The following is a 56,021-nucleotide window of genomic DNA, read 5'->3' on the forward strand; positions in this document are numbered from 1 at the left end:
TGAGAGTGAAATCCGTAGCGGTAACCCAGTCATCGTCTGGGCAACGGTCGATTTCAAGAATCCATATGGCTACTTCTCTTGGATCAAACCGGACGGTAAAACATTCACAGGCTACCGGAACTATCACGTCATGCTCGTGACAGGTGTCTCAAGTGGTTCGTTCTACGTCTCGGACCCATACCGCGGCAAGTACAGTGTCAGTCGCTCGCAGTTCACATCCGTTTTCAATCAAACGGGACAATATGCGTTATCTGTTCGTTAAACTCTCATCCGGTCGCTCCGACGCGACCGGATTTTTGTCATTTTCAGGCATATCGATACGAAATCTACTGTAAAATGAAGGAGTTCACCTGCTAGGTGTGTAAAAGAATGACAATGTATTCATGAAAGGAAGTGAAGAGATGGAAGATCCACGGATCACGCGTCTCGAGCAGGAGGTAGCGGCGTTACGACAACGAGTAGCTGCCCTTGAAGGACAGCACACTTCGCCTGTCGCACCTGAACCGAGCGAACCAGAAGTAAGTACAGTCGCTCGCCCAGCTCCGCGCCCTGCTTATACGAAACGAAAACCGGTTGTTCCTCCACCAACATTTAAGGAAAAACGCTCCCGCGAAGAATGGGAACAGGTCATCGCGACCGTCTGGTTACCCCGGATTGGAGCGATATTCGCTGCACTCGGGGCTTTATTCCTTTTCTCCTACGCCTCGGTTGCCGGTCTGATCAGTCCACCTGTCCGCATCGGAAGTGGGGTCTTGATTGGTTTACTCGTCATCGCTCTCGGAGAATACCAGTATGAGAAGAAACGACGTGAGCTCGGGGTCGGACTTGTCGCGACCGGTACGATCGTCGCGTTGGCGGCACTGTTCGCCGGGATGGCCTTATATCAATTCTATCCACCGTCTTTAGCTTTCTTACTTGAGCTCGTCGTCGTCTTCATCGCGTACGGTTTGATGCTCTGGATGCGATCGCAAGCCTTGCTCGTCCTCGTATCCATCACCGGTTTCTTATTACCGTATCTACAATTATCGGACGAGCCGAACCTACCGCTCTTCTTATTGTACGAAGTCGTCTTGTTCGCAGCGATCTTCTTTGCCGTTGACCGACTGAAGGCAAAAAAAGCGTTCGTCTTCGCTTGGGTGATCTTTACGATTGCACTCGCGTTCGGTCTACTCTCGTTAGAGCTCTACTGGCTTGATGAACAGGTACCACGACTTGATGAGTGGTCGGTCTTACTTGCAGCACTCTTTGGTTACGGTGCGACGTCGTTCGTCGGTCGACGCATCCAGTTTCAGCCAAACGTCCCAAGCTGGCTTGCCGGAATTGTCGTCTTACTGACGTTACTGATCCTTGATTGGTCGTTCGGAATGCTAGTAGCGATTCTGTTCGCCGGAATTGCCTACGTGCTTGCGGAACGATTGAAGGATCACGCTCAAAACGGCGTCGGTCACGTTGCCTTACTCGTCGCCGTCCTCTTGATTCCGGCAGATGCCCTCAGCTGGACGTATCAACTACGCTACTTCTTGATTGCCGGATTGATCGCCGCATTTTGGTTCGTTCCGCGGGCGCGCATGCCACATCAACGGTTGTTTAACGTCGGCTTGTATGTCGTCTTTATCTTTTCAGCCGTCATTGATTATGAATCCTATCAAAACATAGGTTTGTCCTACGCTTTGACTGTTCTCGCGATGGTCGTCGCTTCAACGGCATTCGTCTTGCTCCTCGTTCAGACACATCGTGATCCGCTCTGGAAAGGGTCATGGCAACTTGTCCTCGTTTTAGCCGCAATCGGGGTTTTTACGACCTACACGTTGATCATCATGGAGTTACCATTCTACCGCGGTCTTGAAGAGACGGCGCGTAGTACGACGTTGTCCGCTGCCTATATTGTCCTCGCACTCGTCCTTGTCGCGATTGGTCGGATGCGGACGTCGTCGACGTGGCGATTGTCCGGATTGTTGCTACTGACCATCAGTGCCGTCAAGCTCTTACTGTTCGATTTGTCGTTCCTGAGCTTATTCCAAAAAGCGTTCGTCTTCATTGGCTTCGGGATCGTCACGTTCATCATTTCACGGACGTACTTCAAAAAACGCAAAGAACAAGCCTGATAGAGCGCTTGAATCGGTTGAAATAAACCGGTTCAAGCTTTTTTTTATTGCAAAAAATTTTTATTGATAACGATTATCATTGTCGTCTATACTATTTAAGGAACTGACTTAATTAGTAACAGGGGGAACCATACATGAAACAAGCATTATTGATGACAGGGGCGCTCGCCGTCGTTTTAGCAGGTTGCAGTGAAGCGAAACAGGCGGAGACACCAGCACCGAAAAAAGAGAATTTTGACCAGGTCGTTGAGGATTACCGGACGTATGCGATTAACGAAATCGATACGTTCGTCCGCGAGACGGAAAAATTCACCGATGCCGTACAGGCTGGCAAGCTTGAAGAAGCGAAAGCATTGTACGCACCAACACGGATGTATTACGAACGCGCAGAACCAATCGCGGAAGTGTTCGGTGACCTTGATCCGAAGATCGATGCGCGAGCAGGCGACGTGAAAGCGTCGGAATGGGGTGGTTACCACCGGATCGAGCAAGGGTTATTTGAAAAGGGAACGACAAAAGGTTATGAAGCGTACGCGAAACAATTGATGAAGGACGTCCACTTACTTCGGGCAAAGGTCGAGACGGTCGAGGTGACACCAGAATTACTCGTCACGGGGGCGACCGATCTGTTAAACGAGGTCTCGACGTCAAAAGTGACAGGGGAAGAAGACCGTTATTCGCATACTGATTTATATGACTTCGCGGCAAACGTCGAAGGGGCTGAAAAAATTTACGAACTATTGAACCCGGCGCTGAAAAAACAAGATGCGGCGTTATCAAAAGAGATTGCGGCTCGCTTCAAGGATGTCCATGCGTTACTCGACGCGAAGAAAAAGGGCGATGGCTATGTCCTTTATACGAGTCTCTCGAAACAAGATGTCAAACAGATGAGTGTCGCCATCAATGAACTCGCGGAACCGCTCTCGAAGATGGGCATCGTACTGGAGGGATAAGCATGAAACCAATCCAAGAAGGTGTCACGCGGCGTGACGTTCTTAAGGTCGCGGGCTTGACGAGTCTCGGTGCTGCCCTGTATGCCAGTGGTCTTGAAAAGTTTCTTCCGCGGACATTGACTGTTGAAGCCAGTGATCAAGAGCCGTTCTACGGTACGTATCAAGCGGGAATTCTGACTCCACCACAAAATCACGTCCAAGTCGTAGCGTTTGATATCAAGACGGACCGACGCGACGAACTCGTTGATTTACTAAAGCGTTGGACGCGATTATGCGCCAGACTTGCGGCCGGGTTACCATATGGCGACTCTGAGTCCCGTTATGTTCCACCGGAAGATACGGGGGAAGCGGATGGATTATCTGCCGGACACTTGACGTTTACGTTCGGGTGCGGTCCAAGTCTGTTTGACGGTCGCTTCGGCATCCGTCATAAACGACCGGATGCCCTTAAACCGTTGCCGACGTTCGATCTCGATCGTCTGGACGAAAAATGGAGCGGTGGCGACCTCGTCGTCCAAGTGTGTGGTGATGATGCCCAAGTCGTCTTCCATGCGATCCGTAACCTCGTCCGTGTCGGGCGTGGGACGGTCGCGATGCGTTGGTCGCAAGCTGGTTTCCAGCGCAGTAAAGCAGCAGATGCCTCTGGTGGGACGCCGCGTAATCTGTTCGGCTTCAAGGACGGCACGGGGAATCCTGACGTCTCGAAGAAGCAGGTCCGGAAAGACTCTCTCTTTTGTCAGTGGCAAGACGGGACACCATGGTTGACGAACGGCTCGTTCCTTGTCGTCCGTCGCATCCAGATGCATCTTGAAGTCTGGGACCGGACGATTCTAAAAGAGCAAGAACGGACCTTCGGACGCGAACGTGCTTCCGGGGCTCCGCTTGGCTCAACAGACGAGTTCGCTTCCGTCACACCAGCGAAACGACAAGCTCGTGGCGAAGCCGCCTTACCGGTTGACTCGCATACCGCTGTCGCACACGGGGACGGGAAGACAGCGATCTTACGCCGTTCCTACTCGTATCAAGACGGCATCGATGAAAAGACGGGTGCCCTTGATGCCGGACTGCTGTTTTTATCGTATCAGCGTTCACCGAAACAATTCATCGAGATTCAGCGTCGTCTTGCCGCACAGGACCGATTGAATGAATACATCACGCACCGTGGAAGTGCCATCTTCGCTTGCTTCGGTGGAATCTCGAAAGGAGGCTACATCGGTGATGCGTTATTTGCGTAATCTCGTCCTTGTATTTGTACTCCTTATAGCCGGTCAACACGCGGTGCCCGTCCATGCTGCATCGACGGATGATCTCTATGTCGCAATCGGACAAGCCCTGTCTGCCGTCGCAAGTGAAGATCGCGCGGCACTGAATCAAGCGATTGATGAACTAGGACAAGCTGCTCAAGACTTACCTGATCAACAAACGGCAATCACGAAAGCCGTCAAACAGGTCGATGCGAAACGATCGGCAACGTTTCCGGAAGTCCGCGAGCAACTGACAGCTCTCTCTGCTGCCGTCCGGAAGCAGGAAGAAGCAACGAAACCGAAGACAGACCCCGCTGCGAAGTCAAAAGTAAAACAATTACTTTTGTTGACGAAAGAGATGCGGCAGGTCAAGGCGAGCGACCGTCCGGCAGCGGAGCAACGATTGTTGACCGCATGGGCGACGCACGAGAGTCTTGTTCGCAATGACAGTGTCGGTCACTATGGCAACATCGAGATGGCGCTCGCGTCGATCCGGATCGCGGCGGCGCGTGAATCCGCGGATACGAAGGAATGGCAAGCCGCACTTGATCAGTTCGATACGGCCGTTCAGTCTTTCCTCGACGGAGAGAAAGTCCAGGCGAAGAAAACGGGACTGCAGTCGCTGCTGACGCCACTCGAGGAGGCGCAAACCGCACTAGCTGAAAATGATTTACCGAAAGCGAAACAAGCACTCGAATCGTTTCTGAAGACTTGGCCACGTGCGGAAGGCGAGGTCCGGACACGTAATGAAGGTCTCTATTCCCAGCTTGAATCAGATGTACCACTGTTACTTGCCCGCCTGACGCCGGAAACGCGGGAAAAGACGGCACAAGAACTCCAGTCGTTTGAGAATGCTATCGCACAATTACAAACGAAGACGCATTATACGTTTGTTGATGCAATGCTCGTCATGCTGCGGGAAGGTCTCGAAGCGTTACTGATCGTCAGTGCGCTCGTTGCTTTCGCACGGAAAAGTCGTTCAAAACAAGAAGGGAAGGTCTGGGCAGGCGCTGGGCTTGGTCTGATCGCAAGCGGTCTGTTAGCGCTCATCCTCCAGACGGTCTTTCAGGCCTCGTTCGCGGCGACGGGTCGGGAACAAATCGAAGGCTATACAGGAATCGTCGCGGTCGTTGTCATGTTGTTCGTCGGCTATTGGTTGCACTCGAAAAGCGCCGTTGCGAAACGAAAACACTTTTTAGCAACGCTTTCGACGACGTCCTTGTTCTTCGTCAGCTTCTTGACGATCTTCCGAGAAGGCGCCGAGACGTTGTTATTTTATATCGGAATGGCACCAGCGATGACGAAAACTGCCTTATTATCCGGAATCGGTCTCGCGATCATCATCATCGGTCTCGTCTCGTATGTGGTCATCCAGATTGGTGTCCGTTTACCGATCCATCGTCTGTTCCAAGTCGCGTCGTGGTTAATCTATCTAATGGCGTTCAAGATTCTTGGTACGAGTCTGCACGCGTTGCAGCTGACGAACGTCTTACCGATTCATCCAATCAATGGACTCGGAACTGCCGGGTGGATTGGTTTCTACCCAACGCTCGAGACGCTTATCCCACAAGTCGTCCTGATGATTCTGATTGCCTTGTTTACGATCTGGCAAAAGCGTCGTGCGTCTTCAATCCAGACTGCTGCTTGATCCATTTTTCAATTTCAGGTTTCAACTATTATGTTCCGGGTATAACTTCTTATCAGCAGCTTGCTGCATGAAAGAGAGGGATTTTTATGCTTGAAACACGCATCGTACGAAACATGACCGCTGTCGACGCAGAAGTGACGAGCCTCAAATCAAGTGGCTATTCGAATAAACAGATTTACATCTTTGCCAAAGACGAAGAACTCGCGGAACGGATCGCGAATGACACACAGACGTTACCATACCGCGTGACGAAGAAGTCGTTCTTTGAGACGTTATTATCAGCCGTCCGGAGTAACCGAAATGACCGGATTGCTCAGTTGTCCGAGCTTGGCATGACGAAGGATGTCGCTGAGGATCTAGAAGATGAAGTCCGACACGGGCGGATCGTCATCGTCGGTTCGAAGTCCGATTTACTGAATCCAGCGTTCGCGGCGTCTTACGTGACGGATGAAACAACCGATTATGGTGCTGGAGTTCCGAAACTTGAAGACGAGGAAACGACGACGACGTTACCAGCCGATCAAAACGTCAAGTTAAAAGATGAATGATACAAAAGCCTCCTGTTTCTCAGCGTAGAGACAGGAGGCTTTTGTTTAGCCTTCTCATGGAAGGGAATGGGAAAATTGAGAGGAGGAAAGACAATGCAATTCTTATATGTTGGTTATTATGATGCAGATCGAATGGATGTTTTATCGAAGGAAGAGATCGATGCTTTGATGTCGCGTTGTGATGCGTTGATGAACACCTTCAATGAACAAGTCGATGTCCTATCAGACTGGCACCCGGGTCTTACGACACAAGCATTTTACTGGCAAGATGGGGTCGTACAGAAGAAAGTAGAGCCGGATCGAGCGCATGGAGAGCAGATTGGCAGTTTGATTGTCTTTGAAGCACGTGATTTGGATCATGCGATGGAACTGGCTTCCCTTCATCCGACGACTCAAGTCGCAGAAGGGGAATCTTACGGTTGGCGCGCAGAAGTCCGTCCATTATCAGGTACCTCTTGATGTATGGATTATGGACGACATTTACGACTCAAACCGGACAACGCGACCACGTCATCGCCCTGTTACTTGAAGCTGCGGCTTCTTTAGAGACTCATCCGAGTTGTCTGCACTACATCATCAGTATTTCTGACGAACCGGATGTGCTACATGTCCGTGAAATCTGGACGGATGCCGCTGCACACCTCGCGTCTTTAGAGTTACCGGTGACGCGGCGTTTGATTACGCAAGCGCGTCCATTGCTCGAGCATGTTGAACGCGTGCTCGAAGACCACCCGCTCGGTGGCAAAGGACTCATGTAAACCAAAAACCCCTCCTCTAGTCGAGAAGGGGTTACATGCTGTTAGGTTGTCGTCCACTGGATATCGATGACATCCGACGATCGCACCATCCGGCGCATACCTGTCGATGTGACGAGTTCAATCGTTCCGCGGTCATGAAAAATCGCTTGGATCGAACCGGATACCGTATCGAGTTGTTTTAATCGGACTTGGACCGTCTGTCCGGTCCGGACTGCACGTTCCATGATGTGTTGTAAGGAGAGGCGATCACGAACGATCGTCTCTTCGCGTGATTGATACAGATGTTCAAGATGAAGGATATGCTGGCGTGAAGTCAGTTGTTTCCACTTGCGATTCGATCGTTTTTTAGATGCGAACATGGCTGACCACCTCCTGAATTGAGTCGTACGCTAGATAGTCGTGCGCTCTGCTTCAGTTATTTCCCTTCACGAACAGTGCTTAAACACGTGCTCCTGACATTTTTTCACGAAACGCCTCGATTGCGGCAATCGCTTCTTGATCGTGCTCGACCTCACCTGGTGCATTCCCTTCGGCAAGAATCGCTGTCTCAAGCGTTGCGCCAAGGAACGATGCGATATGCTCGAACTGCGTGACGAGTGCTTGTCCTTTGACGCGTGGATTATCTCCTCCGACCGCAATCAAGTGGAATCGTTTCCCTGCCATCCGACGTTTGAATTCAAGTTCTTCATCGCGCAGTGACTCGCTGAATCGGTCAATGAATAATTTCATCTTCGTCGACATCGAGTACCAGTAAATCGGAGTGATGAACAGGATGTCATCGTGTTCAAGCATCTCTTCGACGATCCGGCGATAGTCATCGCCAATCGGCAAAAAGCCTCCGTGATGACGGCGGTCTTCAATCGGCTGAATCGAGACGTTCGCCAAATCGACAGCAACATGAGGGATTCCTTTCAATGCTTGTTCCCCGAGCCATTCACTGTTTCCTTTACGTGAGCTACCAAAAATCGTATACATATCGTGCATCTCCTTTTGAATTCGATTGTTCTATTCTATTCCAAACTGCACTGTCAATACACCGATATGCTCACAATTGGTTTTGAATAAGGGTTTTGCGGAAAAAGACAAGAAGACGAAAAACAAATAGGGGAGGAACAGTCGAATGGAGAGAAGCACGCTCATTGCGCTAGAAAAACACTTATATGCCATCCACCTCGAGATGGATGGACTGGCGCGCCTCATTACGAAACAATTAATTCATTTGAGCCAAGTGGCTGCATCCGTCGAACATTTTCGACGGATGAGCTTTGATATCTATAAAAATCGGACGTCACTCGAGCAGATTCCGTCACAAGTCTTGTATGAGACGGCACTCGACTACGAAGACTGGCTCGAGGAAGAGTTTGATGAGATTCCTGCTAGCTGGCAGCTGGCAACGAAAGAAGAAGAGGCACTCGAGCAGCTTTGGTGGTTCGAATTCTCACGAATTCAAGCGGAGCTTGAAGAATGGCTCAGTCTCTATCTGATTCGCCGGATTCGAGAAGACGTTCGTTACATGCCACCGGTGATCGAGAAAAATGCCTATGCTTTATCAGAGGATGCCCGCCATGTCTTTTGGCGCCTCTTACAACGCTCCGTCGCGAAGCCTTCATCAAAGATTAAGGCGAACCAACTGTCATGTCGGATGGGCATCGCTGAGATTGCCCGCTGTGCCCGACTTAATCAAGACCGGACGCGTCGTGCGATTGGTGAACTGACGCGTCGTGGTCTGATTGCGATCGAGGAAGATGATGAGAAGCTAAAAATGCGGCTCCGCCTTCAAGTCATCTGATTGAAGGCGATGAATCGTTCGATCATCCGTTCATCTCGACGTGCGGATGGACCAATCCAAATCAGGTGACCAGGACTTTTCGATTCAATGAACTGCGCGTGAGGAATGCTCCGTCGTGCGTGTTCGGCATGCTCGAACGGAACAGCACGGTCTGACTTCGAATGGACGATCAAGACGGGACACGTGACGGCTTCAAGCCGTTCTCGTTCGATGTCTTGTGTGATATCAAACAAGACACCTCGCCCAGGACCATTTTGAAGACCAACTTCATATAATAACGACGCATCCGTCTCACTAATGTGGGTACGGATCGTTTCGCGTGGTAACAGACTCGTCATCTCGACCATCCGAACTGCTGCTTCTTCAGGAAACTTGCGTATCTTATCCTTCACATACGTCCAAAGCCCCCACTGGATGAACTGTAAAGGACGTTGTAAGACCGGTTGGATCAGAAGACGATGGTACGGCAGGGAAATCCGGTGCGTCATCGCACACGCTAAGACAAGGGCATGGACGCCTGGATCCATTCCAGCAAGCGCGATTGCCGTCGGTCCGCCGGCAGAGATGCCATAAACGGTGTACTGTTTAATCTGACGGGAAGCAAGCCACTTAGAATAGAATGTTGCGAGCGCCTCTGGACTATCAGCGAGCTGAAGTGGGGTTTGTCCGTACCCGGGGCGTGACGGTACGATGACGCGATATCCTGCCGCGATTAACTTCTCGACATGGTAGACTTCTCGGTAATCCGATTGTGTACCATGAATTAATAAAATGACGGGACCACTCCCGCTATCCCGGTATTCAAAACGCTGACCGTTCCATTCTGCGATATAATGCATCCCAATTCTCCTATCTCTTAATTTTTACCATTTTATTGTTAATCTCGTGTTTATTTTCATGTATACTGTAAAGTATAACCAAACCATTGTGACTTAGGAAATGAGGATGCGTAGTGTCTAACGAAAAATTAACGAACCGTGACCGCTTACTTGCTGTACGAGAAATCTTCGAACGTCAGTCGGATGAAGACCATACGTTGACGCTTGAGCAATTGAGCACGGAACTCTCGAAACGAGGACTGATCGAGAAGCTATCCCGAAAATCGTTGAAGGATGATATTGCGGCACTTGCCAAATCAGGTTTTGACGTCGTGGCGGAAGAGACGAAGAATGGACTTGCCATTCCGTATCATCTCGTCAGTCGTCCCTTTGAGCATCATCAACTCCGATTGCTGGTCGATGCCATCGCCAGTGCGAAGTTTATCTCGGAAAGTGAGACGACGTCGCTCGTTCAGACGATTCAGTCGTTGACGAGTGATAAGATGGCGGAGTCTCTCCAGCCGGTACTACATACTGTCAAAAAACCAAAAGGAATGACGTCGCGCTCGATCGATACGATCCAGAAAGCTATCAGTGATGAGTTCGTCATCAGTTTCCAGTACCAAGGAAAGTTTAACGAACGGACGCGAAAGTTCGAGTTACGGAAAGATGGAGAGCATTACCTCGTTTCTCCGGCTCACCTGTTGATGGATAACGGAAATTACTATTTGATTGGACGTGATGAGCGGATCAAAGAGATTCGGACGTACCGGGTCGACCGAATCGTCAATTGTAAAGCGTTTGAACCGATGGAAGAATCGGTCCATGTCGAGCCGAGTTACTTAAGTAACATGTTCAACATGTATGGGGGAGAGAACGAGCAATTGACGCTTAAATTTCAGGAAAGTCTGATGCCGACCGTCGTCGACCGGTTCGGAACGGATATCCGCTGCCGTCGTCTCGATGACCTCTGGTTCGAAGTCAAGGTCGATGCGCTCTTTTCCGACGGGTTCATGATGTGGCTGATTCAATTCGGTAATCAGGCGGAAATCATTGCGCCTGTCGAACGCCGGGAGACATTCAAGAACAAGGTAGCAGGTCTTGCGACGATGTATCAAGTCGAAACACCTGCTCTTTAAGAGTTGAAGCAAGGTTCACTTGACCGTGGATCTTGCTTTTTTTATTTGTCGAGAAAAAAACTTTTTGTCGTTTTTTGTCGGATATTCATATTTGAATATTTTAAGCGAATAGTTCCAGTTACTATTAAGGATATCTGATACTTATGTAGGAGGAACGACATGCAACAGATGGAAAAAAGCCAATCAAACGGGATGCGGAAACTAGCTACTTTCCTCTTCTTCGTTTGTCTATCCTATACATCGTGGTACTTATTCTCACTTTTTGTCTTTCATCTCGTGTTTCCAGAAGATGTCGTGACATCCTTAGATATCGTCGTATTCGGATTCAGTCCGCTCGTCGCTCTTGTTGTCACCATCGGCTCGTTACGCTTGATCGAACGACGCATGAAACCTAAATTCACACCGCTTTTATTGATCGGATACATCCTTTCGACAAGTGTGCTGATTTATTACTCACTTGCTAACGAACTTCTGCCCCGACTGTGACTTGCAACTCCCTAACAATTGGCATATGCTACGCTTATAGCTTGCTAGGTAAGGGGGGATACGATGAACGCACAGTATATCCTCGACTGGATGCCGCTCGTGATTCCTGTCGGTGCCATCGTCTTTATTGTCGTCATTGCGCGTAAGGCTTCAAAAATCGATGCTGAAAAGTAAGGAGACTCCATTCAGGGAGTCTTTTTTTATTGGATCCTGTTGTTACTTTATTCGCACGATTTCCCTATTGTGAAAAAACATAATGTCATCCATTTCTATGGTATAAAGGAACTAGGCGAAAGACCTAATATTAGGAAATCATGGAGGGACAGATTAGACAAAGAACCGTCATGACTTTACTTGCACTCAGTTTACTGCTTACCGTATGTATGATGAAAAAAACAACGTTGACGCCAAAGGCCAGTACCATCGATCTCACCATCGCTGTCGTCGGAAAGGCTCCAGTACTTACGCAATCCCCGGACTTCCACTCGATTGATCTGCAGGATATCAAAAGGGATTTACGACGTTACGATGCCGTCATGATCATGCCGGAGTACTTACATCAGGCATCGGGACGTGACTATGCCACCGTCTACCGGAAAGCACAGATTCCGTTTTTCTTCATCGGCTCTCAAAAATCCGTCGAACCGTTTCTTGATCCGAGTCTCTCCTATGAGGAAAGCATCTCGGTGCCGAATCCGACGTTTGCGGCTGGTATGCTCTATGACGATACACAAGAGACGACCTGGTTGTTCGGTGAGGGGATCGAACGACCGAATCGTTCAGAGCAACTGAAGATCTATCAATCAATCTTTCAAACGATTGAACAGAGTCACCTAATAAAGTAACGCTTACATGAAAACAGACCGAAGCGCTCGGAAGTACATCCATTTCCGAGCGCTTCGGTCTATTATTCGTCAATCGACTTGTTTCGTCGGGGCTAAGACGATTTCTCGAATATTGACGTGTTGTGGTTGCTCGAAGGCGAATAAGACGGTGTCCGCGACGACTTGCGGATCGAGACCACCGTCAATCGACTGTTTCCATTCGTTGTAGCCGTCCTTGATCGCGTCACTTGTCGTATGACCGAGTAATTCCGTCTCGACGACTCCTGGTGCGATCGTCATGACGCGGACACCGTGAGAGGCGACTTCACCCCGGACGTTCTCACTCATCGCGTGGACGGCGAATTTCGTGCCGACGTATGCGGCGTGGTCGGCGAACGTCTTTTTACCGGCAATCGAACTGATATTGATGATCGTACCGGTCTTCCGCTCTACCATCGAGGGAAGGACGGCTTGCATCCCGTGTAAGACACCGAGCGCATTGACGTCAAACATCTCTTCCCATTCTTCCGCTCCTTGCGTCTCGATTTGACCGAGTAACATCCGTCCTGCATTGTTGATGATCGCTTCGACCGGTCCGAACGCTTCCTTCGCGTTTGCTAAAGCAGCATCGAGGGCAACTCGGTCGGTGGCTGCGACTTGGCGAATCAAGACATCATCTGAAGCAAGGCTCGCCAGACGGTCAATCCGTCGTCCGAGCAATAAGACGCGGTACCCTTTCTGAATGAACGTTCGCGCAATCGCATGCCCGATTCCTGACGTGGCACCTGTGATGGCAATGAATCCTGTTTTCATGATATCGTCTCCTTATTTGATATGATAGATTGAAGATAACAGAGGGAAACCAATCCGAGAAGTACGCACTTTTAGGTCAGTCGGTTACCTTTTGGTAAGGGAGGGGACGGTATGCCGTATCTAAATGAGTTCGATGCGACGATGCGTCAGATTCAAGGCAAGTGGAAAGTGATGATCTTGTACGAGCTGCACGAAGAAGGGAAAGTACGTTTTAATACACTGGAGCGTTATATCCAGGACGTCTCACCAAAGACGCTGACGCAACAGTTGAAACAACTCGAACAAGATGGCTTGATTACACGGACCGTTTACCCGGAGATTCCACCCCGCGTCGAATATGCCTTGAGCGAAAAAGGAATCTCTTTGATTCCCTTACTTGATGCGATTTGCGACTGGGGTCTTGCGACGACACCACGCAACCAATTGATGCGCACGTTATGCGACGAGGAAGCCCCCGCTCCATGAGCAGGGGCTTTTTGTTAACGTTCGATTTGTTCCCGTACTTGACGGCGGAACGTCTGGATGTCGTAAGCTGGTTCACTTGGACTGAACTCGATTCCGTCAATCAGACGCGCGTTTGGTGACGCATCCGGGAACTCGATCCGTGTCAGCCATTCAAGCGTCGTCTCTTCATGGCGTCTTGGGAAGGCTTGCTCGAGTTGAGAGGCAATCTTCAGAAGCGGATGATGACTATGCCGCTTTGGCGCATGCGCCCGTACCTGCTTGGAGTGCTTGACGGTTTGTTCTCTTTCGATTGCTATGACTTTTCGCTTCCGGATGACATAAAGCGTAACCGCAACTAAGATCACGGTCAGAAGCGTCGTTGCGATCCAAATCCAATCCGGTGTTCCTGCCTGGACGGCAGCTTGATCCACGTCTTGAACACCTTTGATATTCTTTAGCCCCATTGCCCGGTTCGTCATCGTGTCCGCTTCTCGACCAAGTGGTTCCGTCCAAAGGAATAATGAACCGAATGCTTCAAATAGCGGACGAATCGCACTCGTAACGGATCCGACGAGCGCTTCTTTCGTGAGCCGGAAGACGACAGCGATGATCAGCCCCGCGCTGAGGACTAACGCGATCGTCGGTAAGATACGCCGCCATTCTGTCATGTACGTGACGACGAATGGATACGCAATGACGAAGACCAAAATTAAAAATGCGCCAATCGGTGGTGTCACTCCCGGGAACAATACCATCACGACGCCGATGACCATCGCACTCGTAGCGTATCGCCACGGCGAATCGACCGTATCAAGAAACGCGGTCCAGGCGACGAAGACGAGCGCTAAGACGCTAGCTATGGGAGAGAGGAAATATAATGGTCCCGCTACGAGTAGCTGTAATCCGATGCGAAGCGAACGATGTGGCACGAAGGCAAGTGCCGGAAGAGCGAGCGCGAGATAGAACGGAACCGGTAACAGACTCGCAAGGAATATCCACCAGAGAATCATGCGCTCACTCCTTTCTGCCGGTGACCGAGATGGATCTCCGCCGTCGTCGACGGTACACTACGTTGCAATCGTTTCGTGAAGTACCGGCGTTCGAGCGGTAGATCGTATTCGGAAATCCGAGCAAGGCATTCCATCGTCCGTAGGAATTGATGTTTTCCCATACCAGACGGAACATGGTACCACTGCCCGGATCGGTTGACCATCGAAATCCAGAGGCTGTAGGAAGCCCCTTGTTTCTCGAGTTCACGGATGATCGTCGCGGCACGCGATAATAGTTTCTCGAAGTCCGAGCGGAGAGCGAGTCCGTCTGCGGACAAGCCATCGACGATGACGGCATAATCATGGTTACGTTTCCTGTCATATTGATACGAGTACAGTTCATTCGTCTTCGCATAAGCGGACCAGTAGATCGACTTCGCATCTCCGGAGTAGGGGACGACGGAGTGGAAACTCGAGCGATCGGTGAACGGACTCGAGCGATCAATCGTCTCACCGGGAATCATCCGTTCATTCCACTCGACCGACGCTGGTGCAAAGTCAGGGAAGACGTGACCCAGCTCTTGGATATCAAGCGTCACATAGATTGTGATCAAATGAAACGGATCCGAGATCATGACGTCAAACGACTGAATCCGAATCGTTCCCCGGTGAGCGGCAATGACATCGATTGAAAATGGCACGATCGTCTGTTTGCTGACATATAAGTGTTGACGCCAAAATTGACTACTCGCATCAGGAAGCTTGATCTGATCCCCGAGCAAGCCAGAAATCGTGATGCGACCGAGTGGTAACTTCGTTGGGTTCGATAACTCGAACGGTATCTGGATCGTTTCCTCTCGAAAAGCGCGAACGGTCTCAAGGAGGCGGACGCGAATCCGCTTCGCGACGTATTCGAGATAATACGGCATCACCCAGCCATATAATGTATAGGCGAGTAATAAAGCCGCAATCCAGACAGGACCATAGAGACCGACGATGACGCCGCTTGCACCTGTCATCGTAAGAATGATGAGGTTAAAGCCTTTTGGTATGATCAATTGCATGATTACACCTCAGTTGGAACAGTGAGTGAATCGAGGACTTGCTCGACGAGACGTTCGTTCGATAGCTTCAGCGTCGCTTCGAGCGTCAAGACGAGACGGTGGGCAAGCAATGGCGTCGCCAAGTGCTTGACGTCCTCTGGTGTGACGTACGTCCGCTCCTGCATCCAGGCCCGTGCTTTCGCGGCTTTTAAGAGTGCGAGCGTCGCTCGTGGACTCGGTCCAATCTCAACGTCACGATGGGCGCGGAGTGCGTCACAGACATCGAGTAAGTAGTTTTCGACGCTATCTTCGATCGAGACGGCGATGACTTCCTCTTTCCAGTCATTGAGTTGTTCGAGCGGAATCTGTAGTTCGGCTGCTGTTAAGTGTGCTCCACGTAATAATGCCTTCTCCGCCTGACGTGTCAGCGGAGCGAACGACAACTTGAACAAGAAACGGTCGAGTTGGGCATGCGGCAGTGGGAATGTGCCGTGTCCATCGAATGGATTTTGTGTCGCGATGACAAGAAAGTGTTGCGGTAACGTATAGGAGGTATCCCCGATCGTCACTTGTCCTTCCGCCATTGCCTCGAGCAATGCTGACTGTGTCCGTGGCGTCGTCCGGTTAATCTCATCGACGAGGACGATGTTCGCAAACAGCGGACCAAACCGTTGTTCGAACGATCCTGTCAGCGGGTTGAACAGCTCCATCCCAAGTAGATCGGTCGGTAACGTATCCGCTGTACATTGAATACGTGAGAACTTCGCTTCGAGTGTCTGCGCTAGTGCTTTTGCTAGTGTCGTCTTACCGGTCCCCGGACGGTCTTCGAGCAACACATGACCTTCTGCGAGCAAGCCCATCAATAAATGATCAATCACATCGTCCTGACCAAGGACAGATTGTTTGAGTGATGTACGTAACGTTTGAAACATAGATGATTCCCCCTTTAAGATGCATCGTATTTCTAAAGTGTACGAAAATTCAGAAAAAACTGCTAGTGATTTTCCAGGAATCACGCATAAAGAAATACGTCTATCTTTTATACTACCAGTTTCATCCAAAAGTTTCGTGAAATATCAAAAAAATTGAAACAGGATTATGAAGTTACTTAGCGAATAGAAGGATATAGTCATTAGAATAGGGGGGATGGACAGATGAAACTACATACTACCGAATCGAACTCTACTCTAAACCAGCAACAGGACGTTGCTCACAGTCCTATCGACGAGTATCAACGGATTGTTGCTGGAGGACCTCCGAATCGCCGAGCCTTTGCCGCGATTCGTCGGCTCCCATTCGCATTACGTTTGCTGACGTATACGATCGGTTCCTTATTCACAGCAGGCATCCTCGCTGGACTCGTCATCAGTCTACTCGGTTAAAAAAGACTCCCTCAGCATTCCGAGGGAGTCTCATCATTCTTCAAAGAGATCATCCATCAACTCGGAGATCTCTTTTTTACGTGCGTTCGTCTCATCGCGTAAGATCCGAATCGAACGTCCGGTCCAGTCAAGTCGGTCGCCGATCGTTGCCTGGCGCGGTAAACGACTTTTCGGTAACGTGATTGTCTCGCGTTCGTCGGTTTCGCAAATCGCTAGATCGTCTTCAAAATCTGCTAGGGTCAATCGCATCTGATGCACCTCCACGTCTCGTTATTCCGGTCGTAAATCGGTCCGGTTCGATTCCTTGATGCCGTCACCGGTCGAAATATACTGAATCGTTCCACTTTGATCGGTCCGGTCAATCGTAATCCGTTCTGCTTTCAGTTCCTGTAAAACGGAGGGACGTGGGTGACGATAAGCATTATCCTGCCCGGCTGAGATCAAGGCTCGCTTCGGATCAACGGCTTGTAGGAAGGGCAGGGAGGACGATGTGTCTGCTCCGTGATGCCCAAGCTTCAAGACATCGGCGCTAAGATCGGCATCCGACTCGAGCAATTGTCGTTCCGTCCGGATCGGAGCGTCACCCATGAAGAGGAACCGGTCCTGTCCATGTTCGACCCGCAGAACGGCACTCCAACTGTTGAGATCCTGCGTTCCGTCCGTTAGGGGCGCAAGGAACGTAAAGCGTGCGGCTTCACTCGGTATCTCAAGACCCGCTTTGACGGCTTTAATTGTCACCCCTTCGCGTTTGACGGCTAGAAGGAAATCGCGGTATGTCTCTGTCGTATGCGTGACACGCGGGGCATAGACGCTATCGACTGGAAAGGCATCGAGGACGGTATCGAGTCCACCGATATGATCGGCGTCCGGATGTGTCGCGATGACTGCTGTTAAGCGTTTGACACCCAATTCTTGCAGGTAGCGGACGACATCCTCACCTTTGCCGTTATTCCCGCCGTCAATCAAGATTGCGTCTTCCTTCGTCCGGATGAACGTGCTATCTCCTTGACCGACGTCAAAACCGTAGACCTCCATTTGTCCCTCTGTTGGGGCAAGGGGCTCTTCGTCCCGTGTCGTATAGAAGATGACGATCAGGCAGAGTGCTAACAGAATCGTTGATCCCCATTTCAACATGTCGGTTCCTCTTTCTCGAACAGATACAGCATGCCGTTACGCGGATGACCGAACCGTGGCCCCCGGTAACCGCGCCGTTTCAAGGCAGCACGCATCAAAATCATCATACCGCCATGCCCGACGAGTAAGACCCGTTCATCATCCTCGAACATCAGTTGATTCAACAGGACCTCAATCCGTTCATTCGCTTCCTTGATCTCCGCTTGAATCCGTTTGCTGAACGGGGCTGCGAGTCGACCGAGGACCGCCCAGCCAAGAAACGGTAACCGTAGATTCGACTGAATCGTCGGAAACGGTACTTCCCGTAGTAGATCCGTCACGATGATCTCTTTATCGTAGACACTCTTCGCCGTCTGGACGGCGCGTGGCATGCTACTGGCATAACAGACCGTCCAGTCAATCTGACCAAGCTCGACCGGTTGAATATCGATGTCTGACGTATCATACCGTTCAATCCATTTTTCAATATCGCTGGCGCTGATCCAGCCTTTTGTCGGGTATCCTTCCGTAACCCGGTGATGTCTCACTAATCCAATTTGTTTCATGCTTCGTGCGACGGTCAAGACCGTCTCCCTCACTTTCATTCATCATTTAGAGTGCGGCGCGAATCGCCAGTCCACATAAAATCGCACCTAAGATACTGAGCAAGCTCCCGATGATGTAATATTCCGCAAAGCGGCGATCTTCAAACTGTTTAAAACGGGCCAGTGCCTTCAAGGCAATGATGAAGCCGATGGCTCCGGTTGCGTTCGTGACGACGAGCAGGGTAATGATTGCCCGTTCGACGAGACCGATATAACGTCCGATCCCGTTTAATTCCGTCGTATAACTGCGGGCAGAATCTTCGACTTCATGTGTGACGGTCCGTGAGACGCCGTCGAGTTGCTCTTTACGTGTCACTTTTCGCTCGAAATGTGCTTCGATCAAGCGCGGAGCAAATGGTGCGAGCATCAAAGCAATCCCGTGACCGAGTAACTCTGTCGTCACTAAACTAAAGCACAGAATCCAGAGGACCTGCTCAGGTCGCGCGAACGACAATGACCAATCAATCGGAACGAACACCCATGTCAAGGCAATGATGGCAGCGATATGTAACGCTTGATCGATCCAGTACGCCGCTGCTTGCTTGACGCGACGTTTGAGCGGGGAAGCATCGAGTAGGGCGTGAAACACGAGAATGCTCCCTCCTAGCCATCCGGCGATGTCGAGGGTCAACTGCCCTCGGATGACGAAGAACGCGAGGACAAGTAGCATCAGAGACGCATGGACGGCAAGATGTTGGAACAAGATGCGTCGGTGTCGATGTTTCAGTTGCGCCATCCGTCTCGTCTGTAATGGAAAATCAGCAAGTAAGTGGACAAGGATAAGGCTAAGTAAGACAGTCACCGAATCGCCTCCCAGACTTGGAATTGCTCCAGTGCCTGTGCCAAGGCAGCTTCAAGTCGCTTGCGTTGCTTACGCTGCGAGCGAGAGACGAGTTTTGCGACATTCGCGCGAGCATCTTGTTCCTTAAAGCCCATCTTTAAACCGATCTCTTCATACGTATCATCCGGATATTGATCCATCAACCGGTGCAACTCAATTTGACGGTCCGTCTTCCCGAAATACGCCGGATAGAGCATCTCAAGATAACCATTCAGCAGGGCGGTCGGTAAGTAGGGCGGTCCAGCAAAGGCGATCTGTGACGGAAGCGTCTTCGCCAATTCCTGTGCTTCAAAGGCATGAATGATCGCACTGCCATTGGCTTCTTCAGCTTGGGTCGTTGAAATCGTCTCATATTGACCAAATCCGATCCCGATGTAACCTGGTAATTCTTGATTCAATAAGTGCAGCATGACCGGATAACTGACCGGATAATCCGCAAATACCGCCAGTAAGCTATCACCGGATTTGATTTGGAACGGAACGATACTCGTAGGAAATGCAGTATTCAGATCGTTCGCGAGTTCTCGGAGCGCTTGAAGTAATGCTTCTTTGCTCGGATAATCGCGGGAGCCTTTGACATCAAACGACAAGGCAACAGCTTGCATGACGATTCCTCCTGTTCATTTGTTGCCACAATCATGGAAACATTTTATTTGTTACCGTTAAAAAGGTAACATTCGCGGTGTTACTGTTATTAGAGTAACAAAGAATGAAGAAGAAGACCAACAGGACGATAGACCGATTTTTAGATGACAGGGGGGATGAATGAATCTGACCAGAAAATCATTTTTTTATTCAAGTTAACATAACATATATTATCAATAGTTATAAGATTTTGTCTCATAATCAGGGTAAACTTAAGATAGTGAGACAAAACAAAAAAACACGGAATTAACCGTGTTTTCGACAATCATACGGACGTGTCCGTTCCAATCGATGAATCAAACGATCCAGGAATATATGATGGCGGCGTTCAAGTTGCGTGATCCGATCAAGTGGCAACCACGCGAAATCAAAGAAATCACCGCAATCCTGACCGTCACCAGCCACACAATGCGTCCAGCGGTTCTCTTGGCATTCGATGTGCGCATGGTAGAAATACGTGTAATGCACCCGCATTCGCTCCGGATAGCGCATCTCTTCTTCGCCGATGTACTGGACGGATGCTAACGAGAGACCACTTTCCTCAAGCGTCTCACGGACAGCCGCTTCTTTTGCGATTTCAGCATCTTCGATCGTACCTGCGGGGATCTGCCAATCACTCTCAGGAGCCGATTGTGGATGAAAAACAAGTAGTTCCCATCCGTTAGGTTTTTCCCGAGTGATATAGATTGCTACTTTTTCGCGACGTCTGAATTTCATCTTCATCACCTCTCCAAGGTCGGCAGATTGCACAACAAGCAGCTAAAGGGACGGTCCCGTAGCTGCTTGATCAATTGACGCTATAAGCAAAGCTGCGGAGACGCGTGACCCGACGCTTGTTCGTGACGAATCGTGACCTGACTATTTCTTCTATTGTAGCCGTTATTGGTCAGTGTTTCAATTTGTAAACGATATTTATAGCGATAAATCTCAAAATTCCGAGCATTCGTCTCAAAATTCCCCCTCTCCTGCCCCGCTAGATCTAAAAAAGCTCCCCCGTTATCCGGAGGAGCCTCGTCTTATCGTGTATACCAGTCGAGTAAGGGACCGAATTTCTCTTCATCGTAGGCAAATGAACCGTTCGATAAGCGGTCGAGGAACGATAACGAACCGATTTGGATCGTTTTTTCCTGTTCTTTTCCGCTGAGGACCAATTCTTTCGCTTGTGTGACGTCGATCAATGCAGCGACTTGGTGTGGTTTCGATTTCAAGTCACGGAGCAACTGTAAGCCGCGGAGCGCACGGCTCGAGACTTGGAACTGATCCGCGAGACGCATCTTCTTCAAGGCACCCCGTTGCGTCAAGAGGACGATCTGTGGTGCTTCCTTGAAGCCAATTGCACCCGCGACGACATCTTGATCCTTCAGGTTGATCGCTTTAACACCGGCAGCCCGGACACCGACGACAGGAACGTCGTCTTCCGTGAACCAGAGACCGAAACCGTTCTGTGTCGCAAGGAACAGTTCCGATTGACCTGTTGAGACCTGAGCATACAAAACTTCGTCGTCTGCCTTCAAACGGACACCTTGAAGTGGTTTTGACTTCCGCTGGGCGTTGTAGTCACTCAGTTTCGAACGCTTGACCATCCCTTGACGAGTCACGAACAAGCAATGCTGTGCTTCGTCGAACGAGCGGACGAGATCCGCTGAGAGAACCCGGTCACCCGGTTCGAGTGGAACGAGGTTCGCGACGTGTTGACCGCCATCTTTCCACTTCGTATCCGGCAATTGATGGACCGGAATCAGCAAGTAATTCCCGCGAACGGTCCAGACGATCAAGTGGTCGGTCGTCATCGCTTGCCCTTGGAGCAACGGACGATCCTGTTCCTTCAAGTCCGGCAAGTCGTTCGAAGCACCGAATGAACGGAGCGACGAACGTTTGACGTAACCGTTTTTCGACAGGAAGACCATCGTTTCTTCGACAGCAATCATGACTTCCGTCTTCAGCTTCAGTTCTTCAACTTCCGCTTCGATCGTCGAGCGACGTTTGTCCGCGACTTGTTCCTTCAAGACTGTCAATTCCTTGATGATCAGACGATTCCGTGTCTTTTCATCGTTAAGGATCTTCTCAAGACGAGCGATTTCCTTCTCGAGTTTCGCAGCTTCTTCCTGTAACTCGACGATATCGGTATTCGTTAACCGGTACAGCTGGAGCATAACGACGGCTTCCGCTTGGCGATCCGTAAAGTTGAAGCGCGTGATCAGCTTCTCCTTCGCATCTGCTTTGTTCGACGCAGATCGGATCAAGGCAAGTGTCTCATCGAGGACAGAGATCGCTGTCATTAAGGCAGAAACGACTTCCTGACGGCGTTTCGCTTGTTCGAGATCAAACGCTGTCCGGCGGATGACGACTTCCTTGACGTGTGCAAGATACGCATCAAGTAGTGTCAAGACGCCCATTTGCCGCGGTGTCCGTTCATGGATCGCGACCATGTTGTAGTTATAGGCAATTTGTAAGTCAGTCTGTTTGAGGTAGAAGTGTAAGACACCTTCTGCGTCCGCTTCCTTCTTCAACTCGATGACGACCCGTAAGCCGTCGCGGTCGGTCTCATCACGGACTTCAGCGACACCTTCGACCTTTTTATCAAGACGGAGTTCTTCCATCCGTTTAACGAGATTCGCTTTATTGACCTCATACGGGAGCTCCGTGATGACGATTTGCTGACGACCAGCCCGCAGTGTCTCAATCGTTGAGCGCGAGCGGATGATGACTTTCCCGCGTCCTGTCTCGAACGCCTTCTTGATGCCGTCAAGCCCTTGGACGACACCACCAGTCGGGAAATCAGGACCTTGCATGTGCGTCAACAAGTCATCGACGTTCTGGACCGTACCGGAAATCCGACCAATCGCAGCATCTAGGACTTCTCCCGCGTGGTGCGGTGGAATCTCGGTTGCGTAACCAGCGGAAATCCCCGTCGAACCGTTCATCAACAAGTTCGGCAGGAGCGACGGTAAGACGAGCGGTTCTTCCGTCGTATCATCGAAGTTCAGCGTGTAATCGACGGTTTGTTTGTTGATCCCGTCGAGAATCAGACTCGAAACTTTCGACAGACGGGCTTCCGTATACCGCATTGCTGCCGCGCTATCACCGTCGATTGACCCGTTGTTCCCTTGCATATCGATCAGCGGGTAACGGAGTTTCCACTCTTGGCTCAAGCGGACCATTGCTTCATAGACCGATGAATCACCGTGCGGGTGATAGTTACCGATGACGACACCGACCGTCTTCGCTGATTTCCGGTAAGCCCGGTCGAACAGGTTGCCTTCCGTATGCATCGCATACAAGATTCGGCGTTGAACCGGTTTCAGACCATCCCGGGCATCCGGTAAGGCACGATCTTGGATGATATATTTCGAATAACGACCAAACCGGTCGCCGACGACTTGCTCGAGCGACAGGTTCAGGATGTTTTGTAGATTAGACATGTTCGTTCACACTCTCTTTCGTCACGTGCTCATTCTCGATGATCGAGAGGTCTTCCGCGAGACCGAAGGCGACATTGTCCTCGATCCACGTCCGGCGGTGACCAACGTTATCGCCCATTAAGACCGAGACACGTTTTTCCGCAACAGCAGCATCGTCGATCGTGACCCGAATCAATGTCCGTGTCTCGGGATCCATCGTTGTTTCCCAGAGCTGTGGTGCATTCATCTCCCCAAGTCCTTTGTAACGCTGGATCATATAACCTTTACCGAATTTCTTCGTCGTTTTCTTGAGTGTCTCTTCGTCCCAGACGTATTCAAATTTCTCCGATTTGCCTTTTCCTTTTGAGACACGATAGAGCGGTGGTAAGGCAACGAAGACCTTCCCAGCGTCGATCAACGGACGCATGTAGCGGAAGAAGAACGTCAATAGCAAGACTTGGATATGTGCGCCATCGGTATCGGCATCCGTCATGATGATGACTTTGTCGAAATTACAATCCGACAAGTCAAAATCGGCTCCGACACCGCCACCAATCGCATGAATGATCGTATTGATCTCTTCATTTTTCATGATGTCAGCGAGTTTCGCTTTTTCCGTGTTCAAGACCTTACCACGGAGTGGAAGAATCGCTTGGAACGTCCGGTTTCGTCCTTGTTTCGCAGAACCACCGGCAGAATCACCCTCGACGAGGAACAATTCATTCTTGTCCGCGTTTTTCGAAGCAGCAGGTGTCAGTTTTCCGTTCAAGATGCTCGAACGTTTCTTCTTTTTCCCATTTCGTGCTTCTTCGCGGGCTTTACGTGCTGCTTCACGCGCTTGCGCTGCGCGGATCGCTTTTTTGATCAACAGCGTCGCCGTTTGCGGGTTCTCTTCCAAGTACGTCGAGAGACGACGACTGATGACAGCGTCACAGCTCGTCCGCGCTTCCGGTGAACCGAGTTTCGACTTCGTTTGTCCTTCGAACTGAAGGAATTCTTCCGGAATTCGGATCGAGACGATCATCGTCAACCCTTCGCGGATATCATTTCCGTCAAGGTTCTTATCCTTTTCCTTCAAGAGCGTGTTCTTTCGGGCATATTCATTCATGACCCGTGTCATCGCCGTCTTCGCACCAACTTCGTGTGTTCCACCGTCGCGTGTCCGGACGTTGTTGACGAACGACAGGACGTTTTCCGAGTACGCATCCGTGAACTGGAAGGCGATATCGACTTCGATCTCGTTTTCCGTGCCTTCGAACGCGACCGTCGGATGAAGCGTATCTTTATCATCATTCAAGTACTGGACGAATTCGCTGACACCGTCTTGGTACTGGAAGATATCTTGTTTATCGGACCGTTCGTCCGTCAGCGTAATCTTCAGACCTTTCAGCAAGAAAGCGGATTCGCGTAAGCGTTCTGCGAGCGTATCGTAGTTGTATGTCAACGTACTGAAGATCGAGCCATCTGGTTTAAAGTAAACGCTCGTTCCTTTTTGACGCGTCGTACCCGTTTCAAGCAACGTCGTCTTCGGCATCCCACCGTTTTCAAACGTTTGCTCATATTGTTTCCCGTCACGGAAGATCGTTACTTTCAAATCCGTTGATAAGGCGTTAACGACCGACGCCCCGACGCCGTGTAAGCCACCGGACGTCTTATATCCACCTTGACCGAACTTACCGCCAGCGTGAAGGACTGTGAAGATGACTTCAGCAGTCGGCTTTCCCGATGCATGCATCCCCGTTGGCATTCCACGTCCATGGTCACGGACAGTGATTGCATTATCTTTATGAATCGTGACGTCAATTTGTTCCCCGAATCCTGCAAGTGCCTCATCGATTGCGTTATCGACGATCTCGTAGACGAGATGGTGAAGTCCACGGTGATCGGTTGAACCGATATACATACCTGGGCGCTTCCGGACTGCTTCGAGTCCTTCGAGCACCTGTATGGCATCATCATTGTAGTTATTTAAGTCTGTCGCCATTCATTTCACCTCAAAATTCGAAATTACGACGTCGTTTTTACAAACGTTCGTTCGTTATTTCAAGTAGTCTGTCTCTAATTGTAGGCATCTTCTTGCTTCCTGACAAGCATAACCTGTAAAGCGCATGAAAAAAGACACCTTCACGAACGGGTGAAGATGCCTGAAATCGTGCGATGACTCACAGATATTGATGCTCGATTTTGATGCAACGATTCTCAATATATGGAATACCAGCACCGAGTGCAAGACTTTCTGCTTCGACACTCGAGAGACCAAGCTGATTCCAAATCATCCCGACGTCACCGTGAGCAACAGCATCTTTGGCGACATCCGCTAAAAACTCAGACCGACGGAAGACGTCGACTATATCGATGTGTCCTGGAATGCTTGCGACGCTCGGATAGACTTTTTGACCGTTCCACTCGTTTAACGTCGGATTGACCGGAATGACTTCGTATCCATGTTGGACTAAGTAGTCCGCAATCCAGTTTGCGGTCTTTCCGGAATCACTCGAGACACCGACGACGGCAATGCGTTTAGCATCCTTCAAATACTGACGTGCTTGTTGATCAGTAATCATTTAGAACTCCCCCTTATGAAAATAACTCTTACCTAACACTTTATACCCGAACCAAGATGAAGTATGCGAAATCGAGCACGTTTTCGACGTTTTTCATAAATCGTCTTGAAATCAAATGAGTCGACCAATGACCCGTCGAACCACTTCTCGATGCAACTGAGAGCGAAATTGAATATTCATTCTTTTTTGATGATTTAGGTGACATAATACTATTATTGTTATTAAAAAGAATGTCGTAGCTCAAAAACGATAAAAATAGGTTGAATTCTCACGTGCATCGAGTTGATCAACGACCCGTCTGGTGCGTTGTCGATGCAACTGAGCGCTCCCTGTCTGACAATTTAACGTTGCGTGAAATAACTATTTCACGCAAACAAGTGTCTGACGTATCAACGTTTGGTATACTACTACTAGAGGGGTGATTGTCGGATGAGTTTATTTAAAAACCTAGGAAAAACAATACATAAAACGACCGTTTCGGCTACAGCACCAGCGATTCCCGGTTATGAGCGGATGCCACGCTTCATTCAGTCCTATTTAGATCAGTTAGCAGCCAAACATTTCTCATTAGCAACGATGCGTCGGTACGTCTATGACTATGAAGCGTTCTTCCAATTCGTCGCTGCGGCGTCAGGTGAAGAGGTAACAGCGCGAGATATTCCGCTTGAAGCATTTGTCGAGATTGATGCAGCAGGAATCGAAGCCTACGCTGAATACCTTGCCTTAACGAAACAAAATGCACCGAGCGTCATCAACCGGAAGTTATCAGCGTTACAGTCACTGTTTCGTTATTTGGTCGATACCGGTCAGTTGTCGGAAAACCCGGTCGCCAAAGTCAATCGACCGAAACAAGCGAAACGGGAACCGATTTACCTGACGAAACGCGAGTGGGACGAATTGATTCAGTTGTTACCGTCAAACGTCGAGATGAATGCCCGGGAAGCGTCGCATTATGAACGGGACCGCGTCCGTGACGTGACGTTATTCCAACTACTCGGCTATAGCGGGATGCGTTTAAGTGAGATGACTCAACTCGTCTGGAACGATGTCGATTTCCATGAAAACACGCTCCGTGTCATCGGAAAAGGCAACAAAGAGCGACTGATTCCGCTCGCAAAACCAGCCCGAATCGCCTTACGAAAATATGCGATTCATTATCAGATGCCAACGAGCGGCGCCGTGCCTGTCTTCCAAAAACACGGGAAACCACTCAGCCCACGGGCAGTCCAGCATATTTTGCAGCGGCATACGGAACGATTGAAGCCGGTCCTGCCCTTTTTAGAGCGCAAAAAAATTACACCGCATAAATTGCGGCATACGTTTGCGACACGGCTTGCGACCGGTGGGGTCGACGTCCTGACGATCCAGCAGCTACTCGGTCACGAATCCGTCGCAACAACACAAGTCTATGCCCATATCGGTGATTCCGAGAAAAAACGCGCCGTCGATTTATTCGATGGTGAACGATAATAATATTATGTAAACTAAAGGAGGAATAGCATGAATTATGGGCTCAGTGAACGCAAAATCAAACAAATGTCTGATGCCTATGCATTTCAACGGGGAAAGAAGTATGTCGCCGCCCGCAAGGTCACGTTGCACAATTACCGGATGGGTGACGAGCTGATCGAAGCGAGTGTCGACGGTGAGGAACGATTCACGGTGACGGTTCGCGTCAAGGCGCACGGTGTCGACGCCGGCTGTAATTGTCCATCACTTGCGATGGATACGTCATTTTGCGGACATATCGTCGCCGTTTTACTGGCGATGCATCATGTACAGGCGCACGGTACACCGACGCCGTTATCGCCGCAAATCCGTCCCTTCACGGCGATTCAAGTCGATGACGCCGGCGCGCGCCATTATTTACGCAGTCTCACACCGGATCGTCGGGTAGCGATTCATTTCGAACTGACCGGACCCGTCGTGACGCTTAAACGATTGACGGACAATCAACAGCATCAACTGTCCCTACCCTACTTCGATCGGTTGCTTGAACAGACGGAGTATTTGCAGCGGGTCGCAGATGTTTCGTTCAGTCCTGATTTACAGGAACGAATCGTCTCCGGAACGCCAATCGTCAAGTTGCATCTTGACCGAACGGCTCGGGAAGTCGAAGTCCGTGTGTCGTTTGATTATCAAGGGATTCAGCTGAATCCGCTCGACGAGACGATTTATGCTGGACGGGATCAAGTAACGGAGCAAAGTGTCTTACGCTATTTACGTGAATTCCAAGCAACACCATCGAATTCGCACTATGTCATCACCACTGACGCCGCGCAGTATGCTTTTTTGCGGAGTCTGCTTGACGAACGAGTTGCGCTCGGTCAACTGGAGTTATTTGCAACGCAAGCGATCCGAACGACGTTACCAAAAGGACCCTTTCATCCGCGGATCGAAGTCGACGTGACAGACCGCCTCGACTGGCTTGTGTTTAACTTTTCGATGGACGGAATTCCGGAAGACGAACTGAAACGTGTCCTAAAGTCGCTCATCTTACAAAAACGCTATCACCGCTTGAAATCCGGACAGTTCGTATCTTTAGAGGCACGGGCCTTTCAGCAGTTGCAACGGGTTCTCGCCCAGATGGAAGCGAGTGAACGCGACTTACGCGACGGGCGACTCGTCTTACCTGCCGTCCGGAACATGAAGCATCTGATCGGTGCCTCCATCCTGCATCTCCATGCCGATTTGCTCGAGAAATGGTTCGAATTGAAATCCGGACAAGGATTCTGGCTCGACTTGCCGAATTCATTAGAGTCACAACTCTATCCGTATCAACGGACGGGCATTCAATTTCTAAAGAATTTGGACGCGCACCGATGTCACGGCATCTTGGCCGATGAGATGGGGCTTGGAAAGACAATTCAAGCGATTGGTTATATAGCAACGATTTCGGATAGTCGTGCACTGATCGTCGCACCAGCATCACTGCTCCGCAACTGGGAGGCGGAATTGAAGCGCTTTTTACCCGGTCGACCGGTTCATGTCGTGACGGGATCTCAAACTAGCCGACTTTCCGAACTGGAGTACTTGGCTGAAAACACAGTGACGATCGTCTCCTACACGACGCTTCGGACCGACGTCCGTCGCCACCCCGTATATGACGTCGTTTTCTTTGATGAAGCACAGCACTTGAAGAATCCGCAGTCACAAACGGTCAGTCAACTGCGACATCTGCAAGCAAAACGACGGTTCGCCTTAACGGGCACACCACTTGAGAATCGTCCGCGTGATATCTGGTCGATTTTCCATGTCTTGTTTCCAGAATTACTGCCGGATTTAGCGACGTTTGAGAAATGGTCATTTGATGACATGCAACAGTTCATCCAACCGTTCTTATTACGGCGTGAGAAACAAGATGTCTTACAGGATTTACCGAAGAAACAGATCGAGCATCATTATGTCGAGCTCGGTCCTAACCAAAAACGGTTATATGCGTCGTATCTTGCCAAATTGCAACTCGAGACGCTGCAGCACTTAGACGAGACGAAACGCGAAGATCGTTTGAAGTTACTGGCTGGGTTAACGCGGTTGCGGCAAATTTGCAACGATCCGGAGTTATTCGTTGAGGGATACACGGGAGAAGCGACAAAACGAACGCGTCTGCTCTCATTGATTGCCGAAAAACGGGCCGCCGGAAAGCGGATCTTGATTTTCTCGCAGTATACACAAATGCTCGAGCGCATTCGCTCGGATCTCGCGCAACGTCACCTCCCTCACTTCCTGTTGACGGGTGAGACACCACTCGAAGACCGGGTGGCGTTATGCGATCGGTTCAATGACGGTGAAGTCGATCTCTTCTTGATTTCCCTGAAAGCGGGTGGGACGGGATTGAATCTCGCAACTGCTGATACCGTCATCCTCTTTGACAGCTGGTGGAATCCGGCCGTCGAACAGCAAGCTGCCGATCGTGCCCACCGGCTTGGACAACAATCCGACGTGACGGTCATCAAATTGCTGACACGCGGGACAATCGAAGAAAAGATGACGGAATTACAAGATCGAAAAGCCCAGATGGTCGATGCCGTCCTGACGGCTCCAGACAGTGATGCCTTGACCGTCAAAGAACTCGTTCATCTCGTAGAAACAAAGGAGGAACATCGGTGACCCTTGATCTCCTGCTTGGTTACCTTATCGGCAGTATTCTTGGCGGTACGCTCTGGAAGTACGTCAGTCGTACCGATTTGGCTCAGGTCGGTTCCGGAAACATCGGTGCCCGCAACGCCCATCGTGCCGGTGGGCTCCCGGCCTTTTTATTCGTGTATCTGTTTGATGCCGCGAAGACCGTTCTTGCACTACAGATCACAGATGCATTTTATCCCGTTGCTCTTGCCGTGCTCATCGGCCACTTGTTTCCATTGTTTCATCCGCGACGTGGCGGTAAAGGATATGCCGTATTTTCCGGCATCGTCTTCGCCATCACGCCGTGGGCATATCTTGTCGGACTAGGCATACTCGGTCTGTCTTATCTCGTAACGAAAGATAGCGTCAAAGCGGGGCTGATTCCGGTTGTTCTGCTCCCGTTACTCCCTGTCTACTTTGACGCGGGACCCATCAATATCTTGTGTGCCGTTGCCGTAAGTCTACTTGTCCTGTGGGCTCATGATGCACTTCACAAGCCAGTCATTACATAAGGAGGACGTCTCATGATCGACTTTTCCATTGCCACCGCTTCGGACGCGGAAGCAATCCATGAACTGAACTACCTCACCTTCACGGAAGAGATTCCGCAACATCAACCGAACACCGAACGGAAACGGATTGACCGGTTTCATGATCAAAATACCTATCTGATCGGCAAGGAAGACGATCGACTCGTCGCGATGATTGCTATTCGAAAGCATCGTCCTTTTTCGCTTGAAGAAAAGGGCGTGACGTTAGATGAGACACTGACGGACCCAGCGGAAATCCGTTTACTCAGCGTTCGTCCCGAATACCGCAATAGTCGTACGTTCATGCAATTGATGCGCTTTTTGATGGTCTACTTGGAGCGGGAAACGATTGATCATGTCTATATCAGTGGTACGACACGGGAAGCTAAACTATATGCGCGGTTCGGCTTCACCCCAATCTCAGCAACGCTCGGTAGTGGCGATGCCCAGTTCGTACCGATGTTGTTGTCACGCGCAACATACGAACGATCCGTCATCGCGGACGTTTTACGTCCTCTGCATTTTCTAGCCGGTCCGGTCGAGGTTGCACCAACAGTCCGCCAAGCGGCGCAACAAGCACCGCGCCCGCATCGGACGTCTTCGATGCGACAGCTCGATCAAGATTTACGTGGTCGGATGTGTCAGTTGCTGGATTTACCACATGTCTCGATGGCTGTCGGCAGTGGCACCCTCGCCAACGATATCGTCGCACAACAACTGAGTGGACATGGGTTGATCCTAAACGGTGGTGAGTTCGGTCAACGCTTGATTGATCACGCGGCACGAGCTGGGAAGTCCTTTGATGTCCACTCGCTTCCACCCGGTCACCCGATAGACTTGGAACAACTCGCGAGTCAACTGCATCAAACGGAATACGACTGGATCTGGTTGACGCACTGTGAGACGTCAACGGGCGTCCTCTACGATCTCGATGCGGTAAAAGCGCTGTTAGAACAACGAACCGCACTCATCGTCGATGCGATCAGCGCCGTCGGAACCGGGCGTTTCTCGTATGACGGCTGCAGATTCGTCACGACCGTCTCCGGAAAAGCAATTGGTGGTTTACCGGGTCTTGCGTTCATCGGTCACATAGATCGCGTCTTACCTTCTCCACATATTCCACGTTATCTGGATCTAGGACTCTATGCGGAAGGCGTCGCCTTTTCCGGCTCATCGAACTTGTTGCTTGCTTGTCAGGCAGCGCTCGATGCCCTTGATCTCGATCAAGCCGCCATCAAGATGACCTATCTCGAACAGGCCGTTCGAGCGACTGGTTTCAACCTGCTTGCGACTCAAGAAGCACAAGCGCCGGGAATTCTGACGATCGTCCATCCGTCGGCAACCGCTTTAGGAGACGCTCTCCGGATCCAGGGCTATCATGTTCAATATGAAAGCGACTATCTCGTCCATAATCAATGGCTCCAAATCTCAACGATGGGACACACGACGATGCGGCACATCGAACGTCTCATCCGAGTATTAGTCCGTGAAAACCAACGCATCACCATAAAAAATGAGAAAAATGAAAGACCTCTTAACCCTTGATTTCAAGCGGTTTGGAGGTCTTTCGACTTTAAAAAATAAAAAATAGAGGTTTAAGGATTTAAAACATAGGGGTATAAACTCACTAGCACCGCATCAAACGGTGACTTACTCACACATGTTTCTCAATATCAGCGTAATGACCTGGGAGAGAAATGCAAAGTCACGAAAGCGTCAGATTCAATGCGAGTCTGGAACCGATTGTCTTAGCATATTTAAATTGTTCAGGACTTGTCCTGCTCCTACATTCATTACCTTTTGAGGGCTATACCAAATTCAAGGGGGAAATGAACATGTCAGTTAAATTAACAGCCGAAAAACGCGAGGTACGTCCACGCTCACTCCGTAAACAATTACGTCATGAAGGAAAAGCTCTTGGTGTCGTGTATGGTTACAAAGTGGAAAGTACACCAATCGCATTTGAAGAAAAAGAATTGCTTAAAATCGTTCGAGAAAACGGTGAGAACGTCTTGATTTCACTGAAACTCGACGGTAAAAATATTAACGTCTTAATCAACCGTCGTGATATGGATGTATTCACACCAACTGTCGATCACGTTGAATTCATCGCCGTTAAAATGGATGAAGAGACAGAAGTCGAAGCAGACGTCGTACTCGTCGGCGAAGCAGCTGGTGCTAAAGTCGGTGGATTCCTGTCACAGACACTCTTTAAAGTAACAGTCGCAGCAACACCAGATAAATTACCAGAGAACGTCGAAGTCGACGTCACAAACCTCGAAATCGGCGATTCGATCTCTGTAGCTGATCTTCCGGAACAAAAAGATTTCCGTATCGTCACAGAAGGCGACATTCAAGTCGCAGCTGTCGTCGAATCAACGCTTGAACAAGAGCTTGAGGAAATCGAAGAAGCAGAAGCTGAGGCACAAGCGGAAGCTGGCGAAGACAACGAAGCGGAAGCTACGGAAGAGTCTTCAGAAGAAGCAAAAGAAGAGAACGAAGACAACAAATAAGTCGTTTAACGATACGCCTTTCGTGGCGTATCGTTTTTTTGTGTCTTGACAATAGACAGAAGATTGCCTAAAGTGAACAGCGTATCATCTATTACCATATCCACTAGGGGAGCCCATTTGGCTGAGACGATTCACTTCGGACCCTTCGAACCTGATCTAGTTCATACTAGCGTAGGAAAGTGGAGCGATCACATCCAATGACTCCTGCTGCGCGCAGTTTTTCTGAGGACCGCTCTCTTTTTTACGGAGGGCGGTCTTTTTTGGTGTCTCCCCCACTTAAAGGAGGACGAACACGATGCAACACTGGAAAATGAAAGAAATCATGGTCATGATGATGCTCGCCGTCGCTTGCGGCGTCATCTATCTCGGTTGGTCAACACTCTGGTTACCGATATCTGCAATCTTCGGACCAGTCGGTGCCAACTGGATGTTTGGGATCTGGATCATCGCGAGCCCGCTCGTCGCAGCAATCATTCAAAAACCAGGTGCTGCCCTCATCGCGGAAATCGTCGCGGCAGCCGTCGAGCTGTTCACGGGTAGTCACTTTGGCTTATCGGCTCTACTGATCGGGGTCTGCCAAGGACTTGGTGCGGAACTCGTCTTCGCGATGACGCGTTATCGCCGTTATGACACCTGGACATTGATGTTATCGGGTGTTGGAGCCGCAATTGGTAGCATCGTCTATAGTCTGATCGCGAACGGATTCGGTTACTACACGACGACGACGTTGCTTGCGACAACAGGTTTACAAATGATTAGTGGTGCATTACTCGGCGGCTTGCTTGCAGCGATTCTCATCCGTCGCCTTGTTGCGACCGGTGTCTTGAACGGGTTTGCGGCAGGACGTGCGAAACGGGAAGTCGCATGATTACTGTCGACGATCTCAGCATCCGCTATCCCGGTCAGATGAAATCGGTGCTCAATCATGTATCGCTGACGATCGAACACGGAACGACCCTTCTGCTCGGACGCAGTGGGAGTGGCAAGACGACACTGCTTCATGCCCTAGCCGGACTGACACCGGAGACGATCGAAGTCGAACAGACTGGTACAGTTACCCGGTCCGGTTCGGTCGGAGTCTTATTTCAAAATCCAGAAGAACAGTTCTGCATGGAAACGATCGGACGCGAAATCGCTTTTAGTTTAGAAAACCGGTCGATTCCACGCGAAGAGATGGAGGAACGCATTGAACGCTTACTCGCACTCGTTGGTCTCCCTCTCCCCTTCTCGACACCAATCGCGAGTCTATCCGGGGGGATGAAACAACGCCTCGCGCTCGCCGCGGTCCTGGCACTTGAGCCGACGATTTTATTACTAGATGAACCAACGGCTCAGATTGACCCGATCGGGCAACACGAGCTGATGGCGTTGATCTTTCGGATTCAGAAAGAACATGATTTAACGATCGTCTTGATCGAGCACCAACTCGATGTCTGTTTGCCGTATGTCGATCAGATCATCTTACTTGAAGACGGATCGGTGACTGCAACGGCGCATCCGCAGGATTTGTTCCCGCAGGGGTATAAAGAGCTTCAATCGAAAGGGATCGCTGTTCCCTCTTTGTATCCGTACACGTTAGAGACGTTACCCATAGATGGACCACAAGCAGCGCGACTTCACGTGCTTCCTCCAGTCGCTACAGCAGGCACTGCCTTGTTACACGTCGCTGCATTATCGACGAAAGCACCTTACCCGCTGACCGATGCGACATTTTCCCTGAAGACGGGAGAATGGGTGATGCTGCTCGGGGCAAACGGATCCGGGAAAAGTACGTTGCTTGCAACACTCGGGCGGTTGCTCTCGCATCAAGGAACATATCGGTTCCAGGAACGTCCGGCTCAGCGTTACTCCCGGCGACGCTTTTATGAGCATGTTGGTTATGTCTTTCAACAACCGGATCTGCAGTTTCTCAAACTGACAGTCGAAGCGGAAATCGACTGGAGTCACCGGGCAGCGACGAGTGATGAGCGCACAGCGTTGCTCGAACGGCTGGAACTCGCATCTGTCAAACAGCAGTCACCGCTTGCGCTTAGTACGGGGCAACAACGAAGGCTCAGCGTCGCGACGATGCTCGGGCAGTCAAAGGATGTGTTGTTGCTCGATGAACCGACGTTCGGACAGGATGGATTGACGACGCGGCGGCTCATGGAACAGTTGTTGACGGAACAACAAAACGGAACGACACTCGTCATGGCAACACACGATATGGAACTCGTCGCCCGATACGCGGATCGTGTCCTCGTCATGGAGCAAGGGCGGATTGCTTTTGACGGGCGTCCGAGCGAGTTATTCGCTGACGTTCCGTTACTCGAACGCTGTCAGCTACAACGTCCACTTTCGTACCAATTCCAGGAGGTGAAGCGCAATGCAGACAAACGCGTCACCGTTCGCTAAACTCAATCCTGTCATTAAGGGGAGCGGATTGGTTTTGATCATGTTTGCCTTGATTGCAACGAACGACTGGGTCAAGACGTTGGTGTTCCTGAGTTTTGCTATCGCTCTGCTACTCCTCTCCGGGTGGGGTCCTCGCGATTTCTTGAAACGACTCGCACCTTACAGTCTATTATTCTTATTGACGTTCTGGATGATGGCAGCCTTCGGCAAAGGAACGAATCCTCTATGGTCGTTTGGTTGGTTTCATGTCACGTCGGAAAGTGTCATGCACGGCTGGTTACTTGCCTTACGGATGGCAACGTTCGTCTGCTTAAGTTTCGCTTTCGTCACGACGACCGATGCGACCCGGTTCGTGATGAGCTTAATTCACCAGGCAAAGGTGTCGCCTCGCTTCGCGTATGGGTTCCTTGCCGGGATCCGCTTTCTGCCACAACTGGTCGAAGAAGTCCGCGTCTTACGGCGAGTCCGAATGATTCGGAACGTGCACAGTCGCTTTCCTGGTGATGCGTTCCTATCAATCGGCTTACCGCTCTTCTCGCGATCGATCCAGCGGGCAGAACGGATGGCAATCGCTTTCGAAGCCCGTCATTTTTCAGTGGAACGGACATATTATGAAGTGCCAGTCGTTCAGCGCCAGGATATTATCTACCTCGTGGTCATCCTCCTGTTTATCAGTCTTGTCTTTTGTCTATGATTACCGCCACCCGTATCCGGGTACATTCTAGCAAGACAGATTGAAGGAGAACGACATGAAACGAATCCTCTTGATTGGTGCAGGGCACGCTCATCTGCATTGCATTACCAATGGACCAACAGAAGACGTCGAGTGGCTGATTTTAAACGCCTCGACGTACCAATATTACTCGGGCATGTACTCCGGACTTGCTGACGGAACATACGACATTGATGAGATCCGTATCGACGTCGCCGTCTTATGTCGCGCCTATGATAAACAATTCATCGAGGAGACCGTCATCAAAATCGACCCCGTTGAAAAAGTCGTCTTCGGTGCATCCGGCAGACACTATACTTATGACGTCGTCTCGACGAATATCGGCTCGTTCGATTGGTCGGAAGATACGACACGATTATCGATCAAACCGAACTACCGGTTACCGGATACATTAAAGCGTCTGCAACAAGCAAAGCGTCCAGTCTTGATTGGAAGTGGTGCAGCGGCCGTCGAGATGGCGGCGTCCTTGAAAGTGGCGGATGTGCCGATTACACTGATCACGGATCCCGAGTTGCTTTCAGGACACCCCGCAGCGGAAGCCATTAAACGACGCTTACAAGAACTCGATGTTCATTGGATTCGAGAACGGCCACTGAACGAGGCGTCTCCTCTCCGCTTTTCACATCACCCACCAATCGAGCCAGATGCCATCATCCGCTTGACGGGTGCGAAAGCTCCGGCATTGTTTGCGGACAGCAAGCTCTATACGGAAGACGGATTTCTACTCGTCAACGAACAGCTGCAAGCGCTCGATGATCCAAGTCTGTTTGCTGCGGGTGACGCGGCGACCCTCGTCGCTTATCCCGATATTCCGAAGAATGGTGTCACAGCTGTCCGACAAGCACCGATCTTACTGGCAAACCTCTTACGGTACGTCCAGGAAGAGGCATTGCAAACCTATCGTCCGCAAACGAACTATTTGACGATTTTATCGATGGGACCACGGCATGCGATTTCAATGTATGGCAATCAGTATTCGACTCACCCGTTCGGTTGGTACCTGAAGCGCTGGATCGATCAACGGTTCATGCGGAAGTATCGCCCATAAAAGCGTGCGCCGGCGCACGCTTTTTCCTGTACACAAAAACAAGCCATGGATGGGTGTCCATGGCTTGTTGGATTAGACGGTTTGATTTCCTTTGACGTACGAGAGTAGCGTTTCGTTGAATTTCTCTTGTTCATCAAGCAACATGCCGTGTCCACTCTCTTCGAAGACTTCAAGTCGTGCCTGTGGAATTTCCTTTTGCATTTCTTCCGCGAACTCGAACGGACAGACTTGGTCTTTTTTACCGTGGATGATTAACGTATCGACTTTGATGTCTCCGAGTTTTCCACGTAGGTCTTCGTCACGTAAGGCGATTGCTGACTGAATCGTACCGTGGGACGAAGCGGCGATACTAAGTCCATGGAACCATTGTTGAAGTGGTTCTGGATGTTCCTTCGCAAAGAAGATTTCCCCGAATCCTTTGAGCATCGACGGACGATTCTGTTTCGTGTCGGCAATCAATCCATCGACTTCTTCTTTTGTCATCCCGTATGGATAACCGTCGCGTTGTGTAAAGACAGGAGCTGCGGCTCCAGCGAGGACAAGCTTACTGACTTTTGAATCCCCGTAGTGCAAGAGATAGGACAAGGCGATTCCTCCTCCCATCGAGAAGCCGAGCAACGTGACATTCGTTAATTTCAGCTGTTCTATGACTTCATTGACATCGGACGCCATCGTCTTGTAATCGTATCCCGTTGCCGGCGCATCTGATTTACCATAACCGCGATAATCGATCCCGACGTAACGGTATCCTTCTTCGACGAGCAGATTCTTTTGATACTCGAACATGTTGTTGTTTGCCGGCCAGCCGTGTAAAAAGACGACCGGTTGACCCGATCCGACATCCTCGACATAAATTTTCGTGCCATCAACTGCTTGAATGAATGTACCCATCATAAAACCCCCATAGTAATAGATTGACCGTGCATGCATCTATTATTCCCGAGTCAAGAGATGACAAACATCTTGATGTCAAAGTGTAATAGAAAATTCTGTCTATTCTAGAAATTATGGTAAAATATAGTCATTAGGATGAAGGAGGGTTTTCATGAGACGCTATATACATACCGGTATTCTCGCAGGCGCAGTCCTACTTGCCGGATGCGGTAAAGAAGAATACCTAGACCTTACATATGACGCCAATTACTGGGGGGGTATTTCGACTACCTTTGATGGGCAAGAGATACCGGATCTCCCGAAAAAACAAACGGCTGCTTTGTTGAAGGGTTGTCAGCAAAAATCTGACATGAAGCGCTTACCTGACCGATACGTGCAACACGAAGGATTCGATTTGTATTTCCTTCCTGCAAATATCCAAGGGCGTGAGTTCCAACACGTTCGTTTCCTATCAGACGAAAAAAAAGACTATCTGGCCTGTCAGCCGATACGCCATGCGGATTATGCGGTCCATCAGATTAAACGAAGTGATTATCCATTCGTCGATTGGTCAAAACAACCGGTTAAAGCTAAATCGACGATTGTCCGCTTTAAACCTGTACCAAAAAAAGTAATGGATCAGCAAAAACAGGAAAATGAAGAAAGTAAGCAATCGAAAGAGATGGGACATTACCTCTTCCCGTCCTACCAGCTGTCCTTACCACCGGAAGGTCAATTCGTTCTTTTCATGAAAGACAAAAGTAAGGACGACGAACAAACACTCTTTGAGACGACCGAATCCCTATCCGGTTCCGAATTGAATTTAGCTTTTCGTGTCATTCCGAATAGTGGTTTGCAACATACATCAATCGAACTAATGACCAGTGGTGATCGTATCGGAATTCCATCCGTCATTCAAGATCATGTGATGGGGCAATCGTATCAAATCGAACGAAAACAACTTCCTGATACACTTTCAGTGGGACAGACGGTTCCTTTTGCGACTGTTCGGAAGAAAGAAGAAGGCAAAATCATTCAGGAAACATCGATTTATATGCGTCTCAATCCGACTTACGAAAAACCCGCGAATTACAAATACGTATTCTTTGATACATCGCCAACCAGCTATGTCGGTTTTATCCATCAATCACCGAAACAGCTCGTCGAGATCGATTATAAGTTTGTCTCGGCAATACCGGATAAATTAGCGAAAAAAATCGCTCAGGAATTAAAAGAGACCGATGTCATGGAGCCACAGGGCACGAAACTAAATCAGAAAAAATTAACATTGATGCGCCAAGGAAAAAGCCAAACGTTCGAGCTATTTGAACGCAAACGCGCCAAAAAGCTTGAAATCTATGTCGTCAAAAAGGGAACAAAGAACGGTGCTAAGCTGTCGGGTACGACAAGTGAAGCACTCAGTGAGGTGCTTAACAAATGAACAAACGTTACTGGATCGGACTCACACTTGCAGCAACGCTCGCGTTAAGCGGTTGTCAAAGTGATGCGCCGAATTTCAAATGGGATTACTTATCGAAATTGTATGATGGAGCGCGGTTTAAAGGCAAAGAACCTCCGAAGATGTTATCGGAAAAGGAAATGAGTGTCATCATGGAGGAGTGTCGATCAAAAGCGGTAAAAGCTCCAAAAAATTATTCTTACGGTGACACGTTCTCCGTCGTGATGACGGCACCATTTGAAGATTACTTAGGACAAATGGCTCGTTATGTCCAGTCCGGAGAACAAACATATCTGTATTGTCAGAATATGGCTGACAGCGAGTATCACCTCTTATCAACCAAACAAGATGTCTTCGCGAAAACGAAGCTGGTTGAACATCCGAACGAGTTAGAAGTCCATCCAGACACCATTAAAAAAGAGGACTGGTTCTCACGTGATGATAACATCATAAACGGTTCTGTTCGAAAATTAGCGCTACCTGGATCAGGTTACCTGGTGATGAAAGCGACTGATGTAACGAAAAAAGACGAACGAAAGACATTCGTCGTCTATGCAGAAGCCCTTACTCCCTTTACTGAAGATACGAAGCTTTATCTGACGTACAATGAGAAATATAATGAGAATGACGATATATCGTATAACTCCTTTGTACGCATACCGCAATTGATCAGTGGACAGCAGATGGAGACGTCGATCCATGCGATGAAACAGCCCGGAAAAGTCCGCTTCATTCCTGGTGACGGCACACCGGAACATTACGGCACGCTTATCGCAACAGAAAAAAACGGAGGCCAATTCCGCTACGAATTGTCGATTCAGCACACGATGGAACGTCCGTCTGAGCTTGCTCGACAGGACTTATCGGAAGAAGATGTTTTATCAACTATCAATGACATAACACTCTTCCATCAAAAGCAGTTCAAGCATTATCTTTATGATCAAAGCGATTCTTCTAAAGATCGTCTTAAAGTCGAAGATACGATCATGATGACGAGTGATGAGTCCGGGAAATTGCAAAAAGCAATCAAGACAAGTGAACAGGCTGACGTAAGAGGAAAACGGGCGAAGTGGAAATACTTGACGTTCCGAAAAGGAGTGAAAGGACAACAATACGAAGTTTATCTCGATAAGCGTGTCAAAAAGACCGATATTTACTTGAAGGATCCGAAACGTGACGTGTCGGTTCATCTTTCGGCGACAGGTCGTGACATCATTCTCTCCTTATTTGAGCTATACGAAAAATGACTCACACCATAAAGATGAGATGTTGGAGCAAGTAAATCAAGGAACACCAGAAGATGAAAGCAACCCCCTCGCGTAACCACTCTTTACGCGTCAACGGTTCACGTAAAAAGGACACGCAAGCAAACAGCAAGACGAAGAAGTAGAGATAAATGAAGCCACCGCTCGTCAAGAAACCAAAGAGCAGGATCATACCACCGAGGACGGACAGGCTAGAGACGACAGGTTTACGATAGACCATGCGGTGTCACCTCGTTTCATCTAGTTTGTTAAAGTATACCCAGATTACGGAAAAACAATCTAATCTATCATTACAAACAACACCCCTGAGAGAAATCTTCTCAGGGGTGTTAGTATTTATTCCACGACGGCACTGTGATCAGCGACGATCGCATATTCCGTAACGGTATTCGACGTCACAAGCGGTTTAACTTCGGACGTTCCGTTATCCCGCTTATGGTGCACGCCTTTGTACGCTTGACTCTCTTGCCATGCATGAAATGCTGCTTGATTCGACCACGTTGTCATGATCGTGACGATGTCTTCTTCTTCCTGACTGATATCGACGAGGACTTGCATCCGGTGGAACCCTTCCATCCGTTCAATTCCTTTCGTCGTCTTAAAACGTGCCGCGACCTGATCTGCCGCACCTTTGACGACGTGTAACTGGTTCATGACGATCCACATGTTCTTCTCCCCCTTTTTCGTCTTCAGTATACTAGAAGTCACGGGTCGTAGAAAACACGGATGCGTTATCGCTTGGTAACGTCAAGCGTTGGATCGTCTCTTTTCCGTCTACGCTCGTCGCGATCATCTCGAAATAGAGCGAATGCGGGAAGGCATCCGGTAACGGTTGGACGGTATGGAAGCGTTCCTGATCTGCTACCGACAAGGAGCGTTGCATCGGACGAAGGGGCGCTTCGCCATCAGCCGTCGTCTTATACGGCTCGAACCGGATTGATTTCATTTGTTTCGAACCATTCATGCCGTAGGCGACAAGGTATCGACCTTCGTCCGTCGTCAACAAACGACCTTCAAACCAATCCGACTCCCTCGTCTGTTTTGAGCGAATAATTCGGTCGATTCGTTGTGACTCATCGGTTTGTTGCAGGAGCAAAAACAAGCGGTCGTGCTTCGCTTCAAGATACGCGACGGCATAATGGTCAGACAGTCGTTCGACGAAGTAGACATCACGCGCTTCGACTGGTGTGTTTATCATCTCTGTATATAACTGGGCGACTTGCTTCGCCGTAAAGGAAACGGTCTCTTGACGTGGATGCATCCCCGTCAGCGTTCCGAGCACGAGACCGAACAATAAGATGAGGAAAAGACGCCGTTTCATCAGTCGACCTGTTTGACGAGCAGATGATAGCTCATCCCTGGTGGATAGTCATCGATTCGTCCGACTTCGACGAATCCTTGTCGCTCATAAAACGGGAGCTCTTGAAACGAGAACGTCTCGACGCGAATTCGCTGAACACCCGCTGCTCGTGCCCATTCCTCCAGTTGACGGAATAATTGGGTACCGAGCCCACTTCCCCGTTCCTCTTCGGCAACGAAGAACCATTCAATATGTAACCAGCCCCAGTATATTTCCCCTGAGATGCCGCCGATCGGTTGATCGTCACGCGTCGCAAGTAATGTGACGGCTTGTGTTCCCTCGGAGCGTTTCGTCGCATGAAGCGGTGAACGCTCGACATTATATTGACGCACTTGTTTTCGGAGCCAGTCCTGTCCGTCCTTATTTTCCTTGAGTTGAAATTTCAGCATGTCTAATCTCCTTTCTTGTTATAGTAGTAGTGGAGGTGAATCCGATGGAACCTACATTCCAGATTGATTGTACGAAGTGTTTTGGTTTATGTTGTACCGCACTCGCTTTTTCGAAATCCAGTGATTTTGGTCATGACAAACCGGAAGCAACACCGTGTCGTAATCTTGACGCCGATTACAGCTGCCGCATTCATGACCGGTTACGCGATAACGGCTACAAAGGCTGCACCGTTTATGATTGTTTTGGTGCCGGACAATATCTGTCACAGCAGACATTCGAAGGCGATGATGCACCTAAGCGACGCCAAGCGATCTATGCTGCCTTCCCAAAGATGGTTCATTTGTTTGAAATGATGTGGTACATAACCGACGGGAAACGTGATGTCACGCGTGACATCCACGATCAACTCGATGAGACGCTTGCCGCACTGACTCGGTACGCGGCATTACCAGCCGATCAATTTGAACGACTTGACTTGATACCGGTTCGTCAAACCGTTCGATCACTCCTTGAAATGATTGCATCGCGTGTTCAAGCTCAGTATAGCGGAAGACGCGACCAGACACCACGCGACTGGGTCGGAAAACAGCTACAAGGACGTAATTTCTCAGGTGCCAGTGTTCAGAATCAGTGGTTGCTCGCGACGAACTTGTCGCACAGTAACCTGCGCGGAGTCAACTTTCTTGGGGCTGATTTGCGAGACTGTAACGTCAAGGACGCCGATCTGACGGACGCGCTCTTTTTGACACAGGCACAAATCAATGCGGCAGTCGGTAATGCCGCGACACAGTTACCGCGTCGCTTACTCCGTCCGTCCCATTGGCGTTAAACAAAAGCGAACGATAAGGAGGCACGTTTTCGGTCGATTGATCCGAAAGCGTACCTCCTTTTGCTTGTTATCGTTTACCGAGCGTAAAGCCGTCAAAATAACGCCCACCGAATGGGGCAAGATAATCATCGACTAACGCGACGACTTCTCGTCGGTCATCTGATTGATAATACAACTCGAATGCCAGCGTATGTCGACTGGCATAGTCTTCGTCAAACTCCGCAAGAGCACGAATCGCCCACTTTCCTTGTCCGATGAAGCGACGATTGGCACGAAGGACGAATTCGATGCTCTGTTCATATAAACGTGATGCAATCGCTAAACCTTCCGCGCGGTTCGTCACACTCTCGAAGTCGTCGAGCATATCACTTAAAAAATAACGTGCGCGCTCTTGTTCCGAAGTCGTCCACGCAACAGGTCCGTCCGCCAATTGTTGAACGGCTTCCTGACGGATAGTTGCAAGTCGCGGATGATCCTCGATCGTCCAGCTGTCAGCAATCATTCGTTGCAGGGACGGGCGACCACGTTCCCGGTCACTCTCGAAAAACGGCTGGATCGTCTCAAAGGAATGGACGAATGCTTCGACCGGGACACCGTCATGGATGAACGATTCCCGGTATGCCTGACCTCGACTCACTTCAAAGATGATCACATCGACATCTGATTGAGCGGTCGCTTGCCCTCGCGTATGACTGCCGGCAAGTAAAATAGCGCAGTGATCCGGATAACGTGACGCAACGAGCGGCATGATCCAGTCGCACCACTCCATGCGTGTCTTAGTCTTCAACTTGTTCACCGATTCCGGAGAAGACGGCAAGTTCGTCACCCGGTACGGCAACGATCGTCGCGTCGGCTCGGTGTGGTGCGAGACCGATATCGATCGCCCACGATTCATAATATGTATCCGATCCGTTTAAGACGAGCGTTTGTCCGTTGCTAAACGTTAGGAATAAGTGGGGTGCCGTCTTTCCGATCCGGACACCGGTGATGCGTTCCGCGTGAAGCGAGACGATCAAGTGTAACATCTCTTCCTTCGTCGCATGGCGGACGACCCAGTCCTGTGTCGTCTCGACATCGCCATAAAACAGACGATCCGTCTCGATCCGAAGTCGTAGTTCAGGCGCAGTCGTATCGAACAAATTGATGAATTCGAGCGTGACGTAGCCTGCGACATGGACCGTCGCTAACTGTGTGCCGATGAAATAGGTCGTCAAGAGCTGACGGGCGAGTTGATGATCTTCTTTGTTCATGATGAGCACCTCATTTAAAAAGAATGAATGGTATCGGGATGAGTCCGAGAAACTTACTTCCACTCAATTTACCACAAATTAGTCGATCCGAACATGAGAAGAAAGGCATGTTTTCGGTTTTCTGCGGCACGGAGGTGAGAATACGGTATACTGATGAGGAACTGACGTCGATCGTGATCGACAGAGAGGAGCTCCATTCATGCAATATTTCTACATGAGACCCTATCCGGATGATCCAGACTGTTCTACGCAACAAGCGGAAGCCGACAAGATTGATGTGACGACACGTGTCATCGAGACGCATGATTCGGCCAAACGACGGACGGAATTAGAACAGATGCTCGAGACACTTCAGACGGGAGACGAAGTCATCGTCACGCATCTCTACATCTTAGCAGACTCGACGCGGCACTTGATCGAGATGCTCGAGCACATGGAGACACGCGGTGCGACGCTGTGGTCACTCCGCGAACAGATTCGGACGAGCGAGCGTGCTTCCTTGTCGTTTCTTGAAACGGCACGCCACCTGGTCCAGCTGCAAAGTGACGTCATCAGCATGTCGACGCGTGCCGGACTCTCAAAAGCAAAAGAACTAGGAAAGCAGACCGGTCGACCGCGGAAGCCGGATGAAAATGTCCGCCGCGCGATCGCGATGTATCAAAGTAAAAACTATTCGCTCGCTGATATCCGCGAACAGACCGGTATTAGTAAAAGTACGTTGTACCGATATCTCGAAAGCGAGACAATCGATACAGATAAAGGCTGACTCCATCATGGAATCAGCCTTTTTTTTAGCTATTTTGCTTTAAGGTGTTGCCGAGCCATTTTTGGAGGGCTTTTCCGCCTTCATAGAACGAGCTGTCTCGTAATTCATACGTATGACCGCCTTGTTCGATCAAGTCGAGGAACGTATTCCCGACGTCCCGGTTTTCCCATTTCCGCTGATCCGTCAAATACTTGAAACCGAAGTTACATTCGACGTTGAAGATGATGTGGAACGGTTCCTTGAACGATTGGACGGCGCGAATCATCTCGATCAAGATCATTCGTTTTGGTGAAGACGCTTCGAACGTATCGAACAGCGTCGTCCGGCGTCCGTGAAACTCGATGACGCGGATCGCGCGACCGGTATCCGCTTTAAAATCATAACTCGTCCGGATCGAGACGATGATCTCGCGTTGGTCTGGTTGTACTGGCATGGTGTATCGCTTCCTTTCTCTCGGTCGATTATAGCATGGAGCTGCTTGAATTTAATAGATGTCAACGACTCGGTCTTAAGAAGGATTGTCGTAACCCAAAATTTGTCTTATACTAAAATTACCAAATACATAAAGGAGCGTTTTCGTGAAACATCTATTTTCGATACTCCTCTCGGCGAGCCTCTTGTTCACGGGTTGCTACTGCACTCTCGATGAACGGACGGATGAGCCGCACTTCAAATCACGTGCCCGCTCCATCTCCTCGTATCATACCTTCGACATCGAATACGCGAAAGGACTACGGAAGGAGCAAGTTTCGAACCGAACAGTCACCGTGACGGATTCGAACGGTGAACGGATGCAAACGGAGATTGAAGTCCTTGACGGCAAAGAAATCCGAATCAAACCACCGCGCACTGGATACAAAAAAGGACGCCGCTACATCATCCACATTCGGGATTCGATAGACGCCCGCAAACAAGTCCATACGAATACGATTCGGGAACGAACCTTCACTGTCGACCGCTGACAGACAAGGTTCGTTTTTTTATTTGGATCGAGCAGGAAAGACGGTGTAACTCATCGAGATGACGCCATCGATCACGAGGACGAGCCCCCACAGTTGTAACGTCCGTAAGAGACTCTCCGTCTGCTCAGCATCTCCCAGCCAGAGAATCATCGCACCGAGTAACGTACCACCAATCAAAAAGGCCAGGATGTGTCGATAGAAACCGTTGCGTTCCCGTCGCGCACGCGATATCCGTTCTTTTGCTACGTGCTCTTTTAGGACAAAACGGCGGTAGACTCCGTCCGCCCAGGCAATCATTTGTTTCCCAAATGCAAGTGAGACGCCTATATAGATCGCAGCAAGACCGTGTGCAAGCGTTGCGGTACTGCCGCGACTTAAGTCAAACACTGTTAAGAGCAATAAGACGATATCAATGACCGGCGACATCGCCATCAATCGAAAACTGAGTCTTTCGCGCCTGAATCCATAACGCACGATCAGTCCGGCGACGATGAATACCCAAAATAAAATCTCACAACCGACGATTGCCCACGCGACGAGTTGCATATCAATCCTCTCCTTTTTAATACGACTGTATTATAAAGATAACATCACATTCGTCACTTGACTAGTCTTTTTAATACATTCGTGCTAAAAAAGATGATATACTTGAGACATGCCAAAACAAGTCAATCACGAAGAACGCAAACACCTCATCGCCGAAGCGACGTGGCGCACGATTTCTCAAGTCGGTATTGAACAAGCCAGTGTCCGGACGATCGCCAAGGAAGCGGGACTCTCACTGGGTGCCTTGCGATATTACTTCACGACCCAGGACGAGTTGCTCCGCTTCTCGATGGACCTCGTCCAAGAACGGGTCCAAGCACGCATCACAACCATTTTCGAGAAAGGAGGAACCCCGGAAGAAACGTTATGTGACGTTTTACTTGAGGTCTTACCTTATGCACCAGAGCATCAGCTCGAGATGCAGGTCTGGTTTCAATTCATGATGTCCGCGTATACGTCCCAAGCGACGGAAAATCCGGACGATATCTACCATATGGTTCAAGTACTGTTGACACAGATTCCGGACGGTACACTCCGCGCGGGCTTAGACATTGAGCTTGAGAGTGAACGGCTCGCAGCACTCGTTGACGGGTTAGCCTTTCATGCTCTGTTTCGACCAGAACGATTACCAAAAGAACGCCTGCGTCATGTGCTCGTCCATCACTTGAACGCCCTCTTCGTCCGTCCTTTAGCGATCGACGACAAATAACCCGCTGTTCCCTTTGCGCGCGAGGGAAACAGCGGGTTATTCATCGTCTTGCTTCTACGAGAATCAACGAGACGGAACGAATCAAGAAGAACGTCAAAAACGCTGCCCAGACGCCCTGATTTCCAAAAGTCGGTGTCAGCAGGAGGACGACCGCAAAACCAATGCCTGCTTGAATCATCGAATTTCGGACGGGTGTTGCTTCAACCCGTCCGGCAAAGATGCCTTCATAAATCATCGCCCAACCGGCGAGAAGCGGTAGGATGATGATCCAGAAGTAATAATCGCGCGCTGCGTCTAAGATCGCCTCTTCTGAAGTGAACAACTGTAGGAGCGGTGTCTCAAGGAAGAGGAGCACTAGTGACCAGAAGACGACCGAGTAGAATCCGAACGTCCGTGCCAAACGGACACTCGTCCGGTATCCTGCCTGATCCTGATTCCCTGTCGCCCGACCGACGAGAACGGTTGACGCATGACCGAGTCCACCGAACCAGTACGAAATCAAATACTGGATTTGTAACAGAATCGCGTTGGCTGCGAGGACATTCGGTCCGAATTGTCCTCCAGCACGTGTGAACCAACCGGTAACGAGTAGAAGGAAAATCGTACGAATGAACAAGTCACGATTGACTTGAAAGAATTGACGGTACGCGTGCCACGCCGTCAAGGCACGCCATTCATCACGTGTCATCGCCAAATGACCACGAATCAGGTACAGACTACAGACGACGATGCTGATCTCCGCGATGACGGTCGCAACCGCGATTCCAGCAACACCGGCATCCAATCCGTAGACGAATCCGATATCGAGAACGATATTGACTCCTGTACTAAACAATTGGACGAACAAGGCGTTCTTGACCTGACCGGTACCAATCAACCAGCCGAGTAACGCATAACCCATCAACACGAACGGTGCGCCAATCATCCGGTATGAAATATACGTCTTGACCGTATCAAGCAAGTCAACGGGTGGTGCCAGTAAGTACAGTCCGATTTGCTCGAGCGGCTGTCGGAACAACAGGATAAGCAGACCGATGCAGGATGCTAGAAACAACGGTCGGTAGAGGGACGTCCGTAAGGCGTGCACGTCATTCGCCCCGCTTGCTTGGGCACTGAATCCTGTCGTACTGACTTTTAAGAAACCGAACAACCAGTAAATCGTATTGAAGAAGACGGCTCCGACGGCGATGCCGCCGATCGCCCGCGGATCACCGGATTGACCGATGACGACGGTATCGGTTACACCAAGCAAGGGTGTCGCAATACTTGAGAGAATCAGCGGATACGCGAGTAACCAGTACGTTTTGTGCGTCGGTTGTGCGTTCACCATGTTCCGGCCTCGACGAATCGTTGGGTATACGCACCACCTGATTCCAATCGATCAATCAAATCAACAGCACGACCGTCACGTAAGACGAGTGTTTCCGAACAGAGACGCCGGATGAAGTCGATATCGTGCGAGATCAATACGAGACTGACACCAAGTGTCTGCTGCAAGCGTTTTAGTAGCTCGATGATCTGTGTGCGGGAGACGACATCAAGTCCCGTCGTCGGCTCATCCATCACGATGATGTCGGGTTCAATCGATATTGCGCGGGCGATCGCGGCACGCTGAATTTGTCCCCCGCTCAATTGATGGGGCAATCGATCGAATAACTGTTCCTCGACCCCGACAGCAAACGCGAGAGCTGTAATAAGATCCACTTCTGACGTCGCTGGGAAATGCCGCAAAATCGGACGATGCTGACGAAACGGTTCAAGAATCGATTCCCGCACCGTCCATTCTGGATTAAAGGAAGCGAGAGGATGTTGAAAGACGGCTTGAATAGCTCGTCGCTCGTTTCGTTGCCCACTCGGAAATACCTTTCCATGTAAGGAAATCAAACCATGTGTAGGTTTAAGCAGACCGAGGATCAATCGTCCGAGTGTCGTCTTGCCACTCCCACTTTCCCCGATGATGCCAAGTGACGCCTTTTTCGTTACGTGAAACGAGATATTCGACAAGATAGACTGACCCTTTATCTGATAAGTAAGATCTGTTACGGATAAGACTGGTGACATGAACTCTTCCTTTCTTCCAGTGACGTACGATGCGCTTGCATCAAGCTCATCGTGAACGGATGACGACTTTGCTCGATCATCTGTGGTGTTCCCGTCTCGACGATTCGTCCATTCTGCATTAAGACGAGTTGCTCCCCGTAATGTAAAGCAGGTCCTAATTCGTGGGTGACGAACACAATCGTTGCCCCGTACTGGTGTTGGTACTCGATCAACCAGTCGAGTAAACGACGTGTCAAGACGAGATCGAGTGCCGTCGTTAATTCATCCGCTAAAATCAACCGTGGTTTTAAGGCAACGGCAAACAGGATCGCGAACCGTTGTAATTGCCCACCGCTCAACTCTCCTGGATACCGATCCAACCAGGTCGGGTCCAACTCAAGTGTTCGCAAGACGTCATCGATGTAAGGATGATCCATCTTGCGCCCTTGTGCGCGATATGTATCCCGTAACATCTGACGCATCGTTAAAAACGGAAGAAACGCATCGGTATACTGCTGCGGTATGTAACCGATATCGAGACCACGCCGAAGAGGTTCGTCCGAGATGACTTCTCCCCTCGACGACATCCCGTCCGGCAATCGATCTAGTAATCGTTTCAGCAAGAGCGTCTTACCACTCCCGCTCGCTCCGACGAGACAAATGAATTGGTGAGCTGGTAGCGATAGATTCACGTCATGCAGAAGGACGTGTTTCGCCCGAACGTGTAAGCTCCGAATCTGAATCATTTACGTGTCCTCCTTTTTTCTTCATCCACCGTGTCCATCCCATCGTCGCGACGACGGTCAAGACGATGCACGCACCTGGCAAAAGCATGAGCCGGGGTGCCGAACTGAAATAAGGACGTCCTTCGTTCAACATCGCTCCCCACTCTGGCAGTGGTGCTTGGACACCAAGCCCGATATAAGAGAACGCCGATAAGAATAAGATAACTTTGCCGACATCCAAACTCATTAACACGACGACTTGCCGGATGATGGGCGGTAAGATGTGGCGTCGTAAGATCATTCTATTTGTTAACCCGTTGATGCGAGCCATGCTGATGTATGGTTTTTGAATCGTCTCGGTCACGAGTGTCTCACTTAATCGCGCGTAGGAGATCCATTTGATGAGTAAAATCGCAAAGATCAAACTTTGAGGACTAGCACCAAATAGTCCGGCAATAACGAGTGCTAGAACGGTGTCCGGGAAAATCACGAGACCATCTTCTAACCGATGAATCCACCGCTTGAGACGTCCATCATAAAAGCCAGCTAGACAACCAAGGCAGGTACCGATGCAGGCTGTGAGCAACACCGTAAGTAGACTGAAACCTAAGGATATCAAACCAGCTAAAAAAAGACGAGCTGCGAAATCTCGTCCTAAACCGTCTGTTCCGAGCAAATGTTCGAATGAAAGAGGCTTAAGTCTTTTCGCTACGTTTGTATTAAATGGATTAACGTATACGGTATATGAAATAAATAGTAGGATACATCCTCCGAAAATGAGCCATGTTTTTTTCATGTGTGTATTCCCTTCTGCCAATCTGGTCGTAACGCCCGGTTTAACGATCGGATACCTTGATGCAAGACAAAAATGATGCCTGTCGTCAGCAAGATGTAGCCTTGGATCAGTGGGTAATCGCGTTGCAAAATCGCATCGACCATTAATTTTCCGACACCTGGATACGCGAACAGAACTTCGAGGACGACGACACCCCCGGCAAGACTGCCGAGCGTCAGACCGAACACGGACAGGACCGGTTGCACACTGCCGCGTAACGCATAACGCCAAAGGATCGTCCGCTCGGATATCCCACGCATCCGTGCCAACTCGATGTACGGTTGGTTCAGTTCACGGCGTAGATTCAGTCGAATCAATGGAATATAGACGCTCGCAAGTGGAAAGCCGAGCGATAGAGCCGGGAGGACGAGTGACGTCATCCCTTCCCGTCCCATCACAGGTAACCACCCGAGACGGACGGCAAACAGATCGACGAGCAATAGACCGATCCAAAATCTAGGCACGGCCGCTCCGCTCATGCTGACAAGGTGGGCGAGACGGACGACGCTTCGGCGCGTCGTCAAGGCGCTACCGATTCCTAGGGGTAAGGCGATCAATAAAGCGATCGTAAGACCACCAAGTGCCAGCTCCGCCGTCACGAGATAACTCTCTAACAACATCTCAATGACCGGTCGTCCCGTCTGTAACGAGTTTCCGAGACGTAAGGTGAGTATGTCTTGCAGCCAACGGACGTACTGGACGAACAACGGCTGATCGTATCCTAATTCACGGCGCGCGGCCTCGATTTGTTCGGGCGTCGCTGATAATTCATCGATATTCAATAACGTCAAGACCGGATCACCCGGCAGTAACCGCAGCAAGACAAAACAACCGAACGTGATGAGTAGAGTGAATAGACTCAGCGACAGCAGTCGTTTGACGATCGAACGCATCAATCGGTCACCTGTAGCGTATTCGTGATCATGTAGTACTCACTTTTTTCTGTTTTCCATCCTTTGACGCGTTTGCCGTCGTAGGCAACGAGAGTCGATGGATGGAGGAGAAAACTATTATAGCGGCGTTCATCAACGTAACGGGCAATCTCTTCAGCAAGAATCGATCGATCCTCGACCTTTAACGTCCGGTTCAACGTCTCGATCTGTTTCGTCAACTTCGGATCCGCGACACGACTGAAGTTCAGTCCCCCGTTCGGATGATAGGTCGCGTTTAAATAATAACCAGCATCCCCACGCGGAGCTGTCAGATTGCTGTACGTCGCGATATCCCAGCCCCGGTTACTCGCCATGTATTCTTCTGGGACATCGATCTGTTTGATCGTAATCGCCACGCCAATCTTTTTCGCGTCATCTTGAATGACTTGAGCGATTAATGGAAGGTCTGGTCGAGCCCCATACGTCAATAAGGTCAGTTTTAAAGGGCGACTGTCCTTTTGCATCCGTCCATCTTGCTTCGTATAACCGGCTTGCTTGAGCCATTCCTCAGGCGTCTTCTGCTCTTGTTGCGGGTAATCCGGAGCAAATGGGAATGACGATAGGAACGGACCACGCGCTGGCACCGCATATCCTTGGAGGACGTGATTGACGAGCTCTGTTCGATTGACCAAAGCGTCGATCGCTCGTCGGACTTCAAGGAATTGCATCGGACCGTTGGCGACATTCATCGTCAACTGATGGACGCGGAACGTATCCGTCGCATGGACTGTCAATCCTTCAGACTTCAACTGCTTGACACTCTCGATTTCCGGACGATAGACGATGTCTGCCTGTCCGGCACGCAAAGCGTTCGTCCGTGCGCCAGCGTCTTCATTGAAGACAAAATCAACGGAATCAAGTTTCGCTTGTTCTTGCCAATAGGACTTGAAACGTTTTAACTCGACTTTTGTTCCCGGAGCGAACCGCTCGACTTGGAACGGGCCTGTTCCCATCGGTTCTTTCGTCACCCCTCTCGCCTTCGTGTCAATGATCGCTGTGTTCGGGTTGACGAGTTCCGAGATGAACTCTGGATACGTCGTCTTCGTTTGAATGAGCAGATCTGGTCCGTCCGTTTTAATCGTCTCGATGTTCAAGGCATTTTTGACACCTGGATTTTCGTCGATCGAGCGTTCGAGAGACGATTTGACGGCTGCAGCATCGAGTTGTTTCCCGTTATGGAACGTCACGTCTTCCTGTAAGACGATCCGCCATGTTCGCTTTCCTTCGTAGGACCATTTCTTCGCAAGCCACGGCTCGACCGTCAAACGTTCGTCATCAAGACGGACGAGCGTCTCCGTCACCCCCGCGCGAAGCGGAACATAACTGCTGTCCCGATGCGGATCGAGCGATTGTGTCGCGAAGTTATAGACGAACGTCAAATGATTTTGCTCTTGTGGCGTATCAGAAGCAGCACAACCGGCAAGGGTCAAACCGAGGAAGACACTACCGATGAGGCGCGCAGTTTTATATGTAGACATTGTTTCCCACCTTTAATTCGGAATAATTACGTTTTACATCATATCGTAATGATTCCGATTTAACAAGCGTCTTTTCTATTTCTCTATATTGAATTCGCCATCAAAAAAATACCGAATCAACAACAAGCGAACAGCTCGTGTGATCCGGTATCGATGTGTGTCATAAGACATTGACGAATTGTTTTGCCTGACGCTCGAGTTGTTTCGCTGAATCAGCCAATTGATCGAATTCACTGACTGTATGCTCGAGTTGACCCGTACTGTCCTTGACCTTAGACGAAATCCGCTCGATGCTGTGCGAAACGTCTTCAATCCGTTCAACAATCCCTTCAATGTTGTTCTTAATCTCCCCGATCGAGTGGGAAACTTTGTTCGACAGGTTACGGACTTCGGTCGCGACGACATCGAATCCGCGCCCATGTTCACCTGCACGTGCCGCCTCGATTGCCGCATTCAAGGCGAGCAGATTCGTCTGCGCTGCAATATCACGGATCGTCTTCACGATGTCGGTGATCGAGTTCGCATCCTTTCGTAAGGCAACAAGGCTCGACAGATTCTCGACGGATTCCGCCTCGACTTGTTGGACGGTCGCCAGCACGTTCAGACCATCCTGACGACCACTTTCCGATTTGACCGTTAAGAACGCGGATGTCTCGTTGAGTTCAGCCGCCATCCGTAAGACGTCCTGTTGGCGAATCGTAATGTCCGATGCAATTTTTGAAACCCCGACGATCCGGCGCCCATCATCTGAGTAGATCGGCATATACGTCGCTTCGAGCCATTTCTGTTGCCCATCGGCAGCCCGGCGTTCAATCTTGTCCTGATACGTAATTCCTTGCATCAATTTGCGCCAAAACAACTCATAATCCGGACTGTTGACGTACGCTGGAAAGCAAAGATCACGGTGGTATTTACCGATTAGCTCTTCCACTTCATACCCCATCGTCCGGGCAAACAACTCATTGACGTATGCGACTTTTCGTCGATCGTCAAAGCGAATGATTGCCAGATTTTGCTCGATTGCTCGAATGACTTGTGTGTCGGTGACGTGTGCTGCCTGTTCCTGCATCGACATGCCGATTCCTCCCTGGATTCAAACTCAAGGTCATAATGCTCCTATTGTCATATTATCCCTTATATCGACATGTTCCTGCCATTTTAAAATGTAATCTAGTAAATAAGATACGATTTTTAATACGCACTCCATCCACCATCGGCGACGACGATCGCCCCGTTAATAAAACTCGCCTCGTCAGACACGAGGAACAATGCCAATTTTGCGATCTCATCCGGCTGACCAGCACGTGGATTGAGTCCCATACCGAGCATCGCCCGTCCCATTCCGAATTCATTCAGGTTCGTCATCGATTGCCCGATGTTCGTCTCGACGGCTCCAGGAGCGATGCCGTTACACCGGATCCCCTCTCCGGCGTAAAAGAAGGCGGTATTCTTCGTCAAACCAATGACGGCATGTTTGGAAGCGGTATAGGCTGCTCCTGCTCGGGCACCGTTCAGACCGCCAATCGAGATGTTATTCAGAATGACACCACCTTTTACTTCCTTGAAATGCTTGACCGCTGCGCGCATCAGACGCATCGTTCCCGTCGTATTGACGGCGAAAACATGATCCCAGCGTTCATCGGAGATGTCTTCCACTCCCTCCATTCCGTCCATGATCCCAGCATTGTTGACGAGAACGTCCAGTTTGCCGTAAGCCTCAAGCGCTTGTTGGACGAGTTCTGTTGCTGCGTTAGGTTTGGCGATATCACTCGCAACAGCCATCGCTTCTCCGCCCGCTTCCTTGATGTCAGAGACGACCCGCTCGACGGTTTCCAACCGAATGTCCGCTGCGACGATCCGTGCGCCTTCTTGTGCAAACAATTTGGCCATGGCTTCACCCATTCCTGAGCCAGCTCCCGTGACGATGATCGTTTTACCTGTTAGTCGCATCATGAATCATCCTTTCGTTTATCGTGATACTAATCTATTCCCGAAAAAGGCTCTAGTTTAGTCAAACGTCGTGTCGATTCCATGAAAAAAGACCCGACGAGTTCGTCAGGTCCTGCAGTGAATGCGTTGCAATTGTTTCAATGCGACATCAACGTTG

General features: G+C 49.9%; 63 protein-coding genes and 1 riboswitch (2 of these 64 cut by a window edge). Of the genes, 29 read left to right on the forward strand and 34 right to left on the reverse strand.

Annotated features, from left to right (window positions below; all coding sequences use genetic code 11):
- From KNQ12_RS01020 to KNQ12_RS01055, 8 genes are all read left to right on the forward strand, one after another.
- On the forward strand, positions 1-262 hold the 3' portion of the coding sequence (locus tag KNQ12_RS01020) for a C39 family peptidase (RefSeq protein WP_214745734.1). Its footprint begins 815 nt before the window's first position; 262 of the gene's 1,077 nt are visible here — the last part of the coding sequence; its start codon lies beyond the left edge, outside the window; its stop codon occupies positions 260-262.
- Positions 263-383: 121 nt separating this feature from the next.
- A complete protein-coding gene (locus KNQ12_RS01025; protein WP_251137739.1) occupies positions 384-2,105 on the forward strand; it encodes a DUF2339 domain-containing protein in 1,722 nt (573 codons plus the stop codon).
- 134 nt (positions 2,106-2,239) lie between these two features.
- Complete coding sequence (efeO, locus tag KNQ12_RS01030; RefSeq protein WP_023468309.1) at positions 2,240-3,058, forward strand: iron uptake system protein EfeO; 819 nt, start codon at positions 2,240-2,242, stop codon at positions 3,056-3,058.
- A 2-nt stretch (positions 3,059-3,060) separates the two neighbouring features.
- Entirely contained in the window at positions 3,061-4,293 is a 1,233-nt protein-coding gene (gene efeB / locus KNQ12_RS01035) for an iron uptake transporter deferrochelatase/peroxidase subunit (protein ID WP_023468310.1), read from the forward strand.
- Positions 4,277-5,950 (forward strand): FTR1 family protein, encoded by a 1,674-nt coding sequence (locus KNQ12_RS01040; RefSeq protein ID WP_214747249.1) that lies wholly within the window; start codon positions 4,277-4,279, stop codon positions 5,948-5,950. The genes efeB and KNQ12_RS01040 overlap by 17 nt, the downstream gene beginning before the upstream one ends.
- A gap of 86 nt (positions 5,951-6,036) precedes the next feature.
- Positions 6,037-6,498, forward strand: coding sequence for a YflT domain-containing protein (locus tag KNQ12_RS01045; protein ID WP_075642336.1), 462 nt, complete (start codon positions 6,037-6,039; stop codon positions 6,496-6,498).
- Positions 6,499-6,591: 93 nt separating this feature from the next.
- Positions 6,592-6,957: a YciI family protein gene (locus tag KNQ12_RS01050; protein WP_023468313.1), complete on the forward strand. Its 366-nt coding sequence runs from the start codon at positions 6,592-6,594 to the stop codon at positions 6,955-6,957.
- Positions 6,957-7,256 carry a putative quinol monooxygenase gene (locus KNQ12_RS01055; protein ID WP_041255111.1) on the forward strand — a complete coding sequence of 100 codons (300 nt, stop codon included), beginning with the start codon at positions 6,957-6,959 and terminating at the stop codon, positions 7,254-7,256. The genes KNQ12_RS01050 and KNQ12_RS01055 overlap by 1 nt, the downstream gene beginning before the upstream one ends.
- A 41-nt stretch (positions 7,257-7,297) precedes the next feature.
- Here KNQ12_RS01055 and KNQ12_RS01060 read toward each other — a convergent pair whose 3' ends face one another.
- Complete coding sequence (locus KNQ12_RS01060) at positions 7,298-7,615, reverse strand: hypothetical protein (protein ID WP_214745739.1); 318 nt, start codon at positions 7,613-7,615, stop codon at positions 7,298-7,300.
- A gap of 79 nt (positions 7,616-7,694) precedes the next feature.
- The gene (locus tag KNQ12_RS01065) at positions 7,695-8,231 is read right to left on the reverse strand and encodes a flavodoxin family protein (protein ID WP_035397365.1); all 537 of its coding nucleotides are present in this window, start codon (positions 8,229-8,231) and stop codon (positions 7,695-7,697) included.
- Positions 8,232-8,376: 145 nt separating this feature from the next.
- On the opposite strand from KNQ12_RS01065, the gene KNQ12_RS01070 reads away from it, so the two are divergent.
- On the forward strand, positions 8,377-9,045 hold the full coding sequence (locus KNQ12_RS01070) for a hypothetical protein (RefSeq protein WP_023468317.1): 669 nt from the start codon (positions 8,377-8,379) through the stop codon (positions 9,043-9,045).
- Here the strand turns inward: KNQ12_RS01070 and KNQ12_RS01075 are convergent.
- Entirely contained in the window at positions 9,033-9,884 is an 852-nt protein-coding gene (locus KNQ12_RS01075) for an alpha/beta fold hydrolase (protein WP_075642337.1), read from the reverse strand. The genes KNQ12_RS01070 and KNQ12_RS01075 overlap by 13 nt on opposite strands.
- Positions 9,885-9,997: 113 nt before the next feature.
- On the opposite strand from KNQ12_RS01075, the gene KNQ12_RS17195 reads away from it, so the two are divergent.
- The 3 genes from KNQ12_RS17195 (at position 9,998) to KNQ12_RS01090 (ending at position 12,333) form a co-directional block, all read left to right on the forward strand.
- Entirely contained in the window at positions 9,998-11,002 is a 1,005-nt protein-coding gene (locus KNQ12_RS17195) for a helix-turn-helix transcriptional regulator (RefSeq protein ID WP_214745742.1), read from the forward strand.
- 159 nt (positions 11,003-11,161) lie between these two features.
- The gene (locus tag KNQ12_RS01085) at positions 11,162-11,488 is read left to right on the forward strand and encodes a hypothetical protein (RefSeq protein WP_055968121.1); all 327 of its coding nucleotides are present in this window, start codon (positions 11,162-11,164) and stop codon (positions 11,486-11,488) included.
- Positions 11,489-11,832: 344 nt separating this feature from the next.
- Complete coding sequence (locus tag KNQ12_RS01090; RefSeq protein ID WP_214775386.1) at positions 11,833-12,333, forward strand: hypothetical protein; 501 nt, start codon at positions 11,833-11,835, stop codon at positions 12,331-12,333.
- A 69-nt stretch (positions 12,334-12,402) separates the two neighbouring features.
- Here KNQ12_RS01090 and KNQ12_RS01095 read toward each other — a convergent pair whose 3' ends face one another.
- A complete protein-coding gene (locus tag KNQ12_RS01095; RefSeq protein ID WP_214745747.1) occupies positions 12,403-13,125 on the reverse strand; it encodes an SDR family oxidoreductase in 723 nt (240 codons plus the stop codon).
- 111 nt (positions 13,126-13,236) lie between these two features.
- Here KNQ12_RS01095 and KNQ12_RS01100 point away from each other — a divergent pair, with 111 nt between their 5' ends.
- On the forward strand, positions 13,237-13,590 hold the full coding sequence (locus KNQ12_RS01100; protein WP_214745750.1) for a winged helix-turn-helix transcriptional regulator: 354 nt from the start codon (positions 13,237-13,239) through the stop codon (positions 13,588-13,590).
- Between the two features lie 14 nt (positions 13,591-13,604).
- Here KNQ12_RS01100 and KNQ12_RS01105 read toward each other — a convergent pair whose 3' ends face one another.
- The 3 genes from KNQ12_RS01105 to KNQ12_RS01115 are packed head-to-tail and all read right to left on the reverse strand — an operon-like array spanning position 13,605 to position 16,533.
- Positions 13,605-14,579: a hypothetical protein gene (locus KNQ12_RS01105; RefSeq protein ID WP_214745753.1), complete on the reverse strand. Its 975-nt coding sequence runs from the start codon at positions 14,577-14,579 to the stop codon at positions 13,605-13,607.
- Complete coding sequence (locus KNQ12_RS01110; RefSeq protein ID WP_050677947.1) at positions 14,576-15,622, reverse strand: DUF58 domain-containing protein; 1,047 nt, start codon at positions 15,620-15,622, stop codon at positions 14,576-14,578. Before KNQ12_RS01110 ends, KNQ12_RS01105 begins: the two co-directional genes overlap by 4 nt.
- Positions 15,623-15,624: 2 nt before the next feature.
- Positions 15,625-16,533 carry an AAA family ATPase gene (locus KNQ12_RS01115; protein ID WP_023468326.1) on the reverse strand — a complete coding sequence of 303 codons (909 nt, stop codon included), beginning with the start codon at positions 16,531-16,533 and terminating at the stop codon, positions 15,625-15,627.
- A gap of 222 nt (positions 16,534-16,755) precedes the next feature.
- Here KNQ12_RS01115 and KNQ12_RS01120 point away from each other — a divergent pair, with 222 nt between their 5' ends.
- On the forward strand, positions 16,756-16,983 hold the full coding sequence (locus KNQ12_RS01120; protein WP_023468327.1) for a hypothetical protein: 228 nt from the start codon (positions 16,756-16,758) through the stop codon (positions 16,981-16,983).
- 33 nt (positions 16,984-17,016) lie between these two features.
- On the opposite strand, the gene KNQ12_RS01125 is transcribed toward KNQ12_RS01120, so the two are convergent.
- The 9 genes from KNQ12_RS01125 to KNQ12_RS01165 all read right to left on the reverse strand — a co-directional run bounded on the left by KNQ12_RS01125 (position 17,017) and on the right by KNQ12_RS01165 (position 26,152).
- Complete coding sequence (locus tag KNQ12_RS01125; RefSeq protein ID WP_023468328.1) at positions 17,017-17,232, reverse strand: DUF3006 domain-containing protein; 216 nt, start codon at positions 17,230-17,232, stop codon at positions 17,017-17,019.
- A gap of 21 nt (positions 17,233-17,253) precedes the next feature.
- Positions 17,254-18,114: a ComEC/Rec2 family competence protein gene (locus KNQ12_RS01130; RefSeq protein WP_058265977.1), complete on the reverse strand. Its 861-nt coding sequence runs from the start codon at positions 18,112-18,114 to the stop codon at positions 17,254-17,256.
- Positions 18,111-18,701 (reverse strand): histidine phosphatase family protein, encoded by a 591-nt coding sequence (locus KNQ12_RS01135; RefSeq protein ID WP_251137740.1) that lies wholly within the window; start codon positions 18,699-18,701, stop codon positions 18,111-18,113. Before KNQ12_RS01135 ends, KNQ12_RS01130 begins: the two co-directional genes overlap by 4 nt.
- Before the next feature lie 7 nt (positions 18,702-18,708).
- Positions 18,709-19,503: a DUF3307 domain-containing protein gene (locus KNQ12_RS01140; protein WP_214745756.1), complete on the reverse strand. Its 795-nt coding sequence runs from the start codon at positions 19,501-19,503 to the stop codon at positions 18,709-18,711.
- Positions 19,500-20,147, reverse strand: a complete 648-nt coding sequence (locus tag KNQ12_RS01145) for a hypothetical protein (RefSeq protein WP_035397351.1) — start codon at positions 20,145-20,147, stop codon at positions 19,500-19,502. The genes KNQ12_RS01140 and KNQ12_RS01145 overlap by 4 nt, the downstream gene beginning before the upstream one ends.
- A gap of 286 nt (positions 20,148-20,433) precedes the next feature.
- A complete protein-coding gene (locus KNQ12_RS01150) occupies positions 20,434-20,904 on the reverse strand; it encodes an NUDIX domain-containing protein (RefSeq protein WP_231681758.1) in 471 nt (156 codons plus the stop codon).
- Between the two features lie 299 nt (positions 20,905-21,203).
- Positions 21,204-23,609, reverse strand: coding sequence for a DNA topoisomerase IV subunit A (gene parC, locus KNQ12_RS01155; protein WP_214745759.1), 2,406 nt, complete (start codon positions 23,607-23,609; stop codon positions 21,204-21,206).
- Complete coding sequence (gene parE / locus KNQ12_RS01160) at positions 23,602-25,572, reverse strand: DNA topoisomerase IV subunit B (protein ID WP_023468335.1); 1,971 nt, start codon at positions 25,570-25,572, stop codon at positions 23,602-23,604. Before parE ends, parC begins: the two co-directional genes overlap by 8 nt.
- 178 nt (positions 25,573-25,750) lie before the next feature.
- Positions 25,751-26,152 carry a CoA-binding protein gene (locus KNQ12_RS01165; protein WP_023468336.1) on the reverse strand — a complete coding sequence of 134 codons (402 nt, stop codon included), beginning with the start codon at positions 26,150-26,152 and terminating at the stop codon, positions 25,751-25,753.
- Between the two features lie 429 nt (positions 26,153-26,581).
- Here KNQ12_RS01165 and KNQ12_RS01170 point away from each other — a divergent pair, with 429 nt between their 5' ends.
- The 9 genes from KNQ12_RS01170 (at position 26,582) to KNQ12_RS01210 (ending at position 37,495) form a co-directional block, all read left to right on the forward strand.
- Positions 26,582-27,622, forward strand: coding sequence for a tyrosine-type recombinase/integrase (locus KNQ12_RS01170; protein ID WP_214745762.1), 1,041 nt, complete (start codon positions 26,582-26,584; stop codon positions 27,620-27,622).
- Between the two features lie 30 nt (positions 27,623-27,652).
- Positions 27,653-30,262 (forward strand): DEAD/DEAH box helicase, encoded by a 2,610-nt coding sequence (locus tag KNQ12_RS01175; protein ID WP_214745765.1) that lies wholly within the window; start codon positions 27,653-27,655, stop codon positions 30,260-30,262.
- Positions 30,259-30,789, forward strand: coding sequence for a glycerol-3-phosphate acyltransferase (locus tag KNQ12_RS01180; RefSeq protein ID WP_214745769.1), 531 nt, complete (start codon positions 30,259-30,261; stop codon positions 30,787-30,789). The genes KNQ12_RS01175 and KNQ12_RS01180 overlap by 4 nt, the downstream gene beginning before the upstream one ends.
- A 12-nt stretch (positions 30,790-30,801) precedes the next feature.
- Entirely contained in the window at positions 30,802-32,352 is a 1,551-nt protein-coding gene (locus KNQ12_RS01185; protein WP_214745773.1) for a GNAT family N-acetyltransferase, read from the forward strand.
- Positions 32,353-32,642: 290 nt separating this feature from the next.
- A complete protein-coding gene (locus KNQ12_RS01190) occupies positions 32,643-33,320 on the forward strand; it encodes a 50S ribosomal protein L25/general stress protein Ctc (protein ID WP_023468341.1) in 678 nt (225 codons plus the stop codon).
- Positions 33,321-33,415: 95 nt separating this feature from the next.
- Positions 33,416-33,515: riboswitch (TPP riboswitch) on the forward strand.
- A gap of 100 nt (positions 33,516-33,615) precedes the next feature.
- Positions 33,616-34,188, forward strand: a complete 573-nt coding sequence (locus KNQ12_RS01195) for an ECF transporter S component (protein WP_214745778.1) — start codon at positions 33,616-33,618, stop codon at positions 34,186-34,188.
- The gene (locus tag KNQ12_RS01200; RefSeq protein ID WP_251055685.1) at positions 34,185-35,714 is read left to right on the forward strand and encodes an ABC transporter ATP-binding protein; all 1,530 of its coding nucleotides are present in this window, start codon (positions 34,185-34,187) and stop codon (positions 35,712-35,714) included. Before KNQ12_RS01195 ends, KNQ12_RS01200 begins: the two co-directional genes overlap by 4 nt.
- Positions 35,686-36,408 carry an energy-coupling factor transporter transmembrane component T family protein gene (locus KNQ12_RS01205; RefSeq protein WP_214745782.1) on the forward strand — a complete coding sequence of 241 codons (723 nt, stop codon included), beginning with the start codon at positions 35,686-35,688 and terminating at the stop codon, positions 36,406-36,408. Before KNQ12_RS01200 ends, KNQ12_RS01205 begins: the two co-directional genes overlap by 29 nt.
- Before the next feature lie 55 nt (positions 36,409-36,463).
- A complete protein-coding gene (locus KNQ12_RS01210) occupies positions 36,464-37,495 on the forward strand; it encodes an NAD(P)/FAD-dependent oxidoreductase (RefSeq protein ID WP_214745785.1) in 1,032 nt (343 codons plus the stop codon).
- A gap of 72 nt (positions 37,496-37,567) precedes the next feature.
- On the opposite strand, the gene KNQ12_RS01215 is transcribed toward KNQ12_RS01210, so the two are convergent.
- Entirely contained in the window at positions 37,568-38,386 is an 819-nt protein-coding gene (locus KNQ12_RS01215) for an alpha/beta fold hydrolase (RefSeq protein ID WP_214745788.1), read from the reverse strand.
- A gap of 154 nt (positions 38,387-38,540) precedes the next feature.
- On the opposite strand from KNQ12_RS01215, the gene KNQ12_RS01220 reads away from it, so the two are divergent.
- Positions 38,541-39,809 (forward strand): hypothetical protein, encoded by a 1,269-nt coding sequence (locus tag KNQ12_RS01220; RefSeq protein ID WP_214745791.1) that lies wholly within the window; start codon positions 38,541-38,543, stop codon positions 39,807-39,809.
- Positions 39,806-41,074, forward strand: coding sequence for a hypothetical protein (locus tag KNQ12_RS01225; protein WP_214745794.1), 1,269 nt, complete (start codon positions 39,806-39,808; stop codon positions 41,072-41,074). The genes KNQ12_RS01220 and KNQ12_RS01225 overlap by 4 nt, the downstream gene beginning before the upstream one ends.
- Before the next feature lies 1 nt (position 41,075).
- On the opposite strand, the gene KNQ12_RS01230 is transcribed toward KNQ12_RS01225, so the two are convergent.
- The 4 genes from KNQ12_RS01230 to KNQ12_RS01245 all read right to left on the reverse strand — a co-directional run bounded on the left by KNQ12_RS01230 (position 41,076) and on the right by KNQ12_RS01245 (position 42,841).
- Positions 41,076-41,312: a hypothetical protein gene (locus tag KNQ12_RS01230; protein WP_214745798.1), complete on the reverse strand. Its 237-nt coding sequence runs from the start codon at positions 41,310-41,312 to the stop codon at positions 41,076-41,078.
- A gap of 116 nt (positions 41,313-41,428) precedes the next feature.
- Positions 41,429-41,758, reverse strand: a complete 330-nt coding sequence (locus KNQ12_RS01235) for an antibiotic biosynthesis monooxygenase (protein ID WP_058703391.1) — start codon at positions 41,756-41,758, stop codon at positions 41,429-41,431.
- A gap of 31 nt (positions 41,759-41,789) precedes the next feature.
- Positions 41,790-42,413: a hypothetical protein gene (locus KNQ12_RS01240; RefSeq protein ID WP_214745801.1), complete on the reverse strand. Its 624-nt coding sequence runs from the start codon at positions 42,411-42,413 to the stop codon at positions 41,790-41,792.
- Positions 42,413-42,841, reverse strand: a complete 429-nt coding sequence (locus tag KNQ12_RS01245) for a GNAT family N-acetyltransferase (protein ID WP_214745804.1) — start codon at positions 42,839-42,841, stop codon at positions 42,413-42,415. The genes KNQ12_RS01240 and KNQ12_RS01245 overlap by 1 nt, the downstream gene beginning before the upstream one ends.
- A gap of 44 nt (positions 42,842-42,885) precedes the next feature.
- On the opposite strand from KNQ12_RS01245, the gene KNQ12_RS01250 reads away from it, so the two are divergent.
- A complete protein-coding gene (locus KNQ12_RS01250; RefSeq protein ID WP_214745807.1) occupies positions 42,886-43,671 on the forward strand; it encodes a pentapeptide repeat-containing protein in 786 nt (261 codons plus the stop codon).
- A 67-nt stretch (positions 43,672-43,738) separates the two neighbouring features.
- Here the strand turns inward: KNQ12_RS01250 and KNQ12_RS01255 are convergent, their stop codons facing one another.
- The gene (locus KNQ12_RS01255; RefSeq protein ID WP_251055686.1) at positions 43,739-44,566 is read right to left on the reverse strand and encodes a nucleotidyltransferase domain-containing protein; all 828 of its coding nucleotides are present in this window, start codon (positions 44,564-44,566) and stop codon (positions 43,739-43,741) included.
- A complete protein-coding gene (locus KNQ12_RS01260) occupies positions 44,448-44,921 on the reverse strand; it encodes a hypothetical protein (protein ID WP_029341746.1) in 474 nt (157 codons plus the stop codon). Before KNQ12_RS01260 ends, KNQ12_RS01255 begins: the two co-directional genes overlap by 119 nt.
- A 199-nt stretch (positions 44,922-45,120) precedes the next feature.
- Here KNQ12_RS01260 and KNQ12_RS01265 point away from each other — a divergent pair, with 199 nt between their 5' ends.
- Positions 45,121-45,687, forward strand: coding sequence for a recombinase family protein (locus KNQ12_RS01265; protein WP_214745810.1), 567 nt, complete (start codon positions 45,121-45,123; stop codon positions 45,685-45,687).
- A gap of 25 nt (positions 45,688-45,712) precedes the next feature.
- On the opposite strand, the gene KNQ12_RS01270 is transcribed toward KNQ12_RS01265, so the two are convergent.
- Entirely contained in the window at positions 45,713-46,120 is a 408-nt protein-coding gene (locus KNQ12_RS01270) for a hypothetical protein (RefSeq protein ID WP_023468357.1), read from the reverse strand.
- A gap of 145 nt (positions 46,121-46,265) precedes the next feature.
- On the opposite strand from KNQ12_RS01270, the gene KNQ12_RS01275 reads away from it, so the two are divergent.
- Positions 46,266-46,649, forward strand: coding sequence for a hypothetical protein (locus KNQ12_RS01275; RefSeq protein WP_023468358.1), 384 nt, complete (start codon positions 46,266-46,268; stop codon positions 46,647-46,649).
- A gap of 18 nt (positions 46,650-46,667) precedes the next feature.
- On the opposite strand, the gene KNQ12_RS01280 is transcribed toward KNQ12_RS01275, so the two are convergent.
- Complete coding sequence (locus tag KNQ12_RS01280; protein ID WP_214745813.1) at positions 46,668-47,195, reverse strand: hypothetical protein; 528 nt, start codon at positions 47,193-47,195, stop codon at positions 46,668-46,670.
- Between the two features lie 109 nt (positions 47,196-47,304).
- Between KNQ12_RS01280 and KNQ12_RS01285 the strand changes: the two genes are divergently transcribed.
- On the forward strand, positions 47,305-47,904 hold the full coding sequence (locus tag KNQ12_RS01285; RefSeq protein ID WP_214745816.1) for a TetR/AcrR family transcriptional regulator: 600 nt from the start codon (positions 47,305-47,307) through the stop codon (positions 47,902-47,904).
- Between the two features lie 40 nt (positions 47,905-47,944).
- Here the strand turns inward: KNQ12_RS01285 and KNQ12_RS01290 are convergent, their stop codons facing one another.
- The 9 genes from KNQ12_RS01290 to KNQ12_RS01330 form a co-directional block, all read right to left on the reverse strand.
- Positions 47,945-49,234 (reverse strand): MATE family efflux transporter, encoded by a 1,290-nt coding sequence (locus KNQ12_RS01290; protein WP_214745819.1) that lies wholly within the window; start codon positions 49,232-49,234, stop codon positions 47,945-47,947.
- On the reverse strand, positions 49,228-49,965 hold the full coding sequence (locus tag KNQ12_RS01295) for an ABC transporter ATP-binding protein (RefSeq protein WP_214745822.1): 738 nt from the start codon (positions 49,963-49,965) through the stop codon (positions 49,228-49,230). The genes KNQ12_RS01290 and KNQ12_RS01295 overlap by 7 nt, the downstream gene beginning before the upstream one ends.
- On the reverse strand, positions 49,944-50,690 hold the full coding sequence (locus tag KNQ12_RS01300) for an ATP-binding cassette domain-containing protein (RefSeq protein WP_214745825.1): 747 nt from the start codon (positions 50,688-50,690) through the stop codon (positions 49,944-49,946). The genes KNQ12_RS01295 and KNQ12_RS01300 overlap by 22 nt, the downstream gene beginning before the upstream one ends.
- The gene (locus KNQ12_RS01305) at positions 50,638-51,288 is read right to left on the reverse strand and encodes an ABC transporter permease (RefSeq protein ID WP_214775389.1); all 651 of its coding nucleotides are present in this window, start codon (positions 51,286-51,288) and stop codon (positions 50,638-50,640) included. Before KNQ12_RS01305 ends, KNQ12_RS01300 begins: the two co-directional genes overlap by 53 nt.
- Positions 51,289-51,461: 173 nt before the next feature.
- On the reverse strand, positions 51,462-52,397 hold the full coding sequence (locus KNQ12_RS01310; RefSeq protein ID WP_214745831.1) for an ABC transporter permease: 936 nt from the start codon (positions 52,395-52,397) through the stop codon (positions 51,462-51,464).
- Positions 52,397-53,914, reverse strand: a complete 1,518-nt coding sequence (gene nikA, locus KNQ12_RS01315; RefSeq protein ID WP_214745834.1) for a nickel ABC transporter substrate-binding protein — start codon at positions 53,912-53,914, stop codon at positions 52,397-52,399. The genes KNQ12_RS01310 and nikA overlap by 1 nt, the downstream gene beginning before the upstream one ends.
- A 160-nt stretch (positions 53,915-54,074) precedes the next feature.
- Complete coding sequence (locus KNQ12_RS01320; RefSeq protein ID WP_251055687.1) at positions 54,075-54,989, reverse strand: methyl-accepting chemotaxis protein; 915 nt, start codon at positions 54,987-54,989, stop codon at positions 54,075-54,077.
- Positions 54,990-55,105: 116 nt separating this feature from the next.
- Complete coding sequence (locus KNQ12_RS01325) at positions 55,106-55,864, reverse strand: SDR family oxidoreductase (RefSeq protein WP_214745837.1); 759 nt, start codon at positions 55,862-55,864, stop codon at positions 55,106-55,108.
- A 105-nt stretch (positions 55,865-55,969) separates the two neighbouring features.
- Positions 55,970-56,021, reverse strand: partial view of a hypothetical protein gene (locus tag KNQ12_RS01330; RefSeq protein WP_214745839.1) — the end only. It continues 287 nt past the right edge of the window; the window shows 52 of its 339 coding nt (coding positions 288-339); its start codon lies beyond the right edge, outside the window; the stop codon is at positions 55,970-55,972.

Origin of the sequence: Exiguobacterium sp. s11, from assembly GCF_018619015.1 — a bacterium.
GTDB lineage: Bacteria > Bacillota > Bacilli > Exiguobacteriales > Exiguobacteriaceae > Exiguobacterium_A > Exiguobacterium_A indicum.

Excerpts from the sequence above, each read along its gene's own strand:
- KNQ12_RS01025 (WP_251137739.1), top strand. The coding sequence starts at position 384 with ATGAAAGGAAGTGAAGAGATGGAAGATCCACGGATCACGCGTCTCGAG.
- efeO (WP_023468309.1), top strand. The coding sequence starts at position 2,240 with ATGAAACAAGCATTATTGATGACAGGGGCGCTCGCCGTCGTTTTAGCA.
- efeB (WP_023468310.1), top strand. The coding sequence starts at position 3,061 with ATGAAACCAATCCAAGAAGGTGTCACGCGGCGTGACGTTCTTAAGGTC.
- KNQ12_RS01040 (WP_214747249.1), top strand. The coding sequence starts at position 4,277 with ATGCGTTATTTGCGTAATCTCGTCCTTGTATTTGTACTCCTTATAGCC.
- KNQ12_RS01045 (WP_075642336.1), top strand. The coding sequence starts at position 6,037 with ATGCTTGAAACACGCATCGTACGAAACATGACCGCTGTCGACGCAGAA.
- KNQ12_RS01050 (WP_023468313.1), top strand. The coding sequence starts at position 6,592 with ATGCAATTCTTATATGTTGGTTATTATGATGCAGATCGAATGGATGTT.
- KNQ12_RS01055 (WP_041255111.1), top strand. The coding sequence starts at position 6,957 with ATGTATGGATTATGGACGACATTTACGACTCAAACCGGACAACGCGAC.
- KNQ12_RS01060 (WP_214745739.1), bottom strand. The coding sequence starts at position 7,615 with ATGTTCGCATCTAAAAAACGATCGAATCGCAAGTGGAAACAACTGACT.
- KNQ12_RS01065 (WP_035397365.1), bottom strand. The coding sequence starts at position 8,231 with ATGTATACGATTTTTGGTAGCTCACGTAAAGGAAACAGTGAATGGCTC.
- KNQ12_RS01070 (WP_023468317.1), top strand. The coding sequence starts at position 8,377 with ATGGAGAGAAGCACGCTCATTGCGCTAGAAAAACACTTATATGCCATC.
- KNQ12_RS01075 (WP_075642337.1), bottom strand. The coding sequence starts at position 9,884 with ATGCATTATATCGCAGAATGGAACGGTCAGCGTTTTGAATACCGGGAT.
- KNQ12_RS01085 (WP_055968121.1), top strand. The coding sequence starts at position 11,162 with ATGCAACAGATGGAAAAAAGCCAATCAAACGGGATGCGGAAACTAGCT.
- KNQ12_RS01090 (WP_214775386.1), top strand. The coding sequence starts at position 11,833 with ATGACTTTACTTGCACTCAGTTTACTGCTTACCGTATGTATGATGAAA.
- KNQ12_RS01095 (WP_214745747.1), bottom strand. The coding sequence starts at position 13,125 with ATGAAAACAGGATTCATTGCCATCACAGGTGCCACGTCAGGAATCGGG.
- KNQ12_RS01100 (WP_214745750.1), top strand. The coding sequence starts at position 13,237 with ATGCCGTATCTAAATGAGTTCGATGCGACGATGCGTCAGATTCAAGGC.
- KNQ12_RS01105 (WP_214745753.1), bottom strand. The coding sequence starts at position 14,579 with ATGATTCTCTGGTGGATATTCCTTGCGAGTCTGTTACCGGTTCCGTTC.
- KNQ12_RS01110 (WP_050677947.1), bottom strand. The coding sequence starts at position 15,622 with ATGCAATTGATCATACCAAAAGGCTTTAACCTCATCATTCTTACGATG.
- KNQ12_RS01115 (WP_023468326.1), bottom strand. The coding sequence starts at position 16,533 with ATGTTTCAAACGTTACGTACATCACTCAAACAATCTGTCCTTGGTCAG.
- KNQ12_RS01120 (WP_023468327.1), top strand. The coding sequence starts at position 16,756 with ATGAAACTACATACTACCGAATCGAACTCTACTCTAAACCAGCAACAG.
- KNQ12_RS01125 (WP_023468328.1), bottom strand. The coding sequence starts at position 17,232 with ATGCGATTGACCCTAGCAGATTTTGAAGACGATCTAGCGATTTGCGAA.
- KNQ12_RS01135 (WP_251137740.1), bottom strand. The coding sequence starts at position 18,701 with ATGAAAGTGAGGGAGACGGTCTTGACCGTCGCACGAAGCATGAAACAA.
- KNQ12_RS01145 (WP_035397351.1), bottom strand. The coding sequence starts at position 20,147 with ATGCAAGCTGTTGCCTTGTCGTTTGATGTCAAAGGCTCCCGCGATTAT.
- KNQ12_RS01150 (WP_231681758.1), bottom strand. The coding sequence starts at position 20,904 with ATGAAATTCAGACGTCGCGAAAAAGTAGCAATCTATATCACTCGGGAA.
- parC (WP_214745759.1), bottom strand. The coding sequence starts at position 23,609 with ATGTCTAATCTACAAAACATCCTGAACCTGTCGCTCGAGCAAGTCGTC.
- parE (WP_023468335.1), bottom strand. The coding sequence starts at position 25,572 with ATGGCGACAGACTTAAATAACTACAATGATGATGCCATACAGGTGCTC.
- KNQ12_RS01165 (WP_023468336.1), bottom strand. The coding sequence starts at position 26,152 with ATGATTACTGATCAACAAGCACGTCAGTATTTGAAGGATGCTAAACGC.
- KNQ12_RS01170 (WP_214745762.1), top strand. The coding sequence starts at position 26,582 with ATGAGTTTATTTAAAAACCTAGGAAAAACAATACATAAAACGACCGTT.
- KNQ12_RS01175 (WP_214745765.1), top strand. The coding sequence starts at position 27,653 with ATGAATTATGGGCTCAGTGAACGCAAAATCAAACAAATGTCTGATGCC.
- KNQ12_RS01185 (WP_214745773.1), top strand. The coding sequence starts at position 30,802 with ATGATCGACTTTTCCATTGCCACCGCTTCGGACGCGGAAGCAATCCAT.
- KNQ12_RS01190 (WP_023468341.1), top strand. The coding sequence starts at position 32,643 with ATGTCAGTTAAATTAACAGCCGAAAAACGCGAGGTACGTCCACGCTCA.
- KNQ12_RS01195 (WP_214745778.1), top strand. The coding sequence starts at position 33,616 with ATGCAACACTGGAAAATGAAAGAAATCATGGTCATGATGATGCTCGCC.
- KNQ12_RS01200 (WP_251055685.1), top strand. The coding sequence starts at position 34,185 with ATGATTACTGTCGACGATCTCAGCATCCGCTATCCCGGTCAGATGAAA.
- KNQ12_RS01205 (WP_214745782.1), top strand. The coding sequence starts at position 35,686 with ATGCAGACAAACGCGTCACCGTTCGCTAAACTCAATCCTGTCATTAAG.
- KNQ12_RS01210 (WP_214745785.1), top strand. The coding sequence starts at position 36,464 with ATGAAACGAATCCTCTTGATTGGTGCAGGGCACGCTCATCTGCATTGC.
- KNQ12_RS01215 (WP_214745788.1), bottom strand. The coding sequence starts at position 38,386 with ATGGGTACATTCATTCAAGCAGTTGATGGCACGAAAATTTATGTCGAG.
- KNQ12_RS01220 (WP_214745791.1), top strand. The coding sequence starts at position 38,541 with ATGAGACGCTATATACATACCGGTATTCTCGCAGGCGCAGTCCTACTT.
- KNQ12_RS01225 (WP_214745794.1), top strand. The coding sequence starts at position 39,806 with ATGAACAAACGTTACTGGATCGGACTCACACTTGCAGCAACGCTCGCG.
- KNQ12_RS01230 (WP_214745798.1), bottom strand. The coding sequence starts at position 41,312 with ATGGTCTATCGTAAACCTGTCGTCTCTAGCCTGTCCGTCCTCGGTGGT.
- KNQ12_RS01235 (WP_058703391.1), bottom strand. The coding sequence starts at position 41,758 with ATGTGGATCGTCATGAACCAGTTACACGTCGTCAAAGGTGCGGCAGAT.
- KNQ12_RS01240 (WP_214745801.1), bottom strand. The coding sequence starts at position 42,413 with ATGAAACGGCGTCTTTTCCTCATCTTATTGTTCGGTCTCGTGCTCGGA.
- KNQ12_RS01245 (WP_214745804.1), bottom strand. The coding sequence starts at position 42,841 with ATGCTGAAATTTCAACTCAAGGAAAATAAGGACGGACAGGACTGGCTC.
- KNQ12_RS01250 (WP_214745807.1), top strand. The coding sequence starts at position 42,886 with ATGGAACCTACATTCCAGATTGATTGTACGAAGTGTTTTGGTTTATGT.
- KNQ12_RS01255 (WP_251055686.1), bottom strand. The coding sequence starts at position 44,566 with ATGAATCGTGGGCGATCGATATCGGTCTCGCACCACACCGAGCCGACG.
- KNQ12_RS01260 (WP_029341746.1), bottom strand. The coding sequence starts at position 44,921 with ATGAACAAAGAAGATCATCAACTCGCCCGTCAGCTCTTGACGACCTAT.
- KNQ12_RS01265 (WP_214745810.1), top strand. The coding sequence starts at position 45,121 with ATGCAATATTTCTACATGAGACCCTATCCGGATGATCCAGACTGTTCT.
- KNQ12_RS01270 (WP_023468357.1), bottom strand. The coding sequence starts at position 46,120 with ATGCCAGTACAACCAGACCAACGCGAGATCATCGTCTCGATCCGGACG.
- KNQ12_RS01280 (WP_214745813.1), bottom strand. The coding sequence starts at position 47,195 with ATGCAACTCGTCGCGTGGGCAATCGTCGGTTGTGAGATTTTATTTTGG.
- KNQ12_RS01285 (WP_214745816.1), top strand. The coding sequence starts at position 47,305 with ATGCCAAAACAAGTCAATCACGAAGAACGCAAACACCTCATCGCCGAA.
- KNQ12_RS01290 (WP_214745819.1), bottom strand. The coding sequence starts at position 49,234 with ATGGTGAACGCACAACCGACGCACAAAACGTACTGGTTACTCGCGTAT.
- KNQ12_RS01295 (WP_214745822.1), bottom strand. The coding sequence starts at position 49,965 with ATGTCACCAGTCTTATCCGTAACAGATCTTACTTATCAGATAAAGGGT.
- KNQ12_RS01300 (WP_214745825.1), bottom strand. The coding sequence starts at position 50,690 with ATGATTCAGATTCGGAGCTTACACGTTCGGGCGAAACACGTCCTTCTG.
- KNQ12_RS01310 (WP_214745831.1), bottom strand. The coding sequence starts at position 52,397 with ATGCGTTCGATCGTCAAACGACTGCTGTCGCTGAGTCTATTCACTCTA.
- nikA (WP_214745834.1), bottom strand. The coding sequence starts at position 53,914 with ATGTCTACATATAAAACTGCGCGCCTCATCGGTAGTGTCTTCCTCGGT.
- KNQ12_RS01320 (WP_251055687.1), bottom strand. The coding sequence starts at position 54,989 with ATGTCGATGCAGGAACAGGCAGCACACGTCACCGACACACAAGTCATT.
- KNQ12_RS01325 (WP_214745837.1), bottom strand. The coding sequence starts at position 55,864 with ATGCGACTAACAGGTAAAACGATCATCGTCACGGGAGCTGGCTCAGGA.